Consider the following 56867-nt stretch of genomic DNA (forward strand, 5'->3'; position numbering starts at 1 on the left):
CGCGGCCTCTTCGTGGGCCGGCGCTGGCTGCTGCTGGTCGCCGGTCTGGCCGTGTTCACCGGCGCCGACATCGTGTACTTCCTCACCGATTCGGGCGCGCTCTCCCTCCCCCGCGCCCCGTTGGAGATCGGCTGGGCCGGCGGACTGGCGTTGATCGCGCTCTGGGTGTACGCGTCCGCACGCCCGGAAAGCTCCCGAAGCCGCACTCCCCTAGCCGGCTCGGCCCTGCTCGTGCCCGGCATCGCCACGGCCGCCGGGCTTGTCGTGCTCATCGTCGGCACCCGCACTCACGTGTCGACGCTCGCCGTCGTGCTCGCAGCGCTCACGATGACCCTGGCCACCGTACCGCTTGCCTTCCGGCAGGGCGTGCTGCGTAGCCAGGCCCGCACTGACGAACTGACCGGGCTGCCCAACCGGCGGGCGCTCTACTCCGAGTCGACGGTGCGGTTGGCGTCCGCCCGCCGGACCGGCACCGCCCTGCTCCTGATGGACCTCGACCGGTTCAAGGAGGTCAACGACAGCCTCGGCCACGACGTCGGAGACCGCCTGCTGATCCAGGTCGGCCTCCGGCTGACCCGCCAGCTCGGTCCAGGCGACCTGCTCGCCAGGCTCGGCGGCGACGAGTTCGCCGTCCTCCTCGCGACCGCCGACCAAGACGACGCGATCGTCTCGGCAATCGTGCTGCGCGCGGCCATCGCCGAAACCTTCATGCTGGAGGGCATCGCCCTGCACACCAATATGAGCATCGGCATCGCCTGCTACCCCGACCAGGGCGACGACCTCAACGGCCTGCTGCGCAAGGCGGACATGGCGATGTACAAGGCCAAGTCCTCCCGCGCCGGCTACCACGTGTACACGAGTGCCGACGACAGCGATTTCGGCACCCGGCTGCGCACCCTGCACGAGCTGCGGGTGGCCCTCAAGACCGACCAGCTGGTGTTGTACTACCAGCCCAAGCTTGAACTGGCCACGGGCGAGGTGCGGGGCGTCGAGGCCCTCGTGCGCTGGAACCATCCCTGGCGCGGCCTCCTCCAGCCCGGAGACTTCCTTCCGCTGGTCGAGGAGGCCGGGTTGATGCACGAGATGACGCACGTGCTGCTCGCCCAGGCCCTCGACCAGGCGGCGGTGTGGATGCTGCGGGAGATCCGGCTGTCGATCTCGGTCAACCTGTCCCCCAGTTCCCTGCTCGACGCGGCACTGCCCGAGCGGATCGCCGCGATGCTCGACGCTCGCGGGCTGCCGGCATCCGTGCTCATCCTCGAGATCACCGAGGAATACCTTATGCAGGACTACGACCTCGCCCGCGCCAGCCTGACCCGCCTGCGTGCGACGGGCGTGCGCATCTCGATCGACGACTTCGGAACCGGGTACAGCTCGCTGGCCTACCTCCGCGACCTGCCGATCGACGAACTCAAGCTCGACCGGTCGTTCCTCACCCCGATGCAGGATGACCCGCGCGCCGCCGCCCTGGTGGCGTCCACGATCGACCTGGCCCACTCCCTCGATCTCCGGATGGTGGCGGAGGGTGTGGAGACCGCTGACGCACTGTCCGAGCTCTCGCTCTACGGCTGCGACCAGGCCCAGGGCTATTTCATCTCCCGCCCGGTGCCGGCGGCCGAGCTGGTGGCGTGGCTCGCGGACCGCGGCGCGTCCTTCCGCACCGAGGAGACCGAGGTCTCCGAGGAAGACGTGCACGCCGCGACGTGAGGCCACTGCGCCGGGCTGACACCCGCACACGAGCTTGACGCCGGGTCACCGTCGAGTTGACTCCTGCCACTTCCGCCCCTAGCCTGCCAGTGGCGGGTCACCCCCCGTTCGGGCGACAGTACGCGAACGGGTTGAGATGCCGGCGCGGCCCGAGCCACGACTCGCCGCACCGATCGCTCAATGAAGAGAGACCTTCCGTGACCTCCGTCCTGCCCGACACCCGCACCGAGAAGGGGCTGGCCCGCGTGGCGCAGACTCTCGCCCGCTGGACCGAGAAGTGGTTCCCCGACGCCTACGTGTTCGCCCTCGTCGGCGTGTTCCTGGTGGCCCTGGCCGCCCTGGCCAACGGCTCCAGCCCGCAGACCATCGTCGAGTCCTTCGGCACCGGCTTCTGGGACCTCACTGCGTTCACCCTGCAGATGGCAATGGTCGTGCTCACCGGCTACGTCGTCGCCACGTCGCCGCCGATGGCCCGGCTGATATCCACTCTCGCCGCCGTGCCGCAGTCCGCGGCGAGCGCCGTCAGTTTCGTGGCTCTGCTCTCGATGTCGGTCTCGTTCGTGAACTGGGGGCTCAGCCTCGTCTTCGGCGGCCTGCTCGCCCGGGCCATCGCCCGCCGCGCCGACCTCCGCGTCGACTATCGGGCACTCGGCGCCGCCGCCTTCATGGGACTCGGCGCCGTCTGGGCGCTCGGCATGTCCTCATCGGCCGCGCAGCTGCAGGCGACTGCCGCCTCGCTGCCGCCGGCCCTCCTCGCGGTCACCGGCATCCTCGACTTCGGCAGCACCATCTTCACCTGGCAGTCGCTCACCATGTGCGCCGTCATCATCGCCCTCACCGTTGCCGTGGCGCACTTCTCGGCGCCGCGCGGCGACGCCATCCGCACCGCGCACGATCTCGGCGTCGACCTCGACGACACGCCGGTACCGGCGGCACCGCGCACGCGTCCGGGTGAATGGCTCGAGTACAGCCGCATCCTGCCGATCCTCGCCGGCCTGCTCACCCTCGGCTGGCTGGTCTCCCAGCTGCTCACCCTGCCGATACTCACCATGGTGAGCAGCCTGAACGGGTACCTGCTGGTGTTCCTCATGCTCGGCCTGGTGCTGCACGGGACACCGCGCAACTTCCTGCAGGCCGTGTCGAAGGCGGTCCCGGCGACCGCCGGCATCCTGGTGCAGTTCCCGCTCTACGCCGCCATGGCGGCGATCCTCACCCGGGCGGTGGGCACCGGCGGCCTCACCGTCTCGGAGCACCTGGCCGAATTCTTCACCTCGATCGGCGGCGGCGGCGGTTTCGCCGTGATCATCGCCCTCTACACCGTGGTGCTGGGCGTCTTCGTGCCCTCCGGCGGCGGCAAGTGGCTGGTCGAGGCGCCCTACGTGATGCAGTCGGCGACGGATGTCCAGATGAACCTGGGCTGGACGGTGCAGATCTACAACGTGGCCGAGGCGCTGCCCAACCTGGTCAACCCGTTCTTCATGCTGCCCCTGCTCGCCGTTCTCGGGCTCAAGGCCAGGGACCTCGTGGGGTTCACCTTCCTGCAGTTCATCTTCCACCTGCCGGTCGTGCTCGTGCTCGTCTGGCTGCTCGGCGAGACGTTCGCGTTCGTCGCCCCCGTCCTGCCCTGACCGGGCCTGTCCCCTGCCGGCATCGGGGGCGACGAACCGTGCGCTACAGCGCGGTCGTGGCCTCCGCGGCGTGGAACCACGGCGGGTAGACGGCGACCTTGGGCTTGTGCGTCGAGGCGGCGAGGATGCCCCGCACCTCGTCACGCACCTTGTCGTTGGCGACGCCGACCAGGGTGACCAGGTCGAACGGGAACGTCTCGGCGACGAGCAGTTCGGCGCGGAGGATCGCGTCGGATTCCGCGTCCGCGCGCAGCCGGCGGAGCAGGGAATCGGACGTGTCCGGTGTCGCGCCGATCCGGGTCAGGGTGCCGGCAGCGTCGCCGTCGGTCACCGCTACCGCCGTGTCGGATCCGTCGGCGTCCTCGGCTGCGGCCTGGGCGTCACGGAGCTTCTTGACCGTGCTGACCAGGATGACGAAATCGAAGATCTCGGCGGTGTGCGCGTCGACGGAGAGGCGGGGATCCGCCGTTCCGGTGAGGAGGCCGTCCCAGAGCCGGGCGTTCGGCGAGAGGAAGAACGGCACGTAACCGGCCACGCTCGCGCTACCGTCGCCGGAGACCAGCGCGGTGCGGCGGGCATCCCGGTTCGGGGCCGACGAGATGTCGACGACCGGGCGCGTGGTCCAGGCCTCGCTCGCGTCGGCCAGCAGGGCGCCGCTCTCGAGGATGCCGGCCAGGTTGCGAATGTGGGTGACGTGGTAGATGCGCTGCTCGCCGACATTGTCGACGACGGCCTTGCCCGTGCCGGCCGTTCTGGTCGCCACGGCCGGCTTCGGCCCACCCAGCGTCACCGTGCGCGGGGACGGCGAGCTCCGCAGCGACGGGGCCCGGGAGGCCTTGGCCCGGCTGGCCCGGGGCGCCGGCACTGCCGCCGCGATGTCAGGGGCGGCCTTCGGGAAACACAGGGCGCAGAGCCCGCCTTCAAGTCCGTGGATACATTCGTCGCTCAAGCGAAAAAAACCTTTCGTATTGCGTGGCCCCCACCGCTTCAAGACCCATGCTCGAAGACCACATATCAACGGTACGGGGGTTTCGGCCCGAACGGTGACCGATCTGGGCAATTGGCGGGCACAGCTGCTCTACCCGCGACCCTGCCCCGGGCTGCATTGGGTGCCGTCAGGCCCAGGCGGGGCCGGGCATCCGCTCTACTGACGCCAGGAGACCCGATGAAAGCCGAACGAATCGAACTCGAGCCGCGCACCATGCTCGGGGTGCACGAAGTGATCCCGATGAACGAGATGACGGCGTACTTCGAGCGGGCCTTCATGGCCTCCGCGGCCGAGATCGGCAAGCAGGGCGCGTACCCGGCCGGCCCGCCGATCGCTGGATCACGGCGGAGAAACTCGCGACGGCCGGCGACATGTGGGAGGAATACCTGGTCGGCCCCGACAGCGAGACGGACCCCGCGAAGTGGCAGACCCGGATCGTGTTCCCGCTGGCCTGACCCGCTGGAATCCGCGCTCGTTCCCGCCGCCCGGCCCGGCGCAATCGCGGCCGGATACGGGCTGCCGCGGAATACGATGGGATCAACACGCCGCGCGGGCCGAGGGTCCGCGAGGCCGGCTCTCCACACCGGGGCGGCGGCCGGGCGCAGTGGCCAACGAAGGCCGGTCAGGAGGCGTCGGGTGGCCGAACATGAGGTGCCGCTGACCCGGAGCCAGCGCTGGGAGCAGTCGACCGACCGGCCGTTGCTGGTGCTCGGCTTCGCGTTCCTGCTTGCCTACGCCGCCCCGATCGTGGCTCCGGAGATCGGCCCGGGCTGGCGGCTGTTGCTCGAATGGATCGAGATCGGCACCTGGGCGGCCTTCGCCGTGGATTTCATCGTGCGCCTGTCTCTCGCACACGACCGGCTGCGGTTCGTGCGCACCCACCTGCTCGACCTGGTCGTGGTCGCCCTGCCGCTGTTCCGTCCCCTGCGGGCGCTGCGCGTGCTCTCGATCGTCATCCTCTCCGCCCGCCGGGTGAGCAAGAAACTCAAGAACCGGGTGATGACCTACGCGGCCGTGACGGCGGTCTCCGTCTGGTTCATCGCCGGGCTCGCGGTCACGGATGCCGAGCGCGGCGCGGTCGGGGCGAACATCCACTCGGTCTGGGAGGGCTGGTGGTGGTCCTTCGTCACGATGGCCACCGTCGGATTCGGCGACCTCTACCCCGTGACGGCCGAAGGGCGGCTCGTCACGGTGGGTCTCGTCGCCACCGGGATCGCCCTGATCGGCACGCTGACCGCGTTCATCGCGGCCTGGTTCGCCTCGGCCAACCGTGCGGCCGAGGAGGAGATCAAGGCCGAACTCGACGTCAGCGAGGACAAGCTCGACACCCTCGCGGCCGAGATCGCCGAGCTCAAGGCCATGGTCGCCCGCCTCGTCGCGGGGCGCTCGGAGTCGCAGGGACAGGCCGCCGACGGGGCAGGCGGCGGGCCGGCCGGTGCCTCCGGCGGGCCGACTCCGAGCGCCGATACCGACTGACGACAAGGCGGGCGACTCTGGACAGGAGGTTCCCGGCCTGCCTATCCTGAGGATGAGCGAATGTCCGTTTCGGGCTGGGGAGTCGCGGTCTTTTTGCGAAATTGAGCGCCCCTATGCAACCCGACGAACTGTTGCCCAGACCAACCTGCATTTCCTGCTACGAAATCATGGAGCCCGTCGCCGGGCACTGGTGGTGCAGCCGCTGCGAGGAATTCGCCGCGTGAGCCGCGTGAGCCGCGTGAGCCGATCCGGGCCGACCTGATCCGCGGGCACACGGCCCCGTGCCAGCGCGTGTGGGTAGTCTGGCTGGATTCCCCGATCGCCTGTTGAGGCGAAGATTTGGAGTTCCATGTCGACGACCGTTCAAGGCGTCATCGCTCGATCGAAGGGCGCACCCGTTGAGCTCGTCGACATCGTGATCCCCGACCCTGGCCCCGGCGAGGTCATCGTCGACATCGAAACCTGCGGCGTCTGCCACACCGACTTCCATTACAAGGAGGGCGGCATCAACGACGACTTCCCCTTCCTGCTCGGCCACGAGGCCGCCGGCCGGGTCAGCGTCATCGGCGCCGGCGTCACCAATGTCGAGGTCGGCGACTTCGTCGTACTGAACTGGCGCGCCGTCTGCGGCGAGTGCCGGGCCTGCAAACGGGCCGAACCCTGGTACTGCTTCAACACCTTCAACGCCACCCGGAAGATGACGCTCACCGACGGCACCGAGCTCAGCCCGGCGCTCGGCATCGGCGCGTTCGCCGAGAAGACCCTCGTGCACGCGAAGCAGTGCACCCGGGTCAACCCGGCGGCGGACCCCGCGGCGGTCGGCCTCCTCGGCTGCGGCATCATGGCCGGGATCGGCGCCGCCATGAACACGGGCAACGTGAGCCACGGCGACTCGGTCGCCGTGATCGGATGCGGCGGCGTCGGCAACGCGGCGATCGTCGGGTCCCGGCTGGCCGGGGCATCCGTCATCATCGCGATCGACCGCGACGCGAAGAAGCTCGCCAAGGCGCAGCAACTCGGTGCGACGCACACCATCGACTCGTCGAACCTCGACGAGGACAGCGTCGTCGCGGCCGTGCAGGCGCTGACCGGCGGCTTCGGCGCCGACGTCGCCATCGACGCGGTCGGCCGCCCCGAGACGTGGCGGCAGGCTTTCTACGCCCGCGACCTGGCCGGCACAGTGGTGCTGGTGGGCGTGCCCACCCCTGAGATGATGCTGGAGATCCCGCTCCTGGACGTGTTCGGCCGCGGCGGGGCGCTCAAATCGTCCTGGTACGGCGACTGCCTGCCCGAGCGGGACTTCCCGATGCTCACCGACCTCTACCTGCAGGGCCGGCTGCCGCTCGACCAGTTCGTCAGCGAACGGATCGGCATCGGCCACATCGAGGAGGCGTTCGGCAAGATGGCCCGCGGCGAGGTACTCCGCTCGGTCGTGGTGCTCTGATGGCGGCGCACATCGACCACCTCGTCACCTCCGGCACGTTCAGCCTTGACGGCGGCACCTGGGAGGTCGACAACAACGTGTGGATCGTCGGCGACGACACCGAGTGCCTGGTCATCGACCCCGCGCACGACGCCGAGGCGATCCTCGCGGCGGTCGGCGACCGCAAGCTGGTCGGCATCCTCTGCACCCACGCGCACGACGACCACATCGGCGCCGCCGCGCCGCTGCAGGCGGCGCGCAACGCCCCGACCCACTTGCACCCCGACGACATGGTGCTCTGGGACCGGGTCTACCCGGATGCCCCGCCCAGCAGACCGCTCGACGACGGCCAGGTGATTCCCGTCGGAGGCATCGACCTCCAGGTGCTGCACACGCCCGGACACTCCCCCGGCGCGGTCTGCTTCTACGCGCCGGCGCTCGGCACCCTGTTCAGCGGGGACACCCTCTTCCACGGCGGTCCGGGCGCCACCGGCCGCTCGTTCAGCGACTTCCCGACGATCATCGAGTCGATCAGCACGAAGCTGCTCACCCTCCCGCCGGAAACCGTCGTACTCACCGGCCACGGCGAGCCGACCACGATCGGCGCCGAGGCCGCCCAGCTCCCCGACTGGATCGCCCGCGGCCACTGACCCCGGCGCCCGCGGCATCCGCCCGCCCATCAGGCTCCCGGACCTTCCCGTCCTCGCCCCGGCACAATTCACCGCAAGCCATTCGCATAACTCCTGCAAATCGTCGACGGCTGCCGAAACCGCCCCGTGAACACGCGGTTTCACGGGACGGCCAGTGCGTTCTGCAGGAGTTATGCGCAGGCAACGGTGATGGAGCGGCGTCCAGGCCGGCGGCGGCAGGTCAGCGGCGCACGATCGAGCGCATCAGCCTCACCACGACGGAGAGGGATGCGATGTCGTCCTGGCCGAGGGCGTTGACCTCCTCGAACACGCTCCGGGCCCGGCCGAGCTGCTCGGCGTTGAGGGACTCCCAGGCGAGCACGCGCACCTCGGCGTTGCCGGCATCCGTCTCGGCCAGCACGGCCGCCGTGATGTCGGCGACCGTGGCGTACAGGTCGTCGCGGAGGGCGGCGCGGGCCAGTGCCTGCCACCGGTCCTTCCGCGGCAGCGCGGTGATGCGTTCGAGCAGGTTGTCCACACCGAACCGGTCGTAGACCGTGTAGTACACGGCCGCGACATCGGCCATCGGCACGTCCAGGTTCGCCGCCACCTTCGCCACATCGAGCAGCGCGAACACCTCGAACAACTCGGCCCAGCGCCGGCCGAGGTCTTCGGGAAGCCCCCACTCCTTCGCCGTGGACAGCAACGCCTTCACCCGCTTCAGGTCCCCGCCCTGCAGGTAGTCCACCAGCCGGGCCCGCACCTGGTCGATCTGCGGCTTGTACTGGGCGACGACCTCGCCGACCGGGCGTGCCGCGCCCTGGTTGACCTGCCAGCGCACCGCCCGGTCGAGCAGCCGGCGCATGTCCAGGTGGATGGCGGTCCAGTGCTCGGTCGGGAAGGACGACGGCAGCGCGTTGAGTTCGTCGACCATCACGTCGAGCTCGAAGATCTCCCGCAGGGCCACGAACGCCCGCGCCACCGTGGCCTGGTTGGCCGAGGTCTCCTCGATCGCTCGGAACGCGAAGGTCACCCCGCCGAGGTTGATCATGTCGTTCGCGACGACGGTGGCGATGATCTCCCGGCGCAGCGGATGCGTGTCCAGGTCGGCATCGAAGCGCTCCCGCAGCTGCCGGGGGAAGTACCCGCGCAGGGTGCGGCCGAACCACGGGTCGTCGGCCAGGTCGCTGTCCAGCAGGGAGGTGGCCAGGTCGATCTTGGCGTACGCGGCGAGCACGGACAGCTCGGGCGAGGTGAGGCCCTGGCCGAGGCCCTGTTCGAGCCGGTCCCGCAGCACCAGTGTCGTCGGCAGCGCCTCGAGATCGCGTTTGAGGTCTCCGGTCGCCTCCAGCCGGTCCATCAACCGTTCGTAGCTGGGGCTCCAGGTGGCCACCTTCACCCGGTCGTTGAGCAGCAGGATGTTCTGGTCGATGTTGTCCTCGAGCACCAGCCGGCCGACCTCGTCGGACATGTCGGCGAGGAACTCCGCCCGGTCCTCTTCGGCGAGTTTGCCCGCCACGACCATCCGGTCGACGAAGATCTTGATGTTCACCTCGTGGTCGGAGCAGTCGACCCCGGCCGAGTTGTCGATCGCGTCGGTGTTGAGGATCACGCCCTTCAGGGCAGCCTCGATCCGGCCGCGCTGGGTCAGGCCGAGGTTTCCGCCCTCGCCGACGACCTTGACCCGCAGGTCGCGGCCGTCGACCCGGATGGCGTCGTTGGCCTTATCGCCGACCTGCGCGGCGGTCTCCGTGCTGGCCTTGACATAGGTTCCGATCCCGCCGTTGTAGAGCAGGTCGGCGGGCGCCATCAGGATGGCCCGGAGGAGTTCCGGGGGGCTCAGCCGGGTGGTGCCGTCGGGCAGCCCGAGGGCCACCCGCACCTCAGGGGAGATCGGCACGACCTTCGCCTGCCGCGGGTAGATCCCGCCGCCGGCGCTGATCAGGCTCGCCGAGTAATCGGCCCACGACGAGCGAGGCAGGGCGAACAGTCGGCGCCGTTCGGCGAAGGATGCGGCGGGATCCGGGTTCGGGTCCAGGAAGATGTGCCGGTGGTCGAACGCTGCGATCAACTTGATGTGTTCGGAGAGGAGCATGCCGTTGCCGAACACGTCCCCGGACATGTCGCCGACGCCGACGACGGTGAAGTCCTCGGTCTGGGTGTCGACGCCGAGCTCGCTGAAGTGGCGCTTGACCGACTCCCAGGCGCCGCGGGCGGTGATGCCCATCACCTTGTGGTCGTAGCCGATCGAGCCGCCGGAGGCGAAGGCGTCGCCGAGCCAGAACCCGTACTCGGCGGCCAGCCCGTTCGCGATGTCGGAGAACGTCGCCGTGCCCTTGTCGGCGGCGACGACCAGGTAGGAGTCGTCATCGTCGTGGCGCACCACCCGGACGGGCGGCACCAGCTGCTCCCCGTCCGCCGTGGTGACGAGGTTGTCGGTGAGGTCGAGCAGCCCGCGAATGAAGGTCTTGTAGCTTTCGACGCCTTCGGCCATCCAGGCGGCCCGGTCGACGGCCGGGTCGGGGAGCTGCTTGGCGAAGAATCCGCCCTTCGCTCCGGTCGGCACGATCACCGCGTTCTTGACCGTCTGCGCCTTGACCAGGCCGAGCACCTCGGTGCGGAAGTCCTCCCGCCGGTCCGACCAGCGCAGACCGCCACGGGCGACCTTGCCGAAGCGCAGGTGCACGCCCTCCACGCGCGGGGAGTACACCCAGATCTCGTACCTGGGCCGCGGGAACGGCAGCAGTTCGATCGCCGTCGGGTCGAGTTTCACGCTGAGGTAGGGCTTGCCCTGGAAGTAGTTCGTGCGCAGGGTCGCCTCGATCAGGTTGATCAGGGTGCGCAGGATCCGGTCGGCGTCGAGGGTGGCGACCTGTTCCATCGCCACGGTCAGCCGGCTGCGGATCTCCTCCGAGCGGCGGATGCGTTCGTCCGAGTCCAGGTCGGGGTCGAACCGGGCCTCGAACAGGGAGACCAGCCCGCCGGTGACGGACGGGTTGGCGAGCAGGGTGTCGGCGACGAAGCCGTAGGAGTTCGTGTTGCCGGCCTGGCGCAGGTACTTGGCGTAGCTGCGGAGGATGACGACCCGGTGCCAGGGCATGCCCTCGGTGAGGACCAGCCGGTCGAGGCCGTCCGACTCGGCGGCACCGCTGACGGCGGCGCCGAAGGAGTCGGCCAGCAGGGCGCCGGTGGCGATCGGGTCGACGCCGGCCGGGTAGGTCAGGCCCAGGTCGTAGAGGTAGAAGTCCCGGCCGTCGGCGGTTTTGATCTCGAACGGCACTTCGTCGAGCACCTCGATGCCGAGGTTCTGCAGGAACGGGAGGATCTGGCTCAGGCTCTTCGGCTCCATCATGTAGAGCTTGACCCGGGCATCCTCTACCGTGGCGCCGCGTCCGGCGGTGCTCCCGTCGTCGGCGTCGGTGACGGTGTCGCCGGCGCCCGCTCCGGTCGGCAGGTAGACGTGCAGCGCGGGCCGGGCCGGGCCGGTGCCGGCGGCACTCGCCGCAGCGGCTGCCGCGGCGCCGTCCTCGAACCGTCCGATGTCCTCCAGGGCCTCCTCGAGTTCGTAGTCCACCCGGTAGCTGGCGGGGAACGCCTCCGCCCACAGTTCGGAGAGTCGCTCCGCCTCCTCCAGCGAGTGGCTCTCGCGCAGTTTCTCGCCGATCCCCTCCGGCCAGGACCGCACGGCCATCACCAGCCGGTGCTCGAGCGCGGCGGCGTCGACGACGCCGACCGTGTCGTTCTTCTGCAGCCGGATCCGGAAGAACAGCCGGGCCAGAGCCGACTCGGTCATCCGGGCTTCGAAGTCGACGGACTCCGCGTGGAAGGTGTCCCGCAGCTCCTTCTCGATCCGCAGCCGCACGGCCGTGGTGTAGCGGTCGCGGGGGAAGTAGACCAGCGCGGTCATGAACCGGCCGTAGACGTCCGGCCGGAGGAAGAGCCGGGTGCGGCGCCGCTCCTGCAGCCGCTGGATCGCCAGCGCGGTACTGAACAGGGTGGGCACGTCGATCTGGAACAACTCGTCGCGGGGGTAGGTTTCCAGGATGCCGAGGAGCTCCTTGCCGCTGTGCGACCCGGGCGGGAACCCGGCCTGGTCCATCACGGCGTCGACCTTCTCACGCAGGATCGGCACGTCCCGCACCGAGCTCGTGTACGCCGTGGCCGCGAAGAGGCCGATGAAGCGCTGCTCGCCGGTCACGTTCCCGTCGGCATCGAAGCTCTTGATTCCGATGTAGTCGAAGTAGGCGGGCCGGTGCACGCTCGACCGCGAGTTCGCCTTGGTGATCACCAGGGCGCTGCGCTCACGCGCCTTGAGCCGGCCGGCATCCGTCAGGTGCTGGATCTGGTGGCCGTCGTCCGTGGAACGCAGCAGCCCCAGGCCGCTGCCGTCACGGATGCTCAGCACGTCTTCTCCGTCGACGGTCTCCAGGTCGTACTCCCGGTAGCCGAGGAAGGTGAAGTTGTCCCGGTCGAGCCAGCGGAGCAGATCCTGCGCCTGCTTGATCTCCTGGATTCCCTCGGCGTGGGCGACGTGGCCGAGGTCGTCGGCGATCTGCAGGGCCTTCGTGCGCATGGCCTGCCAGTCCTCGTTCGCGGCGCGAACGTCGCCGAGCACCTTGGCCAGCCCGGCGACGAGGGAAGCTCGTGCCTCGTCGTTGGCGGTTTCGATCTCGATCGCGATCCACGACTCGACCTGGGTGACGGTCTCCTCGGCGGCGCCCGGACGGGCGCCGTCGCCGCCGTGCACCCGGCTGACGCCGACCAGCTCGTTGGTGTCGCGGTCCCGGGTGACGACGAGGAGCGGGTGCACCTCGAGGTGGATGGCGGAATGCTGGCGCACCAGCTCGGCGGTGACAGAGTCGACCAGGAACGGCATGTCATCGGTGACGATGTAGACGACGCTGCGGCCGGCTTCGTTCTCGATCTCGATGTTCGGGGTGTGCGGCGTGCGGCTCCGGGCGACCTCCCAGTGGTGGATGGCCCGCTCCCGGAGCAGTTCGGTGGGGTAGTTCCGGGCGTCTTCACGGGCCAGGTGCTCGTAGTAGTCGCCCAGGAAAGCGTCGAGTGTGCTGCCTGCCGGGGATTGCCCGGTGCGGGTGGACTCAGACGTCATTGAAATAAGCCTCCATCAGAAAATCTCCGCGTCATTGCGGAATTACGTGCGTACGATCCGGGGCATGCGACTGCCACGCCCGTGTCTACCATCGTAGATTCGTCGGCGGGCTTCCGCGGCCCGAACCACCGGGCAGTCCGGGATCGGGTGCTCAATCCGCCGACGACCGAGCCTGTCGAAGGCCCACCCACCGCACACCAGCTGCCGAGCGTAGGCTGACCCGATGCGCGCAATCACCGTCGAAACCCCCGGGGGCCCCGAAGCCCTCACGCTCGGCACCGTCGCCGACCTCAGCGTCGGGACCAGGGACATCCGGATTCGGGTGGCCGCGGCCGGCGTGAACCGCGCGGACGTGGCCCAACGGCTCGGAGCCTATCCTTCGCCCGCCGGGGCGCCGGACTGGCCCGGGCTCGAGGTGTCCGGCGTCGTGACCGAGGTCGGGCCTGAGGCAACCCGGTTCACGGTCGGCGACCGGGTCTGCGCCCTGCTCGCGGGCGGCGGCTACGCCTCCGAGGCCGTGGTGCACGAAGATCTGGCCCTGCCGGTGCCGGACTCGGTCGACCTGGTCGACGCGGCCGGGCTCCCCGAGGCGCTGGCCACCGTGTGGTCCAATGTGTTCATGAGCGCCGGCCTTGCCGCCGGCGAGATCCTGCTCGTGCACGGCGGCGCCAGCGGCATCGGCACCACCGCGATCCAGCTGGGCAGGCTGGCCGGCGCGCGGGTGGCCGTGACGGCCGGCTCGGCGGAGAAGCTGGCCGTGTGCCGCAGCCTCGGCGCCGAGATCCTGATCGACTACCGCGAACAGGATTTCGCCGCGGAGATGAAGGACGCGACCGACTCGCACGGCGCCGACGTGATCCTCGACATCATCGGCGGCTCCTACGCGGCACGCAATGTGGACGCGCTCGCCGTAGACGGCCGCATCATGGTGATCGCCAACCAGAGCGGCGAGAACGCGAGCTTCAACCCGTTCCACCTGATGCAGAAGCGCGGCCGCTATTGGGGCACCACGCTGCGCGCCCGCCCGTTCGAGCAGAAGGCCGCGATCATGCGCGGGCTGCTGACGGATGTCTGGCCCTGGCTCGAGTCCGGCGCCTTCCGCCCGGTCATCGACAGCCGGTTCTCGTTCGCCGAGGCGGCGGATGCGCACCGCCGCATGGAGGCATCCGCTCACGTGGGCAAGATCGTGCTGGTACCGTGACGGCGAGTGCGGGGTGTCGACAGGCACGACCACCGGCCGCTCTACCACCGGCCGCTCTACACTGGCGGGCATGATGATCACACAGCTGGACCCAGGCGAGGTCTTCGTGTTCGGCTCCAACGCCGCCGGCTGGCACGCCGGCGGGGCGGCCGCGACGGCGCTGGAGAGATTCGGTGCGGTCTGGGGCGAGGGGCACGGCCTGCACGGGCAGTCCTATGCGATCGACACGATGAGCGGGTTCGAGACGCTCGCCGCTGAGGCGGCGACTTTTCTCGCCTTCGCGGCCGAGCATCCGGAACTCACGTTCCTGGTCACCGAGATCGGCTGCGGAATCGCGGGCTACTCCCCCGCCGAAGTCGCGCCCTTGTTCCGCGGGGCCGGGGCGAACGTCGTACTGCCCGAGCGGTTCCGCTGACCGGCCGGCCCCTGACCGAGGCGGCGGATGCCTGCCCGGCGCCGGGCTAGATGTCGAATTCCTCCGGCACGCCCGCCGAAGTCTTCGCCGCGCCATCGGCCTCGCGCAGCGCCTGCCGGGCGGTCTGCCGCACCGTCTCATGCACGGACTCGTCGGTGTAGGTGGAGGTGACGAGGATCGGCATGTGGTCGGAGGTGCCCTGCGGCAGCGTCTCGACGTTGTCGATGGTGAGCCCGGTGGAGGTCGCGAGGTCGAAGTGCCCGCGGAAAAACTTGTACCGGGTGTAGGTGCGCGAGTCGCTCAGGGTGAGGTCGTAGCCGGACTTGTTGATCTTGTCGCCGAGGTTGCGCTTGAAGACCGGGTAGTTGTAGTCGCCGACCATCAGGGTGGGCAGCCCCGGCCCGAGGAGGTTCAGCTCCTCGTGCGCCGACCGGATCTGGTTGCGGCGGAGCGAGTTCAGCGCGGTGAGCGGTGCGGCGTGGAACGAGGCCACGACGAGTTCCCGGTCGGAGACCCGGTCGATCAGCCGGGTGCCGATCAGGCGTTCATGGGCGGGGGTGAGCAGCCGGTCGTGCAGGGACTTCTTGAGCGCGAACGCCTGCGTCTTGACGGCCTCGAACCGGTCCTTGCGATAGTAGATCGCGAGGCCGAGCCGGTTCGTCAGGGTGGAGTCGGCCAGGTGCAGCAGGCCGATCTCGGCGGGCAGCTCGAGCGTGTCGCATTCCTGCAGGCACAGGAGGTCGGGCTCGTACTGTTCGTCCAGCGCACTGAGCTCACCGCTGGCACGGTTCTTGCGGAGGTTGTAGCTGATGACCCTCACGGCAGACCTGTTTCCGACTCGATGGATGGGCTTCCAGCCTACGTTTCCTCGGCGGGGAACTTCCAATCGAGTATCCGGCGGCGACCGCTCGACGGCCATGAGCCGGCCCGGCGGGCTGGTGTCTCGGCAGCCCTACGTGCGTAACTCCTGCAATTCCGGGGGCCGGTTCCGAAGCCCCGCGGGATTCCGCGGGCGGCGATTTCGGAATCCAGGAATTGCAGGAGTTATGCACATAAACCGGACGGACGGACGGGCCGGACGGGCCGGACGGCGGCTGGGCGGCGAGGTGAGGTCAGCGCCAGCCGAGGGCCGGGGCCACTTGCCGCACGATCGACTCGAGCAGGTGCGCGTTGTAGGCGACGCCGAGCTGGTTCGGGATGGTGACCAGCACCGTGTCCGCCTCGCGCACAGCCGCATCGTCGGCCAGTTGAGCGGCGATCAGGTCGGGCTCCCCCACGTAACTCTTGCCGAAGCGGGCGAGACCGCCGTCGAGGTAGCCGACCTGGTCTTCCTCCTCGGCACCGGCCTTGCGGCCGAAGTAGGCGCGGTCCTGGTCGTTGACGATCGGCAGGATGCTGCGACTCACCGACACCCGCGGCGTGCCCGGGTGGCCTGCCGCGGCCCAGGCGGCGCGGAAGTGCGCGATCTGCTCGGCCTGCAGGTCGCCGAACGCCACCCCGGTTTCTTCGGTGAGCAGGGTCGAGCTCATCAGGTTCATGCCCTGTTCACCGGCCCATTCTGCGGTCTTTCGGGTGCCGGAACCCCACCAGATCCGCTCGCTGAGGCCGGGCGATTGCGGCTGAATCGGGAGCAGCCCGGCGCGCCCGGTCATCTGCGGGTTCGCCGGAGCGATCCCGGCGCCGGCGATCGCGGCCCGGAAGATGGCAGTGCGGGCACGGGCGTCATCCGCGTCGGTGCTGCCCTCCGCCGGAACGTACCCGAACGATTCGTAGCCGCGGAGGGCGGTCTCGGGCGAGCCTCGGCTGACGCCGAGCTGGAGACGGCCGTTGCTGATCAGGTCGGTGATGGCGGCTTCCTCCGCCATGTAGAGCGGGTTCTCGTAGCGCATGTCGATCACTCCGGTGCCGAGCTCGATCCGGCTGGTGCGCGCGGCCATCGCGGCGAGGAGCGGGAACGGTGACGCGAACTGGGGCGCGAAGTGGTGCACCCGCACGTAGGCGCCGTCGATGCCGAGTTCCTCGGCGGCCTCGGCCAGTTCCACCGTCTGCACGAGGGCGTCCCTGGCGGTGCGCGCAAGCGAACCCTGCACGGGCTGGTGATGGCCGAAGGAGAGGAATCCGATGCGCTTCATGCCGGATGCAGCGCCCGCGGCCCGCGCGCTATTCCCGGCTGCGGTCACGGAATCCGGCCGACGGATGCCCCGCGTCGCGACCGCGTCGACTCAGCGCAGGCTCACTGCACGCTCAGGCCATCCGGGCTCGGGGTCACTCCGCCGGCCCGCCCCTTCGACCGCCCGACCCTTCGCACTTGGAGGGTGTCGAGCCGACGCTCCACGACGGCCCCGACGGGCAGGACCGCGGCGCAACCGACGAGGTCGTCGAGCATGTTCGGCGCCTCGCGCACGAAGCATCCCCAGCACCAGCCCTCGGCGATGAAGCATGCCGCGAGGGCCTGCTCGTAGTCCTCAATGGTGAGCCCGGAGACGTCGATCACCCTGGCCGTGGTGGTGCTCTGGTGAGAACTCATTCCGAGGAACGAGCGCCCGCACGCGCACTTTCGGCCGTACGGATCGAGCCAGCTCATCGGGCACGGGTCGAGCATGAACACCAACTCGCCCTCTATACAGCGGTTCTCATCGCTCCGGCGCGTGCCCTGGGTGGATCGGGTCGCCACGAGTACCTTCATTGTCATCTCCTCGGTCTCGGCACGAGCGTCAGGGAGCAATGGTGAGCAGCTGGTCAGCTGTGGCTGACGGTAGTGGCAGCCACCGACATTGCTGCCGCGCGTGCCGCAGGCCGCTGAATAGACTCGTCAGCACGGGCGAGCACCGCCGTTGAACTCAAAGGTGGAACCGAGATGGCCCAGAACGACATCGTGCTGGTGCGGCACGGGCAGACCCAGTGGAGCATCGCCGGGCGGCACACTGGCCGCACCGACATCCCGCTGACCGACCTGGGCCGGCAGCAGGCGGATGCCCTCGGCGAGATGCTGGACGGCCGGGACTTCTCCCTGGTGCTGTCGAGCCCGCTGAAACGCGCCTGGGAGACCATGCAGCGCGCTGGGTATGCCGACCAGGGCATGCCTGACGAGAACATTCTCGAGTGGGACTATGGCGTGTTCGAGGGTCGGACGACCGCGGACATCCGCTCGTCGCAGCCCGACTGGTCGGTCTGGACCTCCCCCATCGACGGCGGCGAAACCGTCGACCAGGTCGGCGCGCGAGCCGACCTGGCCATCGAACGATGCCTCGCCGTCCCCGGGCCGGTCTCCGTGTTCGCCCACGGGCATTTCCTGCGGATCATGACGGCCCGCTGGATGGGCCTGCTCGCTGCGGCGGGCCGGCACCTGAGCCTCGGCACCGCCACGGTGTCCACGCTGGGCTGGGAGCGCGAGAACCGCGTGCTGCAGATGTGGAACGACGCCTGTCACCTCAACTCGATGGACCCCGTGGTCTGACCCGGCTGACCCGGCTGACCCGGCTGGCCCGGTCTGGCCTGGTCTGGCCTGGCTGATCCGGCTGGCCCGGCGAAGGTCAGGTCCGGCGGCGGCGGGTGCGCGCGGTCGACGGCGCGCCCACGGCAGACACACCACCGAGGAAGCCCAGCACCTCCTGCACAAAGCCGGGAGCAGTCTGCGTGCCCATATGCCCGCTCCCGGGATAGAGGAGGAGCTGCCCGCGCGGGATCAGCGCCGCCGTCTCCGTGAACAGCTCCGGGCTGTAGAACGCGTCCCGGTCCCCGCCGATCACGAGGGTCGGCGCGGTGATCTCGTGCAGGCGGTCCCGCAGGTCGAAGCCGTCTTCGGCGTGGATGGTGGCGAGCAGGTCGGAGGTGCTCGTGCGGAAGAAGGCCGGGCCGATCAGCCAGCCGAGCGCCGCGAGGATATTCCGGGTGCCCACGGTCGCCCCCAGCAGCCCGAACATCTCGGCGGCCGCCCGGCGGGGGTGCTCCGCCCGCAGTTCCTCCGACACCCGCAACTGCACCGGGGCACCTCGCGGTCCCAGCCGGTAAGCGGCGGAGACGATCACGAGCCGCTTGACGACATCCGGGTGGTCGGCGGCGAGCTGGAGTGCGACGCTGCCTCCAGTCGAGAAGGCCAGCACGTCGACGGGTCCGCTGAACCGGAGCCGCAGGGCCTCGGCGTAATCACGCGCCAGCTCGGCCATGGTCGCGTCCAGGGCCAGGCTCGGGCGACGATTGACCCACCAGACGCGGCGGGTCCGCGCGAACGGCAGCAGCGGCTGAGTCAGGGCCCGCCGTTCGCTGCCGATCGGGTTGGCATGGTTGGTGCTGATCCCGGGCAGCACGACCAGCGGCGGCCCTGACCCGAAACTGAGGAACGGCAGCCCGCCGCGCAGGGTGCCGAAAACGTGTGTGCTGTCAGGCATCGAATCGACCCTTCACTGGGCGGCTGTTCCGGTTGCCGCAGACCGGCTGCGGCTGGGCATGCTGCCGAGAATACCCCCGCGGGTTGCGAACTCGCCAGCGCTGATGCGCGCATCCGGCAGCCGGGATCCCGGACGCGGCCCTGTGCCGGGCGGAGTCCCCTCGACCGAGATCGGGCTGTGCCGGTAGGACAGCCGGAACTGGGACAGGGTGCCCGCACCCTCAGCGACCCGGCCTTTTCCGCCGGGTCAGTCAGAGCATTAGCGGGGCGCCGAGCGGCACGAGCACGGCCCGGGTGAGCTGGGCCAGCGGATGCATGCTGGCCTCCCTATCGAACCGGTGCCCGTTCGGCGGCCGGGCGGGCGAACACCGCCCGAAGCGCGATTCGTTTGGTGTACTCGACCGAGCCGTACCGGAACAGCCGCACGGCGATCCGGAGCACGATCCCGCCGAAGATGAACAGCTCGGCGATCACGATGGTCGCCTCTAGCGGGCCGAGCGACCCGAGCCCGTTGCGGAGCAGAGCGGTCACCGGCGCCGAATACGGGAAATAGGTGAACAGCCCGACCAGGAACGAGTGCGGGTCGGAGACGACGAGCGACGCCGCGTAGAGCGGCACGAAGATGAGCGTCATCATCACACCGAAGACCTGGCCGGCCTCCTTGGCGGTGGGCATGATCGCCCCGGCCGCGACGAGCGTGCCGAGGAACAGGGTGAACCCGCCGATCAGCAGCAGCGCGCCGACGATCATCTGTCCCGGGTTGATGACGAGCTGGGAGAAGTCGATGTCGGGCAGGCTCAGCGCGGAGCGGAAGAACAGGTAGCCGACCAGCACAGGGAGCACGAACACCGTCATCTGCACGATCCCGATGATGAACAGGGAGATGATCTTGCCGGTGATCAGGGTGGTCGGATTCAGGGTGGTCAGGATCATCTCGGTCACCCGGTTCTCCTTCTCCTCGAGCGTGCTGGTGAGCATCTGGTTGCCCAGCATCACGATCACCACGTAGAAGATGAGCAGGAAGAGCAGCGGCGCGACGGCGCCGAGGAACCCGCCGGTCGCCTGGCCGTCCTTATAGGTGACCGCGTCGACCGAGAACGCCCCGTTGGCGAGGCTGGTGAGGGTGGGGTTGTCGATCGCCGCCTTGGCGCTGGTCACCAGCACCGCGGTGGCGACGGATGCGTACCTCCCGTTTCCGGAGATGTCCAGGTCTTTCCCGTAGGCCCTGGTGGTCTGCGTTGCCGGGTCGGCCGGGTAGGCGAAGTGCGCTGCCGACCGGCCGGCCTTCACGTCCGCGATCGCCTGCTGGTCATCGGTCACCCGGGTTCCGCCGAACGAGGTGGCGACGGCCGGGTCGACGAGGCCGGAGGCGTCGCTGTAGGTGAAGGCGAACGTGGCATCCGCTTGAGAATCGACCCGGCTCCCGGTCGTGGTGTTGGAGATGACGATGAGGGCGATCACGATGCCGATCGCCACCGGAACGAGCAGGGTCGTCAGCCAGAACTGCTTCTTCTTGAGCGTTCGGGTCACCTCGAAGGAGACGACCGTGCCCAGGTTGTGACGGACCATCGTCACACCCCCACGTTCTCGGCGCCGTAGACGCGCACGAAGATATCGTCGAGCGACACCCTGGCGGCGTAGAAGCTGCTCACGACCACCCCGGCGGCCATCAGCTCGCGGAGGATGGTCGCGTCGTCGACCTGGTCGGTGACGGCGAGTTCGACGTGTTCGGCGTCCTTCCGGCTCACCTGGTAGTGCGGCAAGGCCGAGATCTCGCCCGAGCAGGTGAGCCGGATGACCCGGCCGCCGTACTGGTCCTGCACGGCCTCGACGGTGCCATACGCTTCGGCCTCCCCGTCTTTGAGGAGCACCACCCGGTCGCAGAGCCGCTCGACCTCCTCCATCTGGTGGGTCACCATCAGCACGGTCGCGCCGGCGAGTTTCTGGTCCTCGATGATGCCCATCAGCAGCTTGCGGTTGACCGGGTCGAAGCCCTTCGTGGGTTCGTCGAGAATGAGCAGCTCGGGGTCGTTCATGATCGTGACGCCCAACTGCACTTTCTGCTGCTCGCCGCTGGAGAGCTTGTCCAGGCGAAGCCGGCCCCGGCCGCCCAGGTCGACCCGCTCGAGGTAGTCCAGCGACCAGGCCAGCGCCTTCGCCTTGCTCAGGCCTTTCAACCGGCCGAAGTAGGTCATCACGTCGATCACGGGTTCCTTCTTGTAGAGGCCACGCTCCTCCGGCAGGTAGCCGAGGGTGGCCCCGTGCTCCGGCGAGAACGGGCGGCCGTCGATGTGCAGCACCCCGCCCGTCGGCTGGTAGATGCCGAGGAGCGCCCGGATCGTGGTGGTCTTGCCCGACCCGTTGGAGCCGAGGAAGCCGAAGGTCTCGCCGCGGAAGATGTCGAACGACAGGTCACGCACCACGGTCGTGCCGCCGAAATCCATCCGGAAGTGGCCGATGTGCACGAGCGGTGCTGCGGTCATTGGACATCCTCTTTTCGCGTTGCTGCCGACAACCTAAAACCGTGGAGCGGCCCGCGCAATGCGTGCGGGGCGGGGCGGATGCCGGGCGGATGCCGGGCGGATGCGTCACAATCGAAGCAACGCCACGCGCCACCGACGAGGGAGTCCCCCATGTTCCAGACCGTGCAATCCGCCGACGGCACGCTGATCGCCTACGAGACGACGGGAACCGGGCCGGCCGTGATCGTCTCCGGCGGCGCCTTCAACACCCGGATGTCGCCCGGCGCGCTCGTGCCGCTGCTCGCCCCGCATTTCACGGTCTACCGCTATGACCGCCGGGGCCGCGGCGACAGCACCGACACGCAGCCGTATTTCATCGCCCGCGAGATCGAGGACCTTGCGGCGCTGGTCGCCGCGGCCGGCGGGTCGGCGATGGTCTACGGGCACTCGTCCGGTGCCGTGCTCGCTCTCGAAGCGGCCGGCGCGGGGCTGCCGATCACGAAGGTGGTCGCGTACGAGCCGCCGTTCACCGCCGAGGAGAACGGGCCGGGTTCCCTGGCCTGGGCCGACGAGGTGCGCGCCGCGATGGATGCCGGCGATCGCGAGCTGGCCGCGACCCGGTTCCTGCTCGGCATCGGCGCCGATCCCGATGGCGTGGCCGCCATGACCCGGCAGCCGTGGTGGCCGGGCATGCTCGCCGTGGCTCACACGCTCCCGTACGACCTCGCCCTGGTCGGGGACGGGCTGGTTCACGCCGACCGGATCGGCGCGATCGCGGCGCCGACGCTGCTCATCAACGGGGCCGAGAGCCCGGCGTGGGCCGGCACCGCGGCATCCGTTGCTGCGGAGACGATCTCCGGCGCCCGCCGGCTCACCCTCGACGGGCAGGACCACAACGTCGACCCGGCCGCCCTGGCGCCGGTGCTGATCGGGTTCTTCGCCTGACCCGCCGGCCTTCCCGGCGCTGAGTTGCGGAGAAAGCACCCTCGCGAGGCCCGCCAAGGTGATTTCTCCGCAACTCAGCCGACGGGGCGGCTGACGAGACCGTCAGGCCAGGGTGGTGGCGGGCTCGCGGCTCTCTGCGATCATCCGGCGCACGGTCTCGAGCTGGATGTCGTCGGCGAAGGCGCTGCTGAGCCCGACCACGCTGACGCCGTTGGCGAGGAATTCCGGGGCGTTGAGGGCGGTCAGCCCGCCCGTGGCGACGAAGTTCATCTCCGGGTAGGGGCCTTTCATGGCCCTGGCCCACTGCGGACCGAGCACGGAGGCCGGGAAGATCTTCGCCCAGTGGAGGCCGAGGGCCCTGGCCTGGAGGATCTCGCTCGCGGTGGCGACGGCCGGCAGGTGCGGGATGCCGCGGCGTGCGCTCTCGAGGACGATCTCCGGGTCGAGGCCGGGCGAGACCGTGAACGAGATACCCACTCCGGCGGCGGCCTCGAGCTGTTCGAGGGTGGTCACGGTGCCGGCTCCGACGAGGAGCCCGTGCGCGGCCGCGGCGGCGGCCACGGCCCGGAGCGCGGGAACCGCGGCCGGGGTCTGGATCGGGATCTCAACGTGCTCGACGCCGGCAGCCCAGGCTCGTTCAGACAGGCGCACCGATTCGTCGGCCGACAGCCCGCGCAGCACGGCGATGACGGGAACCCGGAAGAAGCCGTCGGCGAACCATTCGGTGGCGACAGTTGAGTGGATCATGCGGTTTGTTTCCTTAGGTCGGGGGTGAAACTGTCGGGGGCGTGCAGGCCGTGGCCCGGGCGGAAGTCCTCCCGGCTGCCCAGCGCCCAGGACGCGAGCGAGTGGCCGCGGCCCAGACGCTCGGCGGATGCCGCGCCAGCGATGAGTGCGGACAGGTAGCCGGCTGCGAAGGCGTCACCCGCTCCGACCGGCTCGACCACCTCGACATCATGGGCCGGCACCGTGGTCTGGGTTGCGGTGCCATCGGAGTGCCGCGCGAATTCCGTGGCATCGATGGATGAGTCCTTGACGACCAGGTACGGCACGTCGGGGAGAAGCTCGTGCACGTCGACGGAGGTGACGCAGCCCCAGAGGGTGGCCGCCTCGTCCAGCCCGACGAGCACGACCGAGGCCTTGCGGGCGAGCCCGAGCAGCCGGGGCGCGGCCTCACTCACCGGCCACAGTCCGGCGCGGTAGTTGACGTCGAAGGAGACGGATGCGCCCCACTCGGCCGCGGTGTCGAGCACGTGCTCGACCAGGGCCGAGCAGCTCGGCGACAGTGCGGGTGTGATGCCGCTGGTGTGGATCCAGCGGGCGGTCCTGATCGGCCAGCCCGCGGCATCCGTCACGCCCAGCTCGGTCGCGGCGGAACCGGACCGATAGTAGAAGACGTGGGCGCCGGAGCCGGTGTCGGGTTCCTTGAGATAGAGCCCGGTCGGTGAGGACAGGGTGCGGTTCACCCAGCGGGTGTCCACTCCGCCGCGGTCGAGGGTGGCGATGACCTTGGTGCCGACCGGGTCACGGCCGACGTTGCCGGCCCAGGCCACCCGGTGCCCGAGTTCGGCGAGGTGCGCCGCCACGTTGGATTCGGCACCGCCGATGTTGAGCTGGAAGCCCTCCGCACGGTCGAGCGGCAGCGACGCGGTGGGGGTGAAGACGCCCATCGTCTCGCCGAAGCAGAGCACGTCGGGTTTCGCGGTGATCGGGGTGGCTTCGTGGTCGATCCGGTGCTCGATCATGTCACCGCTCCGATGTGCCACGGCACGAATTCTTCCTGGCCGACGTCGAACTCTTCGCTCGTGGTCTGGGTGCCGGAGGCGACGGCGATGATCATCTCGAGGATCTCGGCGCCGACCTCGTCGACGCTGGCGGTTCCGTCGGCGATCCGCCCGGCGTTGATGTCAACGTCGTCGCCCTGGCGCAGGAACAGCTCGGTGTTGGTGCCCACCTTGATGCTGGGGGTGGGCTTGCAGCCGAAGACGGAGCCTCGGCCGGTGGTGAAGACCACGACGGTGGCGCCGCCGGCGACGAGGCCGGTGACGGACACCGGGTCGTAGCCGGGGGTGTCCATGAAGCCGAGGCCGCGCACGGTCATCGGTTCCGCGTATTCGTAGACCGCGGCGAGGTCGGCGCGGCCGGCCTTGGCGACGGCACCGAGCGACTTCTCCAGGATCGTGGTGATGCCGCCGGCCTTGTTCCCGGGTGAGGGGTTGTTGTCCATGGTGCCGCCGCCGGTGACGATGTACTTCTCCCACCAGTCGATCCGGTCGATCAGCTTGAGGCCGACCTCCCGGGTGGTGGCGCGGGCGGTGAGCAGGTGCTCCGCCCCGTAGATCTCGGGCGTCTCGGCGAGAACGGATGTCCCGCCGTTGGCCACGAGCACGTCCGACGCCCAGCCGAGGGCCGGGTTCGCCGTGATGCCGGAGTAGCCGTCGGAGCCGCCGCAGTTGAGCCCGAGCACGAGTTCGGAGATGTCGATCGGTTCCCGGCGGCGTTCGTCCAGCTGCTCCGCCATGGCGAGGATCTTCTCCACGCCGGCGGCGACGGTGGCGCGCATGCCGCCGGTCTCCTGGATCGACATGGTCTCGACCAGGGTGTCGGCCGGCAGGTCGCCGCCGGAGAGGATGACGTCGGCGGGCGTCATCTCGCAGCCGAGGCTGAGCACGAGCACGCCGGCGATGTTCGGGTGCGCGGCGTAGCCGTTGAGGGTGCGGACGAGCATCTGCGCGCCTTCGCTCTCGAGCACGAGGCCGCATCCGCTCTGGTGAGTGAGGGCGATCACGCCGTCGACGTGCGGGAAACGGTCGAGCACCCCGCCCCTGAACCGGTCGGCGATCAGTTTCGCGGTGGTGCCGGAGCAGTTCACCGTGGTCAGGATGGCGATGTAATTGCGGGTTCCGGCTCGGCCATCCGCCCGACGGTAGCCGTCGAAGGTGCGGCGCTCGGTGGGGACCGGCAGCACGGTATGCACAGTGCCGAACTCGTGCACCCGGGCGCCGAGGTCCATACCGAGGTTGTGGCTGTGCACGTGCTCGCCGCGCTCGATCGGCGCCGTTGCGACGCCGATCGACTGGCCGTACTTGTGCACGGTCACCCCGGCGTCGATGTGGCCCAGGGCGATCTTGTGACCGCTCGGAACGGCGGCGACCACGGTCAGGACGCCGTCTGCGAGGCCGATGGTTTCCCCGGGAACGAGGTCCCGGAGGGCGACGGCGACGTCGTCACCCTCCGCCATGACGAGCACGGAGGTGCCCGTCGCGATGCTGCTGATGTGGCTCATGAGATCTTTCTCTCGTGTTGACGTGCGGGGTGAGGCGGGTGGTGACAGTGGGGACTAGGCGCGGGCCGCGGGGGCTTCTTCGCCGATGACGCCGTTCTCCCAGCGGCCTTCCTCCAGGTCGACCGCGATGGCGTGGTACTTCTTATCGCTCAGGCTGTAGAGGAAGTAGATGATGACGGCCGCGATCGTGAGGGCGACGGCCGGGTAGAGGGTCATCACGCTCTTGATGCCGGCCAGCGTGGCATCCGACTGGCTGGTCGCCTTGGCGACGTAGCCGGTGATGGCGAGCATTCCCGCTCCGACGAGGGCGGCGAGGGACTGGGCGACCTTGCGGGAGAAGTTGAATGCCGCGTAGGTCATGGTCTCCTTGCGAACGCCGGTGTGCCACTCGCCGTAGTCGATGGTGTCGGAGACGAAGGCCCAGGTGACGCCGTTCGGGATTGCGAGGGCCGCGTAGCCGATGGTGACGAGGATCATGAACGTCCACAGGTTCGTGGGGATGATGAAGTTGAGGCCGTTGGCGACGATGGAGACGACGAAGCCGAGCATGGCGGTCTTCTTCTTGCCCCACTTGGCGACCATCTTCGGGATGAACATGATGCCGACGATGGAGGCACCGATCATGACGAGGTTGAGCACGGCCTGGAGGGCGATGTTGCCGAGGTTGTACTGGGCGAAGAAGATCATCATCATGTTGTTGACATTCATCGAGGAGATGGTGAAGAGCGTCATCAGCACGAGGGCGAGCAGGGGCTTGTTGGTGAAGACGGCGCGGGCGTAGTCCTTGACGCCGTTCTTTTCGAAACCGACGGAGCGGTTGACGTAGACGCGTTCCTTGGTGCCGCGGTAGCAGACGTAGAACGAGACGACGCCGATGATGGCCATCACCATCGAGGCGAACATGAAGTTCCGTGCGGTCATGCCGCCGAAGATCATCATCATGGGGATGAACGCGAATCCGGTGATCCACTGCGCTCCGAGCGACCCGGCCTGGCGGGTGGTGGCGAGTTCGGCGCGATCCTTGATGTCGCGGGTCATCACCGAGGCCAGCGAGCCGTAGGGGTCGTTGGTGAAGGAATAAATGATGCCCCAGATCGCATACGTCGTGGCGGCGAAGGCGATCTTCCAGCCCATCTCCACGTCGGGCATCGTGAAGGTGACCACGGTCATCACGGCCAGGAGGATGGAGGAGACCATCATCACGGGCCTGAATTTTCCGCGTTTGCCGAAACGGCGGCTGTCGATGAACGCGGCCGCGATCGGGTCCATGAACGCGTCGAACAGTTTGCTGAGTGTGAAGATGAGGGCGACGACCGCGGGGGCGATGCCGGCCGTGTCGATCCAGAACTTGGTCAGGTAGCTCTGGCCGAGGTCGAACATGAAGCCGTTGCCGAAGTCTCCGAAACCGTAGGCGACCTTCTCCTTGCGGGAGATGCGGTCGATGACGGTGACGCCCGCGGTTCCCTCCGGCCCGGTCGCGCCCATGGCTCCCGGGATGGTCCTGACGCGTTTTTCCTTGCTGATACTCATGATGCGAAATCACTCCTTCGTGCTGGATATGGGGATCGAACCGTGCTGGTGTTGCCGTGCTGTTCGTGCGTGTCGTGCGGTGTTCATGGAGCCGGGATCGCGGGTCTGCAGCGGTGTGGTCGCTCAGAACCCGAAGTAGGTGTTGGCGTTGTTGTACGAGATGTCCTCGACCATCCGGCCGAGCACCTCCTCGTCGTCGGGGACCTCGCCAAGTGCCGCCCACTCGCCGAGCAGTTCGCAGAGGATCCGGCGGAAGTATTCGTGGCGCGGGTAGGAGAGGAAGCTGCGCGAGTCGGTCAGCATGCCGACGAAGTTGGAGAGCAAGCTCTCCTCCGCGAAGACGGACAGTTGCGTGCGCATCCCGTTGCGGGTGTCGTTGTGCCACCAGGCGTTCCCGAGTTGCAGCTTCTGCACGACGTCCTTCTGGTAGGAGGCCATCAGGGTGACGAGCGGAAGCCAGTCGTTGGGGTTGAGCGAGAAGATGATGGTGCGGGGAACCGCGTCCTCGGTTTCCATCGCGTTGAACAGCCGGGCGAGCGGCTCGGCGATGTTGCGGTCGTTGATCGCGTCGTAGCCGGTGTCGGCGCCCATCCGGGCGAACCCGGGGTCGTTGATGTTGCGCATCGCGTGGATGTGGAACTGCATCGTCCAGTCCTTCGCGCTGTAGATGCGCATCAGGGCCTTGAGCAGCGCGGTACGGTACTGGGCGATTTCCGTCGCGCCGAGCGTCGCGCCGGCACGGGCCGCGGTGACGATCGCGTCCAGCTCGGCGGCGGTCGCGTCGGCGTAGACGACGATGTCGAGGGCGTGGTCGGAGAGCCGGCTTCCCCTGGTGTGGAAGAAGTCGACGCGCCGGCTGAGCGCTTCAACGACATCCGCGAAGCCGTCGATGGTGACACCGGATGCCGCACCGAGCGTGTCGAGGTAGGCCGGGTAGCCGGCCTGGTCGATGTTGAGGGCTTTGTCCGGGCGGAAGGCCGGCAGCACGCGGAACGCGGTCTCGCTCTTCAGGAGTTCGTGCACGTGCAGGTCGTCCGCCGGGTCATCCGTGGTGACGACGATCTTGACGTTCATGCTCCGGATCAGGCTCCGGCGGGAGAACTCGGGCGTGGCCAGCAGCAGGTTGGCCGCGTCGTAGACCTCACGCGCGGTGTCGCGGGTGAGCACGGTGTCAATGCCGAAGAAGCGCTTGAGCTCGAGGTGTGCCCACACGTAGAGCGGATTGCCGAGGGCCTTCTCGAGGGTGCCCGCCCAGGCGTAGAACTTGTCGAAGTCCGCGCCGTCGCCGGTGATCAGGCGCTCAGGCACCCCGTTGGTGCGCATCAGGCGCCACTTGTAGTGGTCGCCATAGTTGTCGCCGCCGAGCCAGGCCTCGGTGATCGTGGCGAAGTTCCCGTCGTCCAGGATCTCCTGCGGGCTGAGGTGGCAGTGGTAGTCGACGATCGGCATGGTCTTCGCGTGGTTGTGGAAGAGTGCCTTCGCCATCGGTGTGGTGAGCAGGAAGTCGTCGTTCAAGAACATCGGTCGTGGTCCCTTGTCGATTACGCGTGCGCGGCGGTCGGCGCCGATGCCGTCACGCTGAGGTCGGCCAGGGTGGCGCGCACGCCGCGGCCGCGCAGGCTTTCGATGCCGGCCGCGACCTGGGCGGTGAGGCCCGCAACAGCGGTGAGGTCGGCTCCCCACAGGGTGTCGGTGGCGAGGATCGCGCCGACGTAGGCCTCGAGGTCACCGGCCACGGCGAGGTACTCCGCGTGGAAGATCTCGAGGGTTTCGGCTCCGTCGACCGGCTGCACCGTGACCGCGGGGTCGCCGCTGTAGGTGAGCAGCAGCGCGGAGAGCGCGAGGGTGATCCGCGGCGGGAGGGCGCTGTTCTTCCTGTGGAAGCTGAGCAGGATGGGCAGCAGGCGCGACCGGAATTTCGAGGCGGTGTTGAGGGCGATCGAGGCCAGTTCGTGGTGCATGAACGGGTTCTCGAAGCGTTCCTTGACGGATTCCGCATAGGCCGCCAGTTCGTCGTGCGGGAGGTCGAGCACGGGGATGATCTCCTCGTACATCTCGGCGTTGATGAATGCGGCGAGTTCGGCATCCGTCATCACGTCGCGCACCGTCTCGACGCCGTCGAGCCGGAAGATCGCGGCCATGGTCGTGTGCGGGCCGTTGAGCAGGAAGACCTTGCGTTCGCGGTACGGCGTCATGTTGTCGGTGACGGTCACGTTCAGGCCGGCCCGGCGAAGCGGCAGGATGCCTTCGAGCGCCTTCGGGCCTTCGATCACCCAGAGCAGGAACGGCTCGGCCTTCACGAGCGAGCTGTCCTCGTAGCCGAATTCCTCGGCGAGGGCTGCGGCGCGGTCGGCCGGGTAGCCGGGCACGATCCGGTCGACGAGCGTGGAGTAGAAGGTGTTGCTCTTGTTCAGCCAGGCGTCGAAGTCCGCGCCGAGCGACCACAGGGCGGCGGTCTTCTGCACGGCCTCCTTGAGCTTGGGCCCGTTCTGCTCGATCAGCTCGCACGGGATGATGTGGAATCCCTTCTTGCCGAGGGTGAAGCGTCTGAAGAGGAGCGCGGTCAGCTTGCCGGGGAAGCTCAGTTGCGGGGCGTCTTCGAGGCGGTCGCGGGCGTCGAAGGCGATGCCGGCCTCGGTGGTATTCGACACGATGAACTCGATGTCGTCGTCGGCGGCCAGATCGAGGTACGCCTGGTAGTCGAGGTACGGGTTGACGGTGCCGTTGACCACCGTGATCACCTCGTGGCTCTCGACTTCCTCGCCCTCGTGCAGTCCCTCCAGGAGCACGGTGAACAGCCCGTCCTGGGCGTCGAGGTCGGCGACGCGGCCGCCGGCGAGCGGTTGCACGATCTTCACGCCGCCGTTGAAGAGGCCCTGGTCGTTCATCTGCTGGATCTGCCAGTCGACGAACGCCCGCAAGAAGTTGCCCTCGCCGAACTGGATGACCTTCGTCGGCAGTTCGGTTCGGGCGGGAACGACGCTGTTCGAGAGTTTCTGCATGGGGGTCCGTTCGGTCGTGGAGTCGGTGTTCGTGCTGTTCGCGGTGTTCGTGCTGTTCGCGGTGTTCGCGCTGTTCGCGGGCGACTTCGTCGCGGTGATGGCAACCTGCATCCGGTGCGTCACGCCCGGCGCGATGGTGACGAGGTTGTCGCCGACATTGCAGGTCTCGACGCAGGCGGTCCGGGTCCACTCGGCGTCGCCGTAGTCGGCGATGGCGGATGCCTTCAGCTCGCCGGCGTTCCAGACCACCGTCTGCGCGGCGTTCCAGGCGACGGCGGTGACGCTGCGGTCGTTCGCCGGGTCGACGAGCGTGAGCTCGGGCGGCATCGGGTAGAGCCGGTCGATCTCCCGGCCGTGGAAGGTGACGGGCAGGAGTGAGCTCCCGGTGGATGCCGGCGTGGTCGAGCGGTCCAGGTAGGGCAGGGTCTCGAGTCCGGTCAGCACGCTCGTCGTGACGTCGCCGACGGAAAAGTAGGTGTGAAAGGCCTCTTCGAAGCTGAACGGCGTCTCGCCGCCGTTGCGCACGGTGAGCTCGAGTTCCAGCTGGGCGCCGACCGTGACGAAGTAGCGGGCCGTGAACGGGTGGAACCCCGCCGGCACGCCCGCACTGTCCTGGGTGAGCTCGAAGGTGAGTCGTGCCGCGTCGCCGAGGCGCTTTGTGTCCACGAGCGACCAGCCGGCCAGGCGGGCCCAGCCGTGGTTGGGGGCTGCGGCATCCGTTTTGTTCGGGCCGAACCAGGGGAAGCAGATCGGAACGCCACCGCGGAGAGGTGCGTCGTCGGAGAAGACGCCGAACTCGCTCATCCAGAGCACCGGCTGGTGGCCGGCCGGGGTGAAGCCGGCGACGTGGGCGCCGTGCAGGTAGATGAGCGCCGTTGCCGCGGGAACGGTGACCTCGACCGCTGCCAGGCCGCCGCGGCCGTCGACCAGGCGGATGCCCGGGGCGAGCCGTTCGGCGACGGGCATCACGATGCCACGGCGCAGTCCGATACGAAATGACTCGTATGGGTGTTCATATCTACCTCCTCGATGAGATCAGGTCCTGACGGATGTTCCGTCCAGCAGAACATCTTTCCGTCTGAAAGAACACTAGCACTTACGTAGGCAGGTTAAGAACCTGATTCCGCGATAGAATCAGCCTCAAGCGTTCCACCGGACAGAACAACCAGTTCACGGTCCATAAACGCAGTTCCAATTCACGAAGGGATCGATGTCAGTGACCCTGACCAACTCAATTCAGACGATTCCCACTGGCGCGTCCACCAAGGACAGCGCGGCCCGCAAACTGCTCCGAGTGCTCGAGGCCGTCTCCAGTCCGGGCGAGGCCCACCGGCTGAGCGACCTGGTCAAGGAGACCGGCCTCACCAAGACCAGCGTCTTCCGGCTCCTTTCCGAGCTGGTCGACGAGGGGTATGTCAGTCGCACCCCCGACGGCACGTATTCCCCTGGACGCGCCCTGCGTGTGCTCGCGCTCCGGCTCGCCAAGAACGGCACGGACGACTCCGACCAGGTGCGCACCCGGTTGAAGCGACTTCAGGAGGACGTGCAGAGCACCATCCATTTCGCCCTGCGCACCGGTGACTGGGCAACCTATGTCGAGAAGGTCGAGGACACCGCGCAGCCGATCCGGATGGCGTCGCGGATCGGGGCCCAGATCCCGTTGCATTCAACGGCCATCGGCAAGGCAGTGCTGGCCTACCTGCCCGAGAGCGAGGTGCGCAAATACGCCGCGAAGACGGGACTTCCGCGCCGCACAGACAAGACGATCACCGACGTCGAGAGCCTGCTGGCCGACGGCGAACTCGTGCGCAACCGCGGCTACTCGATCGACGACGAGGAGAACGAGGAGCACATCCGCTGCATGGCGACGCCCGTCTTCGACACCCGCAACAACCTGCTCGGCGGCATCGGCATCACCACGATCGCGCCTCTGGTCACGCAGCAGAAACTGGAGTCGTTCGCGCCCCTGCTGCTCACCGCGGCGCGCGACATCATGGGCCTCGTCTAGGGCAGTGTCTCGCGCCGCACGGAACGCCGGCTGAGTTGCGGAGAAAGCACCTTCGCCGGGCCCGCCAAGGTGTTTTCTCCGCAACTCGCGCTACGTTTGCGCTCTCGCGCGGGGCATCCGTCGCCTGGGGCCGGGTCGGGTACCACCGCACCGCCAACCAGTTGAGTTGCGGAGAAAGCACCCTCGCTGGGCCCGCCACGGTGTTTTCTCCGCAACTCAGCGGCGGCGGGTGCGTGTCCCGGTCCAACCGCGCCCGCGAAGGCGGCGCTCGATGCGCTCCACGAGCTCGGCCGGGTTGCGGAGGTCGTCGTCGGTGAACTGCAGCATCTGCCAGCCGGCATCCTCCACGCTCTGCACGCGACGGATGTCCCGCCGCCACTGGGCCCGATCGGTGCGGTGGTGATCCCCCTGGTACTCGAGCACGAGCCTGAACTCGGGGTAGACCAGGTCGCCGCGGGCGAGGAAGCGCCCCTGGGAATCGAAGATGTTGACGTTGCACTCCGGTTCGGGCAACCCTGCCAGCACGATGATCACCCGCAGCGCCGACTCCCGGGGCGATTCCGCACCGATGCGCAGCAGCGGGAGCGCCGCCCGCGCGCGCACCAGGCCGCGGCGGCTGGGGTAGCGGCCCAGCGCATCCGTCAGCTGCTGCAGCGTCGCGAGCGGATGCTCCCGGTGCACGATGTGGTCGCCCACGGCCACCAGCTCGACAAGGCTGAGCCCCGACGCCAGGTCGAGCCAGGTGCGCACCGGCCCCGTGTGCCGCAGGCCGCCCCGCCCCGCGAGCTCTCCGGGGGTGATGCGCACGCGGTGGCCGACGACGCCCCGGGCGTCCATGGCGCGACCGGGTTCGGCGATGCCGACGTGCAGCGGCCGTGTCGTCTCGAGGCGCCGCGGCAGCGGGAACCGCATGAGTTGCGCGGCGGTGACGTGCGTGAAGAAGGCGTGCGGGGGCATCCGCCGGGTGAGCGCCGCGCACAGCGCCTCGAGGTCGCCGCCGCTCGCGACGGGTGCCCGGATGCCCCAAAACGGCTTGCCGAGGTCGCTGCCGGCGAGACGCGAACGGCCCACGCCCGCGTCCCGGGCCTCGTTGACGAGGAACGCGCGCCCGCCGAACTCGTCGGGGAGCGGGATGCGGGCTGCCATGGGCTCGAGGATGCCGCATGTCGGCCGTGCCCGCCGCATCTGTCCACAGGCGGCCGCGGCCGTCGGCTGAGTTGCGGAGAAAGCACCCTCGTGGCGCGTGGGAACGTGCTTTGTCCGCAACTCAGCCCCCGGTCGGGCCTGGGCGGGCAGCCGCGCCGCCGCCGGGCGCGGGAGCGGGCCGCGCCGGGCGCAGGAGAGGGAGCGGCACCTGGCGGCCGCATCCGTCGCTGAGTTGCGGAGAAGGCACCTTCGTGTCGCGCGGGAGGGTGTTTTGTCCGCAACTCAACCCCGCACCAAGGGCAGGGGCAAGGCCACGGGCGAGGGCGCGCCTAGCGTTCGGCCAGGATGCCGTCCTCGTCGCAGTAGACCGTGCGGCCGGGGATGAAGCTCACTCCGTCGATCTCGACCACGGCATCCGCTGTGCCGAAGCCTCGTTTGGCGCTCTTGCGCGGGTTGCTGCCCAGCGCCTTCACCCCGAGATCGAGGGCGCCGATCGCGACCCGGTCGCGGATGGCGCCGTTGATGATGACGCCCGCCCAGCCGTTGGCGACGGCGCTTTCGGCGATCATGTCGCCCATCAGGGCGGTGCGCAGCGAGCCGGCGCCATCGACCACGAGCACGGCGCCGTTGCCCGGCGTGGCGAGGATCGACTTCACGAGGGCGTTGTCCTCGAAGCACGACACGGTGCGGATGGGGCCGCTGAAGCGCGCCCGCCCGCCCAGCGACTGGAACTGAGTGGCGACGGACTGGAGGTCCTCCCCATGCTCGTCGTAGAGATCGGCAGTGAGCTCGGTCATCGGTACCCCTCGGCTTCATCGGACGTGCGGTCCCTCCAGCGTACGACGCCGACGGTGACGGATGCCCCGAACGGCGCTCTCACGTGGCGGGCGCGGCGAGCGCGGCGAGCGCGGCCAGCCCGGCCAGCTCCTCGGCGAGCAACCCCCGCAGCGCGGCCAGGTCGGGGCAGGCATCCGGGTCGGCGATGAGCGTGATCGTGAGGCTGCCCGCATAGGAGAGCACGGCGAAGGAGACCGTGACGTTGCCGGTCGCGGCGCTCAACGGCACGATCGCGCCGACCGGGCAGCCGAAGATCGAGAGCCGCTGCTCCGGCCCGCGCAGATTGCTCACAAAGGTGTGGATCAGCCGCTGCCGGTCGACGAACCACTGGAACAGGCCGGTCCGTGCGAGCACCCGGAAGAACGGGCCGAGCAGCGCCGTCGTCGCACCGGGCGACGACCGCTTCGCACGCCTCGTGCCCTGGGCGACGAAGCGCAGCCGGAGCGCCGGGTCGCCTGCTCCGGGCACCCGGATCGGGATCACCCCGCTCCGGTTTCCGAGTTCCCCCGCTGTGGCGCCGCGCCGCTCGGAGAACGGCACCGAGACAATGAACCGGTCCTCGTGCTCGCCCCGCGACGCGAGCAGGCGGTGCAGCGCGCCACCGATCGCGGTCAGCACGACATCGTTGACCGTCGCGCCCTGGGCGCGACCGGCAGCGCGGATCCCGTCCAGCGGCACCGTGACCGTCGCGAACCGGCGCCGCGGGCCCGTCGGCGCGTTCAACGAGGTCGGCCGCAGGCGCGTCCAGCGCACCGAACGCAGCTCGACGGCCGCGTCGCCGAGTCGGCGCAGCAGCGCGGGCATCCGTTTCAGCGAGCCCAGCCGCCGAGCCCAGGCGTCCACGGCCAGCCGGCGAACGGATGCCCGCGGCCGCGGAAACCCGGATCCCGCGGCCCCGGGCGTCCCGGCTCCTGACCCCGCACCGTCGACGAGCCCGGCCAGCACGGCCAGGCCGGCCACGCCGTCGGCGAGCACGTGGTGGAAGACGATGACCAGCGCCGCCCGGTGCTCCCCGACCTCGGTCACCAGTGTGGCAGCCCAGAGTGCACGGGACCGCGGCAGCGGCGTGACGAGCATCGCCGCGGCCAGGTCGAGCACCGCCTGCTCTCCCCCGGGCGCCGGGCAGGCGACAACGCGCACGTGCCGGGACACGTCGAACCCCGGATCGTCGACCCAGATCGGCCGCCCGCAGCCGAACGGAACGTTCACGAGTCGCTGCCTGAGCCGCGGCACGCCGGGGAGGCGCCGGGCAAGCTGCTCCACGACCCGCGTGGCGTCGAGTTCGGTCGCCGACCCGGCCCGGCCGTTCGTGTCGAGGAACAGCACGGCGCCCACCTGCGTGGGCGTGGTTCCGCGCTCGGTGGCCAGCGACATCAGGTCGTCGGCGCTCACCCGGTCAATCCGCAGGGACGTCCCCATGCCTCGAACGATACCCGCGACGAGGCGTGGGTTGAGTTGCGGACAAAACACCTTCCCGCACGCCGCGAGGGTGCTTTCTCCGCAATTCAGGCACGCCGGCGATTGAGCCCCGGCCGGTGAATGAGCTTGTCGAAATCGCCGGGTCTCGACAGGCTCGACCACCGGGTCCACCGGCAGGCGTGACGAATCCGGCGCGGGCCCGTCCTATCAGTGACGGATGTCGCACCACCGTGACCGCCGAATCTGCGCGACGATAGAATCCCCGCACCTGACCCGTGCACCTGAACCCGGAGGACACCCCGTGACGAGCACCGACCTGCCCCAGTCCGACCAGGCTGACCGCACCCCCAAGACCAGCGGCCCGGGCCTCGCCGCGGTCGTCTACAACCCGATCAAGGTCGACCTCGCCGCGCTCAAGAGCGCCGTCGCGGCCGCGGAGTCCGCCGCCGGCTGGCCGGAGACGCTGTGGTTCGAGACCTCGGCCGATGACCCCGGCCAGGGTCCGGCCGATCGGGCGCTGGAGGCCGGGGCATCCGTCGTCATCGTGGCCGGCGGCGACGGCACCGTGCGCGCGGTCGCCGAGGTCGTGCACGGCACCGACTGCGCGCTCGCCCTGGTGCCGTCGGGCACCGGCAACCTGCTTGCCCGCAACCTCAAGCTGGTGCTCGACGACCCGGAGCAGTCCATCCACGCGGCGTTCACCGGCTTCGACCGGGCGATCGACGTGGCCATGATCGACATCGAACGGGACGACCGCTCGGTCGACCGGCACGCCTACCTCGTGATGGCGGGGCTCGGCCTCGACGCGAAGATGCTTGCCAACACCGACGACGCGCTCAAGGCGAAGGTCGGCTGGCTGGCCTATGTGAAGGCCCTGGTCGCGGTCGGCCAGGACAAGAACGACCTGCGCTTCCGCTACAGCCTGAACAAGCAGCCGACGCAGTCCATGCGCGCGCACACGATCATGGTCGGCAACTGCGGTTCGCTCCCCGCCAACATCGTGCTGCTGCCCGATGCCGTGGTCGACGACGGGGTCTTCGACATCGTCGTGCTCAAACCGGAGGGTGTTCTGGGCTGGGTGCAGATCCTGTCCAAGGTGATCTGGGAGAACGGTGTGCTCGCCCGCACCCGGCTGGGCCGACGGTTCCAGACGAAGGATGTCGCCGCCCTCAACTACGCGACCGGCACCGAACTCGTCCTCCGCCTGCACCGCCCCGAGGAGATCGAACTCGACGGTGACGAGTTCGGCAAGGCCGTCGCGCTGAAGACCTGGATCGACCCGGCCAGCCTCACCGTGCGGGTGCCCAACGACGCCGCGTAGCCGCGGCTGTATCTGGCGAGCCGGTTCGGCTCAGGCGTTCAGCCGGTTCACCAGGCTGCCGGGCAGGTGACGGGCGAGCCTCCACCCGAAGAACACCCCGACGGCCGCCGTGGCCACCGCGCCTCCCGGGCCATAGGCGTGCAGCGCGCTCGTCAGCATGGTGCCCAGGGACTCGAGCAGTGACCCGCCCTGCTCGAGAGCGCTGCCGAGTCCGCCCACGCCGATTTCGCCGGCGATGTAGCCCGAGAGCCCGAAGCAGAGCAGGGCGGAGACGAGCTCGCCCAACCGAGCCTGCAGGCCGAAGGACAGCGCGACCGCCAGCAGGGCGAAGCCCAGCGCCCCGCTGAAGCTCACCGAGTACAACAGCCAGGGCGCGCCCGGCGCCGCGGCGAGCATCTCCGGCGAATACACGCCTGAGACGAGCGGGATGCCGACGAACCCGGCCACGCCGAGAAGGTCGAGACCATGTCCGAGCCGCGAATCGGGCGGCTCCGCGTCGACGTCACGGTCATCGGCGAACGACGGCACGAGCGACAGCGCCACGGTTGACGGTGCGAACCCCGGTGCGAACTCCGGCGCGAACGGCGACGCCCCGACCCCGCCCGGCCGGGGCTGATCCGATCCGGCGGGGCTCGCGGCATCCGTCGGCACCGTCGGCGCCGTCGCCATCGCCGGGTACTCCTGTTGGGATTCGACGGCGCCGTCGCTGTAGTGCACCGTCAGCCAGCCGCCATCGCGCGTCACGTCCGCGAACGCCACGCCGACCGCCTCGTCCCGCGTGCGGTGGACGCTCAACTCCACGCAATCCGGCACGCTGGACACAAACCACACGTTGTCATTGTCTGAATATCCGACAGTTCGGGATGTCGAAACCATGCGGCCATTCAGCACCGAGATCAGGTATTTCGCAAGGGCGAGCCAAGTCCGGACCGGGGCCGGCCGCGGTCTGGTCGGCGACATCATGACGCCTCGCCACAGCGCACGGAGACCCTGATACTCTCGGCCTCATCGACCAGCGAAGGGGAACCCGATGGCACGCAAGAGCTACACCGTGGATGACAAGATCTCCCGCCTGCGCGTCTACAACCTTGTGGCCGGGTCCCTGCATCTGGTGCAGGCCCTCGGATTCGCCTACATCCTCACCCTGTTGAGCGACCAGGTCACCTTCGCCGTCACCGCCGACTATCTCGCCGGTCCTCCCGGCGTGCCGCTGCCGCCCGAACGCGTGACCCTGTTCGACGTGAACGTCGGCATCGGTGTGGTCGCCTTCCTGGCCCTGTCGGCGTTCTTCCACTTCCTGATCTCATCGCCGATGTTCTTCCCCCGCTATGCGGCCGGGCTGAAGAACAACCACAACTACTTCCGCTGGGTCGAGTACTCGCTGAGTTCCTCGATCATGATCTGGCTGATCGCGCAGATCACCGGCATCACGGATGTCGCCGCCCTGTTCTCGATCTTCGCCGCGAACGCCGCGATGATCATGTTCGGAGCGCTGCAGGAGAAGTACGAGACTCCCGGCAACGGCAGGTTCCTGCCGTTCATCTTCGGGTCGATGGTGGGCGTGGTGCCGTGGGTCGTCATCCTGATCTACTTCATCGCTCCCGGCTCGAACTCGGAGACCGCACCGCCGGCCTTCGTGTACGGCATCATCATCTCCCTCTTCCTGTTCTTCAACACGTTCGCGGTCAACCAGGTGCTGCAATACCGCCAGGTCGGTGGCTGGCGCGACTACCTGCGCGGCGAGCGCGCATACATCACGCTGAGCCTCGTCGCCAAGACCGCGCTGGCCTGGCAGGTCTTCTCCGGCGCGATCATCCCGGCGCTCACCTAGGACCCGTGCGACTCGCGCCCGGGCGCCGCACTCACCCGCGCACTCACCCGCGCGCTCACCCGCGCGCTCACCCCCGCGAGCGGGCGAACACGGTGCGCAGCGAGACCTTCTTCGAGTACTCGACCGAGCCGTACCGGAACAGCTGCACGGCGAGCCGGAGCACGATCCCGCCGAGGATGAAGAGTTCGGCGATGACGATGCCGGACTCGACCGGGCTCAGCGAGCCGAGCCCGTTGCGGAGCATCGCGGTCACCGGGGCCGAATACGGGAAGAACGTGAACAGCTGCACGATCAGCGCGTGCGGGTCGGAGACCACCAGCGACGCCGCATAGAGGGGCACGAACACCAGCGCCATCATGATGCCGAAGACCTGGCTGGCCTCTTTGGCTGTGGGCATGATCGCCCCGGCCGCGACCAGGGTGCCCATGAACAGGGTGAACCCTCCGATCAGCAGCAGCGCGCCGACGACCATCTGGCCGGGGTTCACGATCAGCTGGGAGAGGTCCACATCGGGCAGGCTCAGCGAGGTCCGGAAGAACAGGTAGCCGACCAGCACCGGCAGGATGAAGACGACCATCTGCACGATCCCGATGATGAACAGGGAGATGATCTTGCCGGTGATCAGGGTGGTCGGATTCAGGGTGGTCAGGATCATCTCGGTCACCCGGTTCTCCTTCTCCTCGAGCGTGCTGGTGAGCATCTGGTTACCCAGCATCACGATCACCACGTAGAAGATCAGCAGGAACAAAAGCGGCGCCACGGCGCCGAGGAACCCGCCGGACACGGCGCCGTCCTTGTAGGTGATCGCATCCACCTGGAAGGAGCCCCTGGCCAGGCCGGTGAGGGTCTGGTCGCCGATCTCCGCCTGCGCACTGGCGACCATCAGCTTGGTGGCCACGGAGGAGTACTTGCCGTTGTCGAAGATGCCCAGGTCGGCGCCGTAGACCATCGTGGCCTGCTTGGTCGGCTTCGCCGGATACGCGAAGTAAGCCGCCGACTTGCCCGACTTCACGTCCGCGACCGCCTGCGCCTCGTCGGCCGCGACGGTGCCGCCGAACGCGGCGGCGAGGGTCGGGTCGATCCGACCGGATGCGTCGCTGTAGGTGAACCGGAGGGTCGCATCCTTCTGGGAGTCGACTTTGCTCTCGGTGGTGGTGTTGGAGATGACGATGAGGGCGATCACGATGCCCAGGATCACGGGCACCAGCAGGGTCGTCAGCCAGAACTGCTTCTTCTTGAAGGTGCGGGTGACCTCGAACGAGATGACCGTGCCCAGGTTGTGCCGCGCCATGGTCTACTCCCCCGCGGTTTCGTCGGTGCCGGCGGTGTTCTGGTCGCCGTACACGGCGACGAAGATGTCATCGAGCGAAGGGCGGCCGGCGGTGAACCCGCGCACGATGACCCCGGCATCCATCAACTCCCGCAGGATGAGCGCCTCGTCGACCGGAGCGGTCACGGTGAGTTCGGCGTAGGTGCTCTCACGCCGAGTGACCGTGTAGTGACGGGATGCCGGGATCTCGCCGGAGTACTGCAGCCGCACGACGGTTCCGCCGTACTGGTCCTGCACGGCCTCGACCGTGCCGTAGGCCTCCACCTCGCCGTTCTTGAGGAGCACGACCCGGTCGCAGAGCCGCTCCACCTCCTCCATCTGGTGGGTGACCATCAGCACCGTGGCGCCGGCGCGTTTCTGGTCTTCGATGATGTCCATCAGCAGCTTGCGGTTGACCGGGTCGAAGCCCTTGGTGGGCTCGTCGAGGATGAGGAGTTCGGGGTCGTTCATGATCGTCACGCCCAGCTGCACTTTCTGCTGCTGGCCGCCGGAGAGCTTGTCCAGGCGCACCTTCGCCTTGTCACCGAGCGCGACCCGCTCCAGGTATTCGTGTGACCAGGCCACCGCGGCCGCCTTGCTCAGGCCCTTGAGTCGGCCGAAGTAGGTCATCACGTCGATCACGGACTCCTTCTTGTAGAGTCCGCGCTCTTCGGGCAGGTAGCCGAGCCTGGCGCCGTCCTCCGGTGCGAAGGGCCGCCCGTTGATGTGCAGCACCCCGGCCGTGGCCTGGTAGATGCCCAGCAGCGCCCGGATCGTGGTGGTCTTGCCTGACCCGTTCGAGCCGAGGAAACCGAACGTCTCACCCCGGTTGATGTCGAAGGACAGGTCGCGGATGACCGTGGTGCGGCCGAAGTCCATCCGGAAGTTGCTGATGTGCACGAGCGGCTCGGAGTCAGGCCGCGCCGCCGCCGCGGGCCGCGCCTGCCGGTCGAGCGTGTCACTCGGTGTGAGAAGTGAAGAAGTCATGCCGAAAATCCCCCCAGTTTCGTTACTAGACGACGTTACACCGGAGGGGTCCTACCGCCCTCGACGGCCGGGGCCGCGCGGCGGATGAAGAACGCCGCGGGGATCGCGAACAGTGAGATCACGGCGCCGCAGAGGAACGCGGCGTGGATTCCCGCGGAGGTGGCAGCGACATCCGTTGCCCCGCCGGCCAGCCGTGACGCGGCGACGGATGCCATCACGGTCACGAACAACGCAGTGCCGGCCGCCCCGGCCAGCTGCTGCACGGTGCCGACCATGGCGCTGCCGTGAGAGTAGAGCTCGGGGCGCACGGCGGCCAGGCCCGCGGTGAACAGCGGGGTGAAGAGCAGTGCGAGGCCGAAGCTCAGCGTGACGTGGGCGGCGAGCACCCACCACTGAGAGGTGTCGGAGCGCAGCAGGGTCATCGCCCAGAACACGGCGCTGACGATGACCGCCCCGGTGACGAGCAGGCGGGTCGGCCCGGAGCGGTCGTAGAGCCGGCCGACGGTGGGCGCGAGCAGCCCCATCACAAGGCCTCCGGGCAGCAGGAGGAGGCCGGTGGTGAGCGCGGGCAGGCCGAGCACGGTCTGCATGTAGATCGGCAGCAGGATGATGGTGCCGAACAGGGCCATCATGCTGATCGCCATCATCACGATCGCGAAGGTGAAGGTGCGCGAGCGGAAGGTGCGCAGGTCGAGCAGGGCGCCGTCGCGCTTCTGCAGTGCGAGCTGGCGGAGGATGAACAGGGCCAGGCCGAGCGCGCCGACGGCCAGCGGCAGCCAGCCGGAGACCGAGGCGATGCCGCCGGCGGAGCCGAGGTTGCTCAGCCCGTAGACGAGCCCGCCGAAGCCGAGCGCGGAGAGGATCACCGAGAGCACGTCGATCGGCGTTTTCGTCGGGGTGGTCACGTTCTTCATCAGGATGCCGCCCACGATCAGCGCGGTCAGCGCGATCGGGAGCACGAGGATGAACATCCAGCGCCAGTCGAGCACGCTGAGGATGGCGCCGGAGATGGTGGGCCCGATCGCCGGGGCGACCGAGATGACGATGGAGATGTTGCCCATCATCCGGCCGAGGTGCGCCGGCGGCACGAGGGTCATCACGGTGGTCAGCAGCAGCGGGAACATGATCGCCGTGCCGGTGGCCTGCACGACCCGGGCGGCCAGCAGCACCTCGAAGCCGGGCGCGAGCGCCGCGATCAGGGTGCCCGTGCTGAACAGGGTCATCGCCGCGATGAACACCGGCCGGGTGTTGAAGCGCTGCAGCAGGAACCCGGTGATCGGGATGACGACGGCCATCGTGAGCATGAACGCGCTGGTCAGCCACTGCGCGGCGCTGGCCGTGATGTTCAGGTCGCTCATCAGCCGCGGCAGGGCCACGCCCATGATTGTCTCGTTGAGGATCACGATGAAGGTGGAGATCAGCAGCAGCGTGATGACCAGCCGGTTGCGGATGCCGAGGGCCGCCTCGGCGGCGGATGCGGCGGCCGCGTGCGCTGCGGCATCCGTGCCCGTGGCCGGGCCTGCGGGGTTTGCGTCGGTGGTGCTGGTTGTGTTGCTGGCGGTGGCGGTTTCGGTCATGCGAAGGTCCCGTCGAGGTGTGCGATCAAGAGGTGCGGTGAAGAGGTGCGGCCACAAGGTGCCGCGGCAGGCAGGGCCGACCGACGGCCGCGCGGACGAACGGCTGCAACGAACGGCTGTGCAGAGAGGTAACCGGTCGGGCGCCGGCCACATTCCGAGAATACAAAAGTCGCGCGGGTGCCGCTACGGCCCCCTCGACCTGACACGTGCCGAGCGGGAAAACACTGTCGCTGACCAACACGGTGGCTAGCTCAGGAAGACCTTCGTCGCATCCGCAAACTGCCGCGTGTTTCCGCGGGCGGATGCCGCGACTCGCCGGATTCTCCTGAGTTCGCCACGTGGGGCGGCCGGCCCGCCCCCGCGCGATGTGACGCAACGGGTCCACGGCGACCGGAAAGGCCGCCGTGGACGCCGAACGTCGGAGCCGAAAGACACTGCCCCTCATCGGAAGGGCACGGTCATCCGGTACCTGAGCAGGTCCACGCGCAGGCGTTCCACGGCCCGCTCGCGCTCCTCGCGGACGCGGAGGGCGGTCTCCCACTCCTCCGCCTCCACAGCAATGGGGGCGGGAGTGCGCACCGCGCCCGGGCGCCGCCCCCACTTGATCAGGGCGACGCCCACGTGCAGGGCCAGGCGATCGATCGGGCCGACGCGCCGCGGCCGGGGCTGCGGGCGCTCCGGCGCCTGTTCGGGCCGCGGTTGCGGCGGGTGGTCGTGGCGACCGGGTGTGGTCGACAGGGTTGTGTTCATGGTGGTTGAGCCTCACTGTGACGGTGCAGGCACGACGGATGCGCTCGCATCCGTCGGTGCACCGGCGGGGCCGCCTGAGGCGGCACAGGGATGACATCGTCAGAGCGATGTCGGGGAAGCGATCGCAGAAGCGATCGCACCGAAGGCGCGGAGTGCGCCGGTTTCGGCACGGACGTCGAGGGCGTCACCGCCCGACGGGCGGCGGAATCTCGCGGCCGATCAGTCGGTGGTGACGCCGACGAGGCCGGCGGTCGTGCAGGTAAATGCTGAATAATCTGAACGAATCATGTGCGGCTCCTCTCGTCAAATGGCGTGGATTTCAACCTACCGGGCAAACAGCCGGCCACGCAAGCATTCCGGCGAATTGGAGCGGTCGACCTCGCCGCCGGGCCCACATCCTCGCAATCGACCCCGACCCGCCCGCTCGTCCGTCCGTCCGTCCGTCCGTCCGTCCATCCTTCAGCTTGTCAGCCCGTCCGTCCTTTGTGCACAACTCCTGCAATTCGGCAGTGCTGTTCCAGACTCCCGCGTGATTACGCGGGCAGCCCGCGCGGCCGTCGGAATTTGCAGGAGTTATGCGCGTCGCGGTCGCCTCACAGCCATGCGCGTCACTGTGGGAATCCGACCACGCGGCGACGGCGGGAGTCGGGGCACGACTGGGACTTCAAGGCTGGGAGGAATTCGGCCCCTACGCGATCCCCAGCTGCACCAGCAGGCGCGAAAATTCGGTGACGAGGGCGTTCCAGACGATCTGGTAGTCGGTGTTCGCGTAGTCGTGCACGAGATAATTGCGCATGGCGCGCAGCTCGGCCCAGGCAACCTCGGGATGCTGGTCCCGATAGCCCTCGGGCAGTCGTTCGACCGCAGTCTGCAGGTCGATCACGATGGCCTTGGCGGCGAGTTGTTGAGTTCGGTCCGCGCGGTCGAAGAACACTGCGCGGCCGCGCGCCGTGATGAGGCCCGCGTGGCGCACCAGGTCACGGATGTCGGCGAGCAGGGCATCCGTTCGATCGAATTCGTGAGTCATCGGGTTTCGCTCCCGCCGCTCCGGTCGCTCACAGCGACACGGCCTCGGCGATGGCCCGGTCACGGATTGCGCCCTCGGCCCGGTCGCTCATCACGTCGACGTGCACGCCGAGGAGTTGCTCGAGGTCGAGGACGAGTCCGGCAGCATCGAGGATGGAGGCCTCGGGGGCGAAGGAGACAAGGAGGTCGATGTCGCTGCCGACGGTATCCGTGCCCCGCGCGATGCTGCCGAAAACGCGCACGTTGCCGGCGCGGCGACGGCCGGCCAGTTCGAGCACGCGATCGCGCTCGCGCAGCAACACGGCCGATGGTCGCTCGGCGGTCGCGGCCAGGATGCGGGCCAGAGTCTCCGGGCGCGGCTGCACGCGACCGGTTTCGTAGGCCGAGAGATTGGGTTGCGGTACTCCCGCGCGCACCGCCAGCTGGCTCTGCGAGAGCCCGGCGCGTGCACGGGCTTCGAGTATGCGGTCCGGCGTCCTCATGCCGGAATCATAGCTCTCGACTATAGGAAGGCTCAGGGGACTTGTCCTCAGCTACGCAGCACTGCGGGCACGCGTCAGGCCTGCGCGCCCTTCCGCTTGCGGAACGCGATCATGTTCATCCGGCTGCCGCAGCGCGCACTGCAGAATCGTTTGGACCCGTTGCGGGAGAGGTCGAGGATGAGGCCCTCGCAGTCGTCGGCCTCGCAGATCCTCAGCCGCTTCATCTCGTCCATCCGGATCACGTCGGTCAGGGCGAGCGCGGCCTCCACGCGCATCCGCTCGCCCAGCGGAGCGTCGGGCGTCGTCGCGTGCAGGTGCCAGTCGGAGCCGTCATGCCGGGCGAGGTAGGGCAGCGCGTGCGCCTCCGCGAGCATTGAGTTCACCTGGAGAACGGCGTCGTCCCGATCGAGGGCCCACACCAGCCGCACCTGATCGCGGGCGCGCAGCACGTCTCGCCGTTCGCGCTCGTCCCCGTCGATCCGCCCAGAAAAGGGGTACTGGGCGAGGAATTCCGCCAGTTGGTCGAGGGTCGCAAGCTCGTCGGTGCCGCTGCGGGAGGCCACCGGATCGGTGTTGCCGAGCTCAACGGCGAACTCCAATGCCTCCTCTGTGTCATGGGCAAAATGCATGTTGACTCCTAACGGACCATCGCATATTGTTATGGTCGTAATCAATTGTAGACCGCAACATGCAGCGCTCCGGGAGGAGACATCGTGAAGATCTCGTCGACGTCGGGCGGCCTGGCAGTGGCGGTGCTGGGGTCCGTCACGTTCGGCACCTCCGGCGCGTTCATCAAACCGCTGCTCGAGTCGGGCTGGTCCCCGACCGCGGCCGTCACCGCGCGCGTGGTCGTCGGCGGGCTCGTGCTGCTGCCGGTCGCGCTCGTCTCGTTGCGCGGCCGCTGGTCCGCGCTGTGGCGGGCGCGCTGGCGGGTGCTCGTGATGGCCATCGTCGGCGTCGCCGTCACCCAGCTCTTCTATTTCGCCGCGATCCAGACCATTCCGGTGGCGACGGCGCTCCTGATCGAGCTGCTCGCGCCGCTGCTGCTGGTCGCCGTGGTGTGGGCGACGACCCGGCGCATCCCGCGCGCCCTCGTGCTGGTCGGCTCGGCCTTCGCCGTCGGCGGGCTGCTGCTCGTGATCGGCCCGGGTGCCATTCGCACCGTCGACCCGGTCGGTCTGACGTTCGCATTCCTCGCCATGGTCGGCTGCGCGATCTACTTCGTCGTCGCGGCCCGCCCCAGCGACGGACTTCCGCCGGTCGCGTTCGCGGCATCCGGTCTCGTGCTGGGCGGCCTGATCCTCGGGGTGCTGGGTGTCAGCGGTCTGCTTCCATTGACCGTGACCCTCGGCGACCTGCCGCTCGCGGGCATCGAGCTGCCATGGTGGGTGCCGCTCGTCATCGTCGCGGTTGTCAGCACCGCGATCGCCTACGTCGCCGGCATCACCGCGGCCGAGGCGCTCGGGTCGCGGCTGGCCTCCTTCGTCTCCCTGCTCGAGGTCGTCTTCGCTGCGCTGTTCGCGTGGCTCCTGCTCGGCGAACAGCTCATGCCCCTCCAACTCCTCGGCGGCGCGCTGATCCTCGGCGGCATTGCGGCCGTGCGGGCCGCGGGCTCCGCCGACGACATCCCCGCCATCGCCGCCGAGACGCTCGCCCTGCCGGCGCTCGCCCTGCCGGCGCTCGCCCTGCCGGCGCACGGCCTGCCGGTGCTCGACCTGCCGGCGCTCGGGCGCGAGGTTCTCGAGCCCCGCTGAATCGTCCCCGGCGCTCCCAGGCCGCGCCGGTTTCCGCAGGCCGCCCCCGCCGTTGCGGGCGCGGGCTGTGGTTGCGGGCACGGGCTGCGGTTGCGGCTGCGGCTGCGGCTGCGGTTGCGGGCTGCGGTTGCGGCCGCGGTTGCAGCGCGGGCTGAACGGAAGGGACGCACACCGCCCTGTCCGCGGGCAACATCGCGGCCGCCGCCTGTTCCTCCGGGCTACCTGGCGGCGGCCGGCCGTTCTGCGACGGCTCGCTCGAGCAGCTCCAGGGCGACTTCCCACGGGATCCGCTCCTGCTCCAGCCGCACATTCCCCTCCGAACGGATGCGCTCCAGCACCCGCTGCTCCCCCGCCGTCAGCGTCGAATAGGTTCCGGCGGCCGCCTTCGGCTCCGGCACCCAGAGGTCGCGGAAGGCGAGCAGGGTTTCCTCGTCCATCAGCACACTGGTGACATCCGCACAGTGAGAACGGAGCGCGTGCAGAATGGCGAAGCCGTCCGAGTCGAGGTCGCCCCAGTAGATGATGCGCCCGGACCGGATCCAGGGGATGCGGCCGAGGCGGGGTGCCGCATACCCGCCACCGTGCACGACGACGGCTCCCGGCAGCTCGGGCATCGCGAACATCGTTTCGAGGTTCTCGAACACGAAGACCACGCTCGGTGCGACGGGCAGGGCCGCCAGCTCGTCCACGGGAGCGATCACGTCGCAGATCCCCCCGGGCCGCAGCGCCGGGTCGAGGAACCGCACGCGCACCATGGTCGGCGCGTCGAGCAGCCCCAGCGAGAGCCGCCCGCTGACCGCCGCGTGCAGGCTCTCGACGACCGCGCGGTGCCGCTCGAGCCACTTCGTGTCGATCCCGCGAATCGGCAGCTGCCGAATGCGCCAGCCGGAGGCCGGATGCTCGGCGAGCCACTCCACGACGAGCACCAGGGTGCTGAAGTCTGACTCCGCGAGCAACTGCAGCGTGCGCCCGTGGGTGCGGATCGCAGTCGCCAGCGCGTCGACGGATGCCGCCCGCCCGGCGAACGCGCCGCGCACCACCGCCGCCCGGTCGCGCAAGGTTCTCCACTCCCGGCCGGCAGCGGCCCCGGCGAACGCGGCGATGGCATCCGCTCCCCGGAGCACGCACCGCTCGGGCACGCACTGTGCTCCGAGGCTCGGCCACTGCCGACCGCCCCAGGTCACCGAGAAGGCCGGAGCCGACACAGGCAGAGCCAGCACAGCCAGAGCCGACACAGGCAGAGCCAGCACAGCCAGAGCCGACACAGGCAGAGCCAGCACAGCCAGAGCCGACACAGGCAGAGCCAGCACAGCCGGAGCCGCCCCAACCAGCGCAGGCACCCCAACCGGCGCAGCCGGAGCCACCCCAGCCGGAGCCGTGGCGTCGCCGGCCACCGCCCGCCATTCCCGCACCCAGGCGATCGCCGCCGACTGGTCGGCGAGGGCGGAACGCTCGGTCGGCGGGTGCAGCACGATCTCGAGCAGGGCATCCTCACCGCCCAGCGCCGCCCAGTCGCGCTGGTCGGCCGTGACCTTCTTGAGCGCGCGGGCCCTGGCCTCGGCGACCGTCAGCATCCCGCGCGCGGGTGCCATCAGCGCTCAGCCCGGTCGGGCGCGGGCCCCGGCGGGGCATCCTCTGTGCGATAGATCACGGCCGCGGTGCGCGAGTCCTTGCGGGAGGCATTCGTGATCGAGGTGATGCCGCCGACATACGGTTCGATCGTCTGCAACAGCTTCTCAGGCGTGGCCAGGATCATGTGGAAGCCGAACTCCACGAACACGTCCATCGCCATCCGGGTGTAGCGGCTGTCGGCCTTGTCGAACGCCTCATCGAGGATGATCGTGGCGTACGACGGCAGTTCGTCTTCGTCGGCGGCGAGCTGGTAGCGCAGCGCCGCCGCGAGGCAGAAGATCACCAGCTTCTGCCGCTGACCGCCCGAGAGCCCGGCGCTCGAGTCGTGCACATTCACGGTGCGCCCGGCCAGGTCCACCTCGTGGGCCATGAACGTGACGTGCTGGCGGGTGTCGAGGCAGCGCCGGCTCCAGGCCAGGTCGGCGTTCTCGCTGGACGCGAGCCGCTGCATCAGCCGGTTCAGCACGGCGAAGCGCTGCTCGGCGGCGGCCAGGGTGTCCTCTCCCCAGGCCCCGTCGACGACGGTCTTCAGGTCGGCCATGAACTGCAGCACCTCGGGGGTGCGCCGGGTCTTCACCTCGATGCGCAGGTAACGCTCCACGTCGAAGCGCGACCGGCCCAGCGACGCGTTGACCGGGTCGATACGGTCGGCGATCAGCTTGGGGGCGTCACGGATGTCCGAGGCCAGGTGCCCGATCAGGTCGCGTGACTTGTCCCGCAGTAGCTTGAGGAAGTTGCCCTCGTGCTCGGGCAGTCCCCGCTCGAGGATCCCCGAGAGCAGCGCACGATAGCCGGCCCGGTCGTCGATGGAGATGGTCAGGTCGCCGGATGCCGCGGCCCACTTCGCCTTGAACGCGCTGGCACCGGCGATGAAGTCCGATTCCGCACGCCGGAGCAGAGCCTGCGCGGCGCTCGATTCCTTGTGCAGAACCTCGCTCACCTTGCGGCCGACCTCGCCGATGTTGCCGCGATCGATCTTGCGTTGCACCGAACGGTACCGGGTCTCCAGCCGGGCCACATCGGATTCGCCCATCACGCCGGGCTGGTCCTGCGCCCGCAGAATCAGATCGGCGATGAGCGCGTCGACCGTGGCGAGGGTGGCGTTGACCTGGCTCACCCGCAGCGCGGCCTCGCGAGCACGCGCGTCGGCTCCCTGGTGGCTTTCGCGTGCCTGCTTCTCCAGGCCGAGGGCATCCTGCAACTCGGTGTTGCCCGTGGTGAGGGCCTCGAGCTGTCGGCTCCGGGCGCGCACGAGCTCGTCGGCGGCCGCTCGGTCCAGTTCGGCCCACTCCTGGCCGACCACCCGTTCGAGCACCGTGCGGCGGCGGATGGCAGCCGTCTTCGCGGCGTCCGCCTGCGCGAGGCGCACCCCGGCCTCGTCCCTGCGCCGTTCGGCGTCGCGGCGCCGGGTGAGGAGCAGGTCGACCTTGGCCTCGTTGTCGGCGCCGAGGATCCATTGGGACCGGTCGTCGATGCGGTGACGGTCGTTCTTCTCGTAGCGGCGGGCGGACTTCTTCACCTGCCCGCCGATGGTCACACCGCGGTCCACGGTGTCGAGTTCGTCGGGGCTGTCGACGCAGGCGAAGTCGAACTCCGCGGCGACGCGCGCCTGGAGCCAGTCGTGGAACGGTCCGTCGCTGACCCGGATGCGGTGCAGCAGCGACCGGGCGGTGCGGGCGGCCCGGGGCTGGTCAGCGACGGCGGGCACCGCCTCGAAGACCAGCCGGGCGCCAAGGTTGCGCGCCTCCACCCGGCGCCGCACCTCGGGGAGGTAGTCGTCGCGCACGAGCAGCGCGCTCGCGAGGGGGAACACCACCCGTTCGATCGCGCCACTCCAGTCGGCGAACTCGGGCAGCACCTCGATCAGCTCGCCGGCGAACGGCAGGGCCGACTCGGTGACGCCGAGTTCCTCGGCCAGGCGCTTGCGGGCGAGCAGCAGCGCCGCCGGCAGATTGCTCTTTCGGGTGCGCATCTCGGTCAGCTCGCCGTCGATCGCGGCGAGCTCTCGCTTCGCCGCGGAGTACCGCTCGTAGTCGCCGTGCTCGTGGGCGGCGGCGGGCGCCGTCTCGGCGAGGGCCCGGCGGGAGGACTCGACGAGTTCGGCGAACTCCTCTCCGTTCGTGGGGGCACCGTCGACGCCGACGCCGGCGAGTTCTTCGGCGAACCGGCTCCAGCGGGTGGCGGTGGCCGCGGCATCCTTCACCGCGTCGTTCACGCGCTCCTGCATCTGGGCGGCATCGGACCCGCCGAGTTGCAGGGCCCGGCGTTCGGCGGCGCGCAACAGTTCGGCGGCCTCGGCGAGGAAGGCATCCGTGGTGCGGGCGTCGTCGACGGCGCGTGCCTGCTGGGAGCGCAGCAGCCCGCGTTCGTCCTCGGCGAGGCGCAGGGTCAGCCGGTTCTGGAACGGGTCGATCAGGTCGCTGAGCCGGTCGGCCTCCGCTCCCGCGGTCGCCGCGCTCTCGTAGCCGGCGATGGATGTCTCGAGCGTCTTCAGGTGCTCGGCCTGGCGGCGCAACTCGACGACGTGCTGGTGGGCCTGGTTGAGTTCGCCGAACTGCTCCACGGCGTTCTTGGCCCGGGCGAAGGTGGCCGGTTCATCGAGCATGAAGTCGCGGAACAGCTGGTCGAGGCTGCCGAGGTTCTTCGCCGACTGGGTCTTGTGCAGCAGGTGCAGGGCGTTCAGGCTGCCGATGCCGAGCAGGCGGCGCAGGCGCGAGTAGAACGGCGCGTGCGAGCCGGTGGTCGTGACGACCGCGTTCGGCCAGGCGCTCTTGATGCGCCGGGCCTCGATTCCGGATGCCACGTGCTCGCGAAAGTCGAGCAGGCTCACGTCGACCCGGTCGATGAAGCAGGCGTCCTTGAGGTCGGCCTTGTCGACGCTGGACCCGCGCAGGTGGAACAGGCGCGCCAGGGTGACCGGGGCATCCCGTTCGTTCTCGAAGCGGAGCAGGATGCCGCTCCAGGTGGCGGTCTTGCGCAGGTAGGTGCTCACCGCGCGGTCGAGGGTCTCGTCGGCCTCCTTGCTCCACGCCCCGCGCACGTAGCTGACCAGGGTGCGGTCGTCGTTGCGGCTGGTGGAGTCCTGGGCGGCGGCGTTGAAGCGCAGCCACTTGTCGGGGGTGAGCACGGTGCCGATCGCATCGAGCAGCGAGGACTTGCCCGAGCCGGACGCCCCGGTGAACAGGTGCCCCGTGCGGGCGACGTCGATGCGGTGGTGCCCGTCGAAGGTGCCCCAGTTGAGCAGCTCCACCCGGGCCAGCCGCCACTGGCCCACGTGAATCGGCCCGTTCGCGGCCGGCTGCGCTCCGGGCTCGAGCGAGTCGTCGAGGCCCGTCATCTCGAGCATCGTCATGCGGTCATCTCCTCGGCAGGGTCGGGTGTTGCGTCATCCGTGAGGTCGGAATCAGCATCGCCGACGCCACCGACATTCAGGTCAGGACCGGTCCCGCCCTCGGCGATCCGCCGGTACTCGCCGCTGATCGCCGCGATCTGCTCGGCGTCGACGATCAGCCGCAGCACGGGCGAGATCTCGGCCCGGTCCTCGGCGCCGGCCTGGTGGATCACCCGCAGCGTGTTCTTCATCTTCAGCCAGGTGGAGTTCAGCCGTTTGTTGAAGTCGGTTTCGTCGCGATCCACCGTGCGGTAGACCCGCAGCTGCTCGAAGACGTCCTCCTGCCCCACGATCACCCGGCCGTCGCCCTCCCCGGCGAGCAGCATCTGGCGCAGCACGAGCAGCATCGCCGTGTCGAGGAAGGTGAGCGCGGCGGTGCGCACGGTGCTCGGCAGCTTGAGCTCGGTCGTGCTCACATTGCGCACGAACGCGAACTCGCCGACCCGGTCGACGACCAGCTCGAGGAACAGCTCGTGCAGGCGAGAACGGATGCCCACCTCGTCGGCCAGCAGCGCCGACCACAGCGCGGGGGCCTTCACGCCCGACAGGTAAGGGCCCTTGATCAGCTCGAGCAGCGCCCGCCGCGCCTGCTCGCCGATCACGCCGGTGTCGCCGGGCCAGAGGGCGGCGGCGGGCGCGGCATCCGGGCCGATGCCGGTCGCGGTGCTGAAGTCGTCGGTCACAGTAGTCTCCCCGTGAAGCGGAAGATCGGAATGTCGGCGGCGCGGGCCCTGTCGTCGGAGCCCAGCCAGCGCACCGTCTCGATGCCACCCGGCGCGGTGCCCTGGTTGGCGGCCAGGGTGAGCAGCCCCACGACGCTGGCCACCCCCTGGCTGGCCGGATGCCGTTCGAGCACCTCCCGCACGGTGCACTGCGGCGCCTCGGCCAGCACCTCATTCACGTTGCCGACGAGCTCGGCGAAGTCGATCTCGGTGGCGCGGGCGAGGGCGCGGAGTGCCTCGAGGTCGGCGACGCCGGCGACGTGCTCCTCGATCGGTGCGCCGGCGTCGAGGTCGGCCGGGTCGTGCAGCCGGATCGCGCCGACGCTGCCGAGCGCGACCGCCGAGAGTTCGAGGTGCAGGGTCGTCGGCTGGTAGGGCCTGGTGTGCCCGGATGCCTCCACGCCGGCGGCCAGCGCCGTGCGCAACAGCCCGCGCAGCACCCGGTCGCGCTGGTAGTCCTGGGACTGCACGTAGCGGCGCAGCCCGCGGGCGAACGCAGTGATGACCTCGTGGATCTCGCCGCTGTGGTCCTTGAGGGTGCCGATGAAGCGGCGCAGGTAGCGCCGCTGCGCCGGGGTCAGCTCACCCGCGAAGTCACGGGCCAGCACCCGCTCGATGTCGTCGTCGAACGCGGCGCCCACGGCGGGGTCGAGCACGAGCGCGGAGAACCCGGCGAAGCTGCGGCCCTCGTCGGACTCGCCGATCAGGTCGACGCCGCGGAACACCTCATCGAGCACGGTGCGCTGGGTGTCGTCGGATTCGACGATCCGGGCCCGCAGGTCACGGTTGAGGGTCTCGAATTCGGCGCGCACCCGGGCGAAGTCGGACGGGATCTCCTCGGCCTGGGCGAGGATGTCCCGCACCCGTTCGAGCGCCCGGGCCGCATCGAGGGTGTCGAGGTCGCCCGAATGGATCCGCTCGATCTGCGCGTCGATCCGGTCCCGCTGCGCGTGCAGTTGCTCGAGCCGCCGGGTGGCATCGGGATCGGTTTCGATGGCCAGTTGGCCCAGCTGCACCCCGATGCTGGCCAGCCGCGACTCGGTGACGGTCTGCCGGGGTGCGGCGAGCTGCTCCAGAAAACGGATGGCGCCCAGCGCGCCCGCTGCCAGCTCGAACGTCTCGCCGCGCGCTTCCTCCGCGGGGCGGCGGGTGAGAAAACCGGCCTTCCGCCATTCGGCGCAGTACCCCTGGGCGCTCTGCGGCAGCTCGAAGCCGTGGCCGCGCAGCGCCTCGAGGTCGTGGTCGAGGCGCTCGTAGAGTTCGTCGGTGGGCAGACGCCGACTTTCGGCGCCGAGATGCTCGCTGAGCAGGGCCGCGATCACGGGGGCGTTGTCGGCCCGCAGGAGCCGCCAGGTGGCATCCGTGTCGACAAGGTGTTTGAGCGCGTGGGTCTGACTCAGAGCGGACACGGGTCAGACCTCCTTCGGCTCGGGGCGGGGCGGGAGCGATGCAGAAGCGAAGCCCCCGAATAATCATGCCGCATGGCGGGGATATCGGTGGTCGTGTCGCTGAGCTGAGCTCGAACGTCCACCCTCCGTGCATAACTCCTGCAAATCGGTGACACTCCCGGCACGTTCCGCGTGATTACGCGAGTGGAAATATGGGCATTCAGAATTTGAAGGAGTTGTGCCCGCCACGCGCGGGTCAGAGCGCCAAGGCCCGCATTCGCCGCGTGGTCGGAGCCAAGCTACCGCACCCGCCGCAACCGAATCGGCCCCTTCGCTGTCGACGGATCGACCACGGCGCCGCCCTGGGTGATCTGCAGTTCACCGCGGGCGACCATGCGGCGTGCGGCTCGTCGGGCCGGTTCCATCAGTTCGCGCCACCCCTCCCCGCCGACCACTTTCGCCGCGTCGGACGGGCAGATCGTGGCATCCGTGGCCCGCGCACTGAGCAGCGAAACGATTGTCTCCTCAAGCCGGAGGTCTGTCGCGCTGACTCCACGAGCGCGGCAGGCGGCCGAGCAATACTTCACCGAATCCCAGTTGTTCGCCCACTTCGCGCGCCACTCGATGCGCCGCCCGCACGAGGAGCACGTCTTGACCGCCCGGCCACCGGTGGCGTCAGGATCGGTGGGTGTTCGTTGACGGTGGGCCATGCCTTCTATCCTGCGGGATTGCGGGGACCTGGGCATCCTTCCGGCCAGACCACCGATCGGCGCCGCGGGCGTGACGAATCCAGCCGGGAGCCGTCTTATCAGTGACGGATGTCCCCGCCCGCGACTTCTCAGACCGGCCGCCCCCTCAGGGCGCTAGGATTCCCGACCTGAACCCGAAGGAAACCCCCGTGACGAGCACCGACCGTGTGCGTGCCGAACGACGACGCGTAGCCGCCGTGACTGCCCGTGGCCGCAGAGTCGAGGTGGACGGGCATCAGTTCACGGTGCACTCCATCCCCAGCGCCTCCCGGTCGTCGGAGGCGCCGACCTACCTGCTCGTGCACGGCATCGGGGCGTCGCACCGCTACTACCGCCGGATTCAGAAGCGTCTGGCTCTCACCGGGCACACCCATTCGGTCGACCTCCCCGGGTTCGGCGGCACCCGCAGGCCCGCGCGGACGCTCACCGTCGAAGAATACGGCGCCCTGCTCGGCCGGCTGCTTGACCAGCTCGCGGTGCCGCGGGTGGTCGTGGTGGGCCATTCGATGGGCGCCCAGTTCGTCACGGAGCTGGCCCGGCAACGCCCGGATGCCGTCTCCCACCTGGTTCTGATCGGCGCCGTCACCGATCCCCGCCGGGCGTCGGCGCTGCAACAGGCGATGGCCCTCACCCGGGATGTGGTCAAGGAGCCACCGTCGGGCAACCTGATCGTCTTCCAGGACTACCTCGAGTGCGGCCCGCGCTGGTTCTCCACCGAGCTCGTCCCCATGCTCGAATACCGCACCGACCTGGCCCTCCGCGAGGCGCGTTCCCCCACCCTCGTGGTTCGCGGCGCCGACGATCCCGTCTCGGGCAGCGACTGGTGTGCCGTGCTGGCCGCCGCCGCGCCACACGGGCAACTCCTGGAAGTCCCGGGGCACCGGCACCTGGTGCACCACAGCGCCGCCGCGCAGACCGCCGCCCGCATCGAGGAACACGTCCGGCAGCATCCGCCGGTCGCGCGGCCGGCCCCATGAGGCACCGTTTGCTGAACCCCCGCCTGCTGAGCCGCCGGCTGCGCGAGGCCAGGTGGTGGATGCTCGACTACGTGTACGCGGCGACAGGGCAGACCCGCGCCTTCTTCTCCCGCGCCCGGCCGGCGGACTTCAGCTCCGGCGGCAAGGCCCCGATCGTCATCATCCCCGGGGTGTACGAATCCTGGCAGTTCATGCGGCCGCTGATCCAGACCCTGCACGACCACGGGCATCCGGTGCACGTGGTGGCGGCGCTCGGCCGCAACCGGCGTTCCCTGACGGATGCCGCCGCGACCGTCGCCGCTTACCTTGACCGGGAGAACCTGACCGGTGTCATCATCGTGGCGCACAGCAAGGGCGGCCTGATCGGCAAACAGCTCATGGCGACCAATGACCCCGGCGGCCGGGTGAGCGCGATGACCGCGATCAGTGCTCCTTTCGCCGGCTCCCGCTATGCCCGTTACTGGGTCGTTCCGAGCATCCGTGCCTTCGCCCCCGCCAACGCCGCCCTGCACGGCCTCGGCCTGGACCGCCGGGTCAACGACCGCATCACATCCATCTACGGGGTCTTCGACCCGCACATCCCCGAGGGCAGTGAACTCGTCGGCGCCCGCAACATCCGGCTGAGCGTCGGCGGGCACTTCCGCATCCTCGGCGACCCGGCGACCGTGCGGGCCGTGCTCGACGCGGTGACGGATGCCGCCGGGCCGGCCGTCTGACCCCTCGGCCTAAGCGTCTCATCCTCCGGAACGTGGGCGCCCATTACCCTGCGAGCGGGAGAACCTTCGGCCGAGGCTTCTGCTTTTCGTTCCAGAGGTCGTGGGCAGTCTGCATTCCCAGCCAGAGTTCCGCGCTCGTTCCCAGAAGCAGGCTCAGGCGAACTGCCATGTCTGCGGTGACGCCAGAGTGGCCATGGCGGAGGCGAGAGAGGGTCGCCCGAGTAACGCCGAGGCGCCGTGCGGCCTCGGCGAGGCTCACCTCCCCGAGATAGTCCTCAAGCAGCAGGCCCGGGTGGGGGGGGGGGTTGTGCATTCCGGTCATCTTCGGTCAGTCCTTCCTGGTCGCTCTTTGTTCAGTGGTAGTCCACGTAGTCGAGGAGCACGACATCAGTGCCCTCAAACGAGAAGGTGAGACGCCAATTCCCCGAAACCCAGATCGCGTAGTGGCCCTCCACGTTGCGGCCCGATTCGCCCTCCCCGTGCAGCACATGCGGTCGCCATGAGGGCGGAATATCGTCCACCGACACGGCGTGGTCGAGGACGCCGAGAACGCGGGCATCGGGTCCTTCCTCGGCAACCTCGTCTGGGTGGTGCTGGCCGCTGGCGGATCGCCCTCACCCACCTCGTCTCGGGCATCGCGCTCTGCATCACGA

At 69.2% G+C, this 56867-nt stretch carries 48 protein-coding genes (2 of these 48 only partly in view); 16 read left to right on the forward strand and 32 right to left on the reverse strand.

Annotated elements, in window-relative coordinates:
- Both IWX89_RS07105 and IWX89_RS07110 read left to right on the forward strand, forming a co-directional pair.
- Window positions 1–1707 carry the 3' portion of a bifunctional diguanylate cyclase/phosphodiesterase gene (locus tag IWX89_RS07105; RefSeq protein ID WP_196902849.1) on the forward strand. 582 nt of this gene lie to the left of the window's left edge, so 1707 of the gene's 2289 nt are visible here — the last part of the coding sequence; the start codon falls outside the window, past its left edge; it ends in the stop codon at window positions 1705–1707.
- A gap of 197 nt (window positions 1708–1904) precedes the next feature.
- Complete coding sequence (locus IWX89_RS07110; protein ID WP_196902850.1) at window positions 1905–3335, forward strand: short-chain fatty acid transporter; 1431 nt, start codon at window positions 1905–1907, stop codon at window positions 3333–3335.
- 43 nt (window positions 3336–3378) lie between these two features.
- Here IWX89_RS07110 and IWX89_RS07115 read toward each other — a convergent pair whose 3' ends face one another.
- Window positions 3379–4284 (reverse strand): DarT ssDNA thymidine ADP-ribosyltransferase family protein, encoded by a 906-nt coding sequence (locus tag IWX89_RS07115; protein WP_196902851.1) that lies wholly within the window; start codon window positions 4282–4284, stop codon window positions 3379–3381.
- 675 nt (window positions 4285–4959) lie between these two features.
- Here IWX89_RS07115 and IWX89_RS07120 point away from each other — a divergent pair.
- The 3 genes from IWX89_RS07120 to IWX89_RS07130 all read left to right on the forward strand — a co-directional run bounded on the left by IWX89_RS07120 (window position 4960) and on the right by IWX89_RS07130 (window position 7872).
- Window positions 4960–5799 carry a potassium channel family protein gene (locus IWX89_RS07120; protein WP_196902852.1) on the forward strand — a complete coding sequence of 280 codons (840 nt, stop codon included), beginning with the start codon at window positions 4960–4962 and terminating at the stop codon, window positions 5797–5799.
- A 349-nt stretch (window positions 5800–6148) separates the two neighbouring features.
- On the forward strand, window positions 6149–7243 hold the full coding sequence (locus IWX89_RS07125; protein ID WP_196902853.1) for an S-(hydroxymethyl)mycothiol dehydrogenase: 1095 nt from the start codon (window positions 6149–6151) through the stop codon (window positions 7241–7243).
- A complete protein-coding gene (locus IWX89_RS07130) occupies window positions 7243–7872 on the forward strand; it encodes an MBL fold metallo-hydrolase (RefSeq protein WP_196902854.1) in 630 nt (209 codons plus the stop codon). The genes IWX89_RS07125 and IWX89_RS07130 overlap by 1 nt, the downstream gene beginning before the upstream one ends.
- Window positions 7873–8092: 220 nt before the next feature.
- On the opposite strand, the gene IWX89_RS07135 is transcribed toward IWX89_RS07130, so the two are convergent.
- Complete coding sequence (locus IWX89_RS07135) at window positions 8093–12964, reverse strand: NAD-glutamate dehydrogenase (RefSeq protein WP_196902855.1); 4872 nt, start codon at window positions 12962–12964, stop codon at window positions 8093–8095.
- A gap of 223 nt (window positions 12965–13187) precedes the next feature.
- Between IWX89_RS07135 and IWX89_RS07140 the strand changes: the two genes are divergently transcribed.
- Both IWX89_RS07140 and IWX89_RS07145 read left to right on the forward strand, forming a co-directional pair.
- Window positions 13188–14165, forward strand: a complete 978-nt coding sequence (locus tag IWX89_RS07140) for an NAD(P)H-quinone oxidoreductase (protein WP_196902856.1) — start codon at window positions 13188–13190, stop codon at window positions 14163–14165.
- 70 nt (window positions 14166–14235) lie between these two features.
- Entirely contained in the window at window positions 14236–14580 is a 345-nt protein-coding gene (locus tag IWX89_RS07145; RefSeq protein ID WP_196902857.1) for a hypothetical protein, read from the forward strand.
- A 46-nt stretch (window positions 14581–14626) separates the two neighbouring features.
- Here the strand turns inward: IWX89_RS07145 and IWX89_RS07150 are convergent, their stop codons facing one another.
- The 3 genes from IWX89_RS07150 to IWX89_RS07160 form a co-directional block, all read right to left on the reverse strand.
- On the reverse strand, window positions 14627–15400 hold the full coding sequence (locus IWX89_RS07150) for an endonuclease/exonuclease/phosphatase family protein (protein WP_196902858.1): 774 nt from the start codon (window positions 15398–15400) through the stop codon (window positions 14627–14629).
- Between the two features lie 292 nt (window positions 15401–15692).
- Window positions 15693–16712, reverse strand: coding sequence for an LLM class flavin-dependent oxidoreductase (locus tag IWX89_RS07155; RefSeq protein ID WP_196902859.1), 1020 nt, complete (start codon window positions 16710–16712; stop codon window positions 15693–15695).
- 101 nt (window positions 16713–16813) lie between these two features.
- Window positions 16814–17266: a hypothetical protein gene (locus tag IWX89_RS07160; RefSeq protein WP_196902860.1), complete on the reverse strand. Its 453-nt coding sequence runs from the start codon at window positions 17264–17266 to the stop codon at window positions 16814–16816.
- Between the two features lie 171 nt (window positions 17267–17437).
- On the opposite strand from IWX89_RS07160, the gene IWX89_RS07165 reads away from it, so the two are divergent.
- Window positions 17438–18037 carry a histidine phosphatase family protein gene (locus IWX89_RS07165; RefSeq protein WP_196902861.1) on the forward strand — a complete coding sequence of 200 codons (600 nt, stop codon included), beginning with the start codon at window positions 17438–17440 and terminating at the stop codon, window positions 18035–18037.
- 76 nt (window positions 18038–18113) lie between these two features.
- Here IWX89_RS07165 and IWX89_RS07170 read toward each other — a convergent pair whose 3' ends face one another.
- From IWX89_RS07170 to IWX89_RS07180, 3 genes are all read right to left on the reverse strand, one after another.
- The gene (locus IWX89_RS07170; protein WP_196902862.1) at window positions 18114–18968 is read right to left on the reverse strand and encodes an alpha/beta fold hydrolase; all 855 of its coding nucleotides are present in this window, start codon (window positions 18966–18968) and stop codon (window positions 18114–18116) included.
- Between the two features lie 326 nt (window positions 18969–19294).
- Complete coding sequence (locus IWX89_RS07175) at window positions 19295–20536, reverse strand: ABC transporter permease (protein ID WP_196902930.1); 1242 nt, start codon at window positions 20534–20536, stop codon at window positions 19295–19297.
- 2 nt (window positions 20537–20538) lie between these two features.
- Window positions 20539–21450, reverse strand: coding sequence for an ABC transporter ATP-binding protein (locus tag IWX89_RS07180; protein ID WP_231382978.1), 912 nt, complete (start codon window positions 21448–21450; stop codon window positions 20539–20541).
- 150 nt (window positions 21451–21600) lie between these two features.
- Between IWX89_RS07180 and IWX89_RS07185 the strand changes: the two genes are divergently transcribed.
- Window positions 21601–22374: an alpha/beta fold hydrolase gene (locus tag IWX89_RS07185; protein WP_196902863.1), complete on the forward strand. Its 774-nt coding sequence runs from the start codon at window positions 21601–21603 to the stop codon at window positions 22372–22374.
- Window positions 22375–22476: 102 nt separating this feature from the next.
- Here IWX89_RS07185 and IWX89_RS07190 read toward each other — a convergent pair whose 3' ends face one another.
- The 6 genes from IWX89_RS07190 to IWX89_RS07215 all read right to left on the reverse strand — a co-directional run bounded on the left by IWX89_RS07190 (window position 22477) and on the right by IWX89_RS07215 (window position 31158).
- Window positions 22477–23121 carry a bifunctional 4-hydroxy-2-oxoglutarate aldolase/2-dehydro-3-deoxy-phosphogluconate aldolase gene (locus IWX89_RS07190; protein WP_196902864.1) on the reverse strand — a complete coding sequence of 215 codons (645 nt, stop codon included), beginning with the start codon at window positions 23119–23121 and terminating at the stop codon, window positions 22477–22479.
- On the reverse strand, window positions 23118–24140 hold the full coding sequence (locus IWX89_RS07195; RefSeq protein WP_307836457.1) for a sugar kinase: 1023 nt from the start codon (window positions 24138–24140) through the stop codon (window positions 23118–23120). Before IWX89_RS07195 ends, IWX89_RS07190 begins: the two co-directional genes overlap by 4 nt.
- The gene (locus tag IWX89_RS07200; RefSeq protein WP_196902865.1) at window positions 24116–25660 is read right to left on the reverse strand and encodes a UxaA family hydrolase; all 1545 of its coding nucleotides are present in this window, start codon (window positions 25658–25660) and stop codon (window positions 24116–24118) included. Before IWX89_RS07200 ends, IWX89_RS07195 begins: the two co-directional genes overlap by 25 nt.
- A gap of 54 nt (window positions 25661–25714) precedes the next feature.
- Window positions 25715–27190 carry a glycoside-pentoside-hexuronide (GPH):cation symporter gene (locus IWX89_RS07205; protein ID WP_196902866.1) on the reverse strand — a complete coding sequence of 492 codons (1476 nt, stop codon included), beginning with the start codon at window positions 27188–27190 and terminating at the stop codon, window positions 25715–25717.
- A 123-nt stretch (window positions 27191–27313) separates the two neighbouring features.
- Window positions 27314–28711: a glucuronate isomerase gene (gene uxaC, locus IWX89_RS07210; RefSeq protein WP_196902867.1), complete on the reverse strand. Its 1398-nt coding sequence runs from the start codon at window positions 28709–28711 to the stop codon at window positions 27314–27316.
- 20 nt (window positions 28712–28731) lie between these two features.
- A complete protein-coding gene (locus IWX89_RS07215) occupies window positions 28732–31158 on the reverse strand; it encodes a tagaturonate reductase (RefSeq protein ID WP_196902868.1) in 2427 nt (808 codons plus the stop codon).
- Between the two features lie 244 nt (window positions 31159–31402).
- On the opposite strand from IWX89_RS07215, the gene IWX89_RS07220 reads away from it, so the two are divergent.
- Window positions 31403–32200: an IclR family transcriptional regulator gene (locus tag IWX89_RS07220; RefSeq protein WP_196902869.1), complete on the forward strand. Its 798-nt coding sequence runs from the start codon at window positions 31403–31405 to the stop codon at window positions 32198–32200.
- A gap of 216 nt (window positions 32201–32416) precedes the next feature.
- On the opposite strand, the gene IWX89_RS07225 is transcribed toward IWX89_RS07220, so the two are convergent.
- From IWX89_RS07225 to IWX89_RS07235, 3 genes are all read right to left on the reverse strand, one after another.
- Window positions 32417–33346 (reverse strand): DUF559 domain-containing protein, encoded by a 930-nt coding sequence (locus IWX89_RS07225; RefSeq protein WP_196902870.1) that lies wholly within the window; start codon window positions 33344–33346, stop codon window positions 32417–32419.
- Window positions 33347–33675: 329 nt separating this feature from the next.
- Complete coding sequence (gene rraA / locus IWX89_RS07230) at window positions 33676–34143, reverse strand: ribonuclease E activity regulator RraA (RefSeq protein ID WP_196902871.1); 468 nt, start codon at window positions 34141–34143, stop codon at window positions 33676–33678.
- Window positions 34144–34222: 79 nt separating this feature from the next.
- A complete protein-coding gene (locus tag IWX89_RS07235; protein ID WP_196902872.1) occupies window positions 34223–35602 on the reverse strand; it encodes a wax ester/triacylglycerol synthase domain-containing protein in 1380 nt (459 codons plus the stop codon).
- A gap of 301 nt (window positions 35603–35903) precedes the next feature.
- Between IWX89_RS07235 and IWX89_RS07240 the strand changes: the two genes are divergently transcribed.
- On the forward strand, window positions 35904–36923 hold the full coding sequence (locus IWX89_RS07240; protein WP_307836458.1) for a diacylglycerol kinase family protein: 1020 nt from the start codon (window positions 35904–35906) through the stop codon (window positions 36921–36923).
- Window positions 36924–36953: 30 nt separating this feature from the next.
- Here the strand turns inward: IWX89_RS07240 and IWX89_RS07245 are convergent, their stop codons facing one another.
- Window positions 36954–37724, reverse strand: coding sequence for a hypothetical protein (locus tag IWX89_RS07245; protein WP_196902874.1), 771 nt, complete (start codon window positions 37722–37724; stop codon window positions 36954–36956).
- A 229-nt stretch (window positions 37725–37953) separates the two neighbouring features.
- Here IWX89_RS07245 and heR point away from each other — a divergent pair, with 229 nt between their 5' ends.
- On the forward strand, window positions 37954–38754 hold the full coding sequence (heR, locus tag IWX89_RS07250) for a heliorhodopsin HeR (RefSeq protein ID WP_196902875.1): 801 nt from the start codon (window positions 37954–37956) through the stop codon (window positions 38752–38754).
- Window positions 38755–38821: 67 nt separating this feature from the next.
- Here heR and IWX89_RS07255 read toward each other — a convergent pair whose 3' ends face one another.
- The 7 genes from IWX89_RS07255 to IWX89_RS07285 form a co-directional block, all read right to left on the reverse strand.
- Window positions 38822–40045, reverse strand: coding sequence for an ABC transporter permease (locus IWX89_RS07255; protein WP_196902876.1), 1224 nt, complete (start codon window positions 40043–40045; stop codon window positions 38822–38824).
- Window positions 40046–40048: 3 nt separating this feature from the next.
- Window positions 40049–40942, reverse strand: a complete 894-nt coding sequence (locus IWX89_RS07260) for an ABC transporter ATP-binding protein (RefSeq protein WP_196902933.1) — start codon at window positions 40940–40942, stop codon at window positions 40049–40051.
- A gap of 143 nt (window positions 40943–41085) precedes the next feature.
- Window positions 41086–42627, reverse strand: a complete 1542-nt coding sequence (locus IWX89_RS07265) for a DHA2 family efflux MFS transporter permease subunit (RefSeq protein WP_196902877.1) — start codon at window positions 42625–42627, stop codon at window positions 41086–41088.
- 441 nt (window positions 42628–43068) lie between these two features.
- Window positions 43069–43377, reverse strand: coding sequence for a hypothetical protein (locus IWX89_RS07270; protein ID WP_196902878.1), 309 nt, complete (start codon window positions 43375–43377; stop codon window positions 43069–43071).
- 688 nt (window positions 43378–44065) lie between these two features.
- A complete protein-coding gene (locus IWX89_RS07275) occupies window positions 44066–44404 on the reverse strand; it encodes a DUF86 domain-containing protein (protein WP_196902879.1) in 339 nt (112 codons plus the stop codon).
- Between the two features lie 28 nt (window positions 44405–44432).
- Window positions 44433–44885 (reverse strand): helix-turn-helix domain-containing protein, encoded by a 453-nt coding sequence (locus IWX89_RS07280; protein ID WP_196902880.1) that lies wholly within the window; start codon window positions 44883–44885, stop codon window positions 44433–44435.
- A gap of 74 nt (window positions 44886–44959) precedes the next feature.
- On the reverse strand, window positions 44960–45514 hold the full coding sequence (locus tag IWX89_RS07285; RefSeq protein ID WP_196902881.1) for a CGNR zinc finger domain-containing protein: 555 nt from the start codon (window positions 45512–45514) through the stop codon (window positions 44960–44962).
- An 84-nt stretch (window positions 45515–45598) separates the two neighbouring features.
- Here IWX89_RS07285 and IWX89_RS07290 point away from each other — a divergent pair, with 84 nt between their 5' ends.
- Window positions 45599–46639, forward strand: a complete 1041-nt coding sequence (locus IWX89_RS07290) for a DMT family transporter (RefSeq protein WP_307836459.1) — start codon at window positions 45599–45601, stop codon at window positions 46637–46639.
- A gap of 218 nt (window positions 46640–46857) precedes the next feature.
- Here the strand turns inward: IWX89_RS07290 and IWX89_RS07295 are convergent, their stop codons facing one another.
- The 5 genes from IWX89_RS07295 to IWX89_RS07315 all read right to left on the reverse strand — a co-directional run bounded on the left by IWX89_RS07295 (window position 46858) and on the right by IWX89_RS07315 (window position 54482).
- Window positions 46858–48231, reverse strand: a complete 1374-nt coding sequence (locus tag IWX89_RS07295) for a Wadjet anti-phage system protein JetD domain-containing protein (RefSeq protein ID WP_196902882.1) — start codon at window positions 48229–48231, stop codon at window positions 46858–46860.
- Window positions 48231–51623 (reverse strand): ATP-binding protein, encoded by a 3393-nt coding sequence (locus tag IWX89_RS07300; protein ID WP_196902883.1) that lies wholly within the window; start codon window positions 51621–51623, stop codon window positions 48231–48233. Before IWX89_RS07300 ends, IWX89_RS07295 begins: the two co-directional genes overlap by 1 nt.
- Window positions 51620–52345: a DUF4194 domain-containing protein gene (locus tag IWX89_RS07305; RefSeq protein WP_307836460.1), complete on the reverse strand. Its 726-nt coding sequence runs from the start codon at window positions 52343–52345 to the stop codon at window positions 51620–51622. Before IWX89_RS07305 ends, IWX89_RS07300 begins: the two co-directional genes overlap by 4 nt.
- Complete coding sequence (locus IWX89_RS07310) at window positions 52342–53793, reverse strand: DUF3375 domain-containing protein (protein WP_196902884.1); 1452 nt, start codon at window positions 53791–53793, stop codon at window positions 52342–52344. The genes IWX89_RS07305 and IWX89_RS07310 overlap by 4 nt, the downstream gene beginning before the upstream one ends.
- A 278-nt stretch (window positions 53794–54071) precedes the next feature.
- Complete coding sequence (locus tag IWX89_RS07315; protein ID WP_196902885.1) at window positions 54072–54482, reverse strand: DUF2256 and DUF3253 domain-containing protein; 411 nt, start codon at window positions 54480–54482, stop codon at window positions 54072–54074.
- A 188-nt stretch (window positions 54483–54670) separates the two neighbouring features.
- Between IWX89_RS07315 and IWX89_RS07320 the strand changes: the two genes are divergently transcribed.
- Window positions 54671–55498, forward strand: a complete 828-nt coding sequence (locus tag IWX89_RS07320) for an alpha/beta fold hydrolase (protein ID WP_196902886.1) — start codon at window positions 54671–54673, stop codon at window positions 55496–55498.
- 8 nt (window positions 55499–55506) lie between these two features.
- Window positions 55507–56214, forward strand: coding sequence for a triacylglycerol lipase (locus tag IWX89_RS07325; protein WP_231382979.1), 708 nt, complete (start codon window positions 55507–55509; stop codon window positions 56212–56214).
- Between the two features lie 43 nt (window positions 56215–56257).
- On the opposite strand, the gene IWX89_RS07330 is transcribed toward IWX89_RS07325, so the two are convergent.
- Entirely contained in the window at window positions 56258–56536 is a 279-nt protein-coding gene (locus IWX89_RS07330; protein ID WP_307836461.1) for a HigA family addiction module antitoxin, read from the reverse strand.
- Between the two features lie 31 nt (window positions 56537–56567).
- Entirely contained in the window at window positions 56568–56702 is a 135-nt protein-coding gene (locus tag IWX89_RS07335; RefSeq protein WP_196902889.1) for a type II toxin-antitoxin system RelE/ParE family toxin, read from the reverse strand.
- 11 nt (window positions 56703–56713) lie between these two features.
- Here IWX89_RS07335 and IWX89_RS07340 point away from each other — a divergent pair, with 11 nt between their 5' ends.
- A protein-coding gene (locus IWX89_RS07340; RefSeq protein ID WP_374220498.1) for a YccF domain-containing protein crosses the window boundary here: on the forward strand, window positions 56714–56867 show its 5' portion. The gene runs 89 nt beyond the window's last position; only the first 154 of its 243 coding nucleotides appear in the window; its start codon is at window positions 56714–56716; its stop codon lies beyond the right edge, outside the window.

The sequence above is a fragment of the Cryobacterium sp. MP_M3 genome, assembly GCF_015752155.1.
Taxonomy (GTDB): Bacteria; Actinomycetota; Actinomycetes; order Actinomycetales; family Microbacteriaceae; genus Cryobacterium.

Bases quoted from the DNA above. Each gene is read 5' to 3' on its own strand.
- IWX89_RS07125 (WP_196902853.1), top strand. From the start codon at position 6,149: ATGTCGACGACCGTTCAAGGCGTCATCGCTCGATCGAAGGGCGCACCC.
- IWX89_RS07130 (WP_196902854.1), top strand. From the start codon at position 7,243: ATGGCGGCGCACATCGACCACCTCGTCACCTCCGGCACGTTCAGCCTT.
- IWX89_RS07135 (WP_196902855.1), bottom strand. From the start codon at position 12,964: ATGACGTCTGAGTCCACCCGCACCGGGCAATCCCCGGCAGGCAGCACA.
- IWX89_RS07140 (WP_196902856.1), top strand. From the start codon at position 13,188: ATGCGCGCAATCACCGTCGAAACCCCCGGGGGCCCCGAAGCCCTCACG.
- IWX89_RS07145 (WP_196902857.1), top strand. From the start codon at position 14,236: ATGATGATCACACAGCTGGACCCAGGCGAGGTCTTCGTGTTCGGCTCC.
- IWX89_RS07155 (WP_196902859.1), bottom strand. From the start codon at position 16,712: ATGAAGCGCATCGGATTCCTCTCCTTCGGCCATCACCAGCCCGTGCAG.
- IWX89_RS07160 (WP_196902860.1), bottom strand. From the start codon at position 17,266: ATGAAGGTACTCGTGGCGACCCGATCCACCCAGGGCACGCGCCGGAGC.
- IWX89_RS07165 (WP_196902861.1), top strand. From the start codon at position 17,438: ATGGCCCAGAACGACATCGTGCTGGTGCGGCACGGGCAGACCCAGTGG.
- IWX89_RS07170 (WP_196902862.1), bottom strand. From the start codon at position 18,968: ATGCCTGACAGCACACACGTTTTCGGCACCCTGCGCGGCGGGCTGCCG.
- IWX89_RS07175 (WP_196902930.1), bottom strand. From the start codon at position 20,536: ATGGTCCGTCACAACCTGGGCACGGTCGTCTCCTTCGAGGTGACCCGA.
- IWX89_RS07180 (WP_231382978.1), bottom strand. From the start codon at position 21,450: ATGACCGCAGCACCGCTCGTGCACATCGGCCACTTCCGGATGGATTTC.
- IWX89_RS07185 (WP_196902863.1), top strand. From the start codon at position 21,601: ATGTTCCAGACCGTGCAATCCGCCGACGGCACGCTGATCGCCTACGAG.
- IWX89_RS07190 (WP_196902864.1), bottom strand. From the start codon at position 23,121: ATGATCCACTCAACTGTCGCCACCGAATGGTTCGCCGACGGCTTCTTC.
- IWX89_RS07200 (WP_196902865.1), bottom strand. From the start codon at position 25,660: ATGAGCCACATCAGCAGCATCGCGACGGGCACCTCCGTGCTCGTCATG.
- IWX89_RS07205 (WP_196902866.1), bottom strand. From the start codon at position 27,190: ATGAGTATCAGCAAGGAAAAACGCGTCAGGACCATCCCGGGAGCCATG.
- uxaC (WP_196902867.1), bottom strand. From the start codon at position 28,711: ATGTTCTTGAACGACGACTTCCTGCTCACCACACCGATGGCGAAGGCA.
- IWX89_RS07215 (WP_196902868.1), bottom strand. From the start codon at position 31,158: ATGCCCGTCGCCGAACGGCTCGCCCCGGGCATCCGCCTGGTCGACGGC.
- IWX89_RS07220 (WP_196902869.1), top strand. From the start codon at position 31,403: ATGTCAGTGACCCTGACCAACTCAATTCAGACGATTCCCACTGGCGCG.
- IWX89_RS07225 (WP_196902870.1), bottom strand. From the start codon at position 33,346: ATGGCAGCCCGCATCCCGCTCCCCGACGAGTTCGGCGGGCGCGCGTTC.
- rraA (WP_196902871.1), bottom strand. From the start codon at position 34,143: ATGACCGAGCTCACTGCCGATCTCTACGACGAGCATGGGGAGGACCTC.
- IWX89_RS07235 (WP_196902872.1), bottom strand. From the start codon at position 35,602: ATGGGGACGTCCCTGCGGATTGACCGGGTGAGCGCCGACGACCTGATG.
- heR (WP_196902875.1), top strand. From the start codon at position 37,954: ATGGCACGCAAGAGCTACACCGTGGATGACAAGATCTCCCGCCTGCGC.
- IWX89_RS07255 (WP_196902876.1), bottom strand. From the start codon at position 40,045: ATGGCGCGGCACAACCTGGGCACGGTCATCTCGTTCGAGGTCACCCGC.
- IWX89_RS07260 (WP_196902933.1), bottom strand. From the start codon at position 40,942: ATGGACTTCGGCCGCACCACGGTCATCCGCGACCTGTCCTTCGACATC.
- IWX89_RS07265 (WP_196902877.1), bottom strand. From the start codon at position 42,627: ATGACCGAAACCGCCACCGCCAGCAACACAACCAGCACCACCGACGCA.
- IWX89_RS07270 (WP_196902878.1), bottom strand. From the start codon at position 43,377: ATGAACACAACCCTGTCGACCACACCCGGTCGCCACGACCACCCGCCG.
- IWX89_RS07275 (WP_196902879.1), bottom strand. From the start codon at position 44,404: ATGACTCACGAATTCGATCGAACGGATGCCCTGCTCGCCGACATCCGT.
- IWX89_RS07280 (WP_196902880.1), bottom strand. From the start codon at position 44,885: ATGAGGACGCCGGACCGCATACTCGAAGCCCGTGCACGCGCCGGGCTC.
- IWX89_RS07285 (WP_196902881.1), bottom strand. From the start codon at position 45,514: ATGCATTTTGCCCATGACACAGAGGAGGCATTGGAGTTCGCCGTTGAG.
- IWX89_RS07295 (WP_196902882.1), bottom strand. From the start codon at position 48,231: ATGGCACCCGCGCGCGGGATGCTGACGGTCGCCGAGGCCAGGGCCCGC.
- IWX89_RS07300 (WP_196902883.1), bottom strand. From the start codon at position 51,623: ATGACGATGCTCGAGATGACGGGCCTCGACGACTCGCTCGAGCCCGGA.
- IWX89_RS07315 (WP_196902885.1), bottom strand. From the start codon at position 54,482: ATGGCCCACCGTCAACGAACACCCACCGATCCTGACGCCACCGGTGGC.
- IWX89_RS07330 (WP_307836461.1), bottom strand. From the start codon at position 56,536: ATGACCGGAATGCACAACCCCCCCCCCCACCCGGGCCTGCTGCTTGAG.